The 57,671-nt window shown below is 38.4% G+C and carries 49 protein-coding genes, 4 tRNA genes and 1 pseudogene (1 of these 54 running past the window's edge); 44 read left to right on the forward strand and 10 right to left on the reverse strand.

Translation table 11 applies throughout. From position 1 onward, the window contains the following. The 3 genes from ACG72T_RS09110 to ACG72T_RS09120 form a co-directional block, all read left to right on the forward strand. Positions 1 to 909, forward strand: a 909-nt coding sequence (locus ACG72T_RS09110; protein WP_395265910.1) for a hypothetical protein, incomplete at its 5' end; no start/stop codon positions are given. Positions 910 to 1,065: 156 nt separating this feature from the next. Beyond that, entirely contained in the window at positions 1,066 to 1,656 is a 591-nt protein-coding gene (locus ACG72T_RS09115; RefSeq protein ID WP_395265911.1) for a hypothetical protein, read from the forward strand. Then, positions 1,653 to 2,099, forward strand: coding sequence for a hypothetical protein (locus ACG72T_RS09120; RefSeq protein ID WP_395265912.1), 447 nt, complete (start codon positions 1,653 to 1,655; stop codon positions 2,097 to 2,099). Before ACG72T_RS09115 ends, ACG72T_RS09120 begins: the two co-directional genes overlap by 4 nt. Positions 2,100 to 2,282: 183 nt before the next feature. On the opposite strand, the gene mscL is transcribed toward ACG72T_RS09120, so the two are convergent. The 4 genes from mscL to ACG72T_RS09140 form a co-directional block, all read right to left on the reverse strand. Continuing rightward, a complete protein-coding gene (gene mscL / locus ACG72T_RS09125) occupies positions 2,283 to 2,693 on the reverse strand; it encodes a large conductance mechanosensitive channel protein MscL (RefSeq protein WP_395265913.1) in 411 nt (136 codons plus the stop codon). Between the two features lie 159 nt (positions 2,694 to 2,852). Further along, complete coding sequence (locus ACG72T_RS09130) at positions 2,853 to 4,550, reverse strand: glycerol-3-phosphate dehydrogenase/oxidase (protein ID WP_395265914.1); 1,698 nt, start codon at positions 4,548 to 4,550, stop codon at positions 2,853 to 2,855. A gap of 126 nt (positions 4,551 to 4,676) precedes the next feature. Next, entirely contained in the window at positions 4,677 to 6,020 is a 1,344-nt protein-coding gene (locus ACG72T_RS09135; protein ID WP_395265916.1) for an HD domain-containing protein, read from the reverse strand. Beyond that, positions 6,021 to 6,833: a biotin/lipoate A/B protein ligase family protein gene (locus ACG72T_RS09140; RefSeq protein WP_395265917.1), complete on the reverse strand. Its 813-nt coding sequence runs from the start codon at positions 6,831 to 6,833 to the stop codon at positions 6,021 to 6,023. A 55-nt stretch (positions 6,834 to 6,888) separates the two neighbouring features. Between ACG72T_RS09140 and ACG72T_RS09145 the strand changes: the two genes are divergently transcribed. From ACG72T_RS09145 to ACG72T_RS09170, 6 genes are all read left to right on the forward strand, one after another. Further along, on the forward strand, positions 6,889 to 7,329 hold the full coding sequence (locus ACG72T_RS09145) for a DUF1934 domain-containing protein (protein ID WP_395265918.1): 441 nt from the start codon (positions 6,889 to 6,891) through the stop codon (positions 7,327 to 7,329). 46 nt (positions 7,330 to 7,375) lie between these two features. Next, positions 7,376 to 8,032 carry a DNA-directed RNA polymerase subunit delta gene (rpoE, locus tag ACG72T_RS09150; protein ID WP_395265919.1) on the forward strand — a complete coding sequence of 219 codons (657 nt, stop codon included), beginning with the start codon at positions 7,376 to 7,378 and terminating at the stop codon, positions 8,030 to 8,032. Positions 8,033 to 8,197: 165 nt separating this feature from the next. After that, on the forward strand, positions 8,198 to 9,811 hold the full coding sequence (locus ACG72T_RS09155; protein ID WP_395265920.1) for a CTP synthase: 1,614 nt from the start codon (positions 8,198 to 8,200) through the stop codon (positions 9,809 to 9,811). A gap of 40 nt (positions 9,812 to 9,851) precedes the next feature. Continuing rightward, positions 9,852 to 11,132 (forward strand): UDP-N-acetylglucosamine 1-carboxyvinyltransferase, encoded by a 1,281-nt coding sequence (locus ACG72T_RS09160; protein ID WP_395265921.1) that lies wholly within the window; start codon positions 9,852 to 9,854, stop codon positions 11,130 to 11,132. A 239-nt stretch (positions 11,133 to 11,371) separates the two neighbouring features. Then, positions 11,372 to 12,868, forward strand: a complete 1,497-nt coding sequence (gene abc-f, locus ACG72T_RS09165; protein WP_395265922.1) for a ribosomal protection-like ABC-F family protein — start codon at positions 11,372 to 11,374, stop codon at positions 12,866 to 12,868. Positions 12,869 to 12,969: 101 nt separating this feature from the next. Further along, positions 12,970 to 13,218, forward strand: coding sequence for a type B 50S ribosomal protein L31 (locus ACG72T_RS09170; RefSeq protein ID WP_010018477.1), 249 nt, complete (start codon positions 12,970 to 12,972; stop codon positions 13,216 to 13,218). 23 nt (positions 13,219 to 13,241) lie between these two features. Here ACG72T_RS09170 and ACG72T_RS09175 read toward each other — a convergent pair whose 3' ends face one another. After that, the gene (locus ACG72T_RS09175; RefSeq protein ID WP_395265923.1) at positions 13,242 to 14,474 is read right to left on the reverse strand and encodes a multidrug efflux MFS transporter; all 1,233 of its coding nucleotides are present in this window, start codon (positions 14,472 to 14,474) and stop codon (positions 13,242 to 13,244) included. A 90-nt stretch (positions 14,475 to 14,564) separates the two neighbouring features. Here ACG72T_RS09175 and murF point away from each other — a divergent pair, with 90 nt between their 5' ends. From murF to alr, 4 genes are all read left to right on the forward strand, one after another. Then, complete coding sequence (gene murF, locus ACG72T_RS09180; protein WP_395265924.1) at positions 14,565 to 15,929, forward strand: UDP-N-acetylmuramoyl-tripeptide--D-alanyl-D-alanine ligase; 1,365 nt, start codon at positions 14,565 to 14,567, stop codon at positions 15,927 to 15,929. Between the two features lie 83 nt (positions 15,930 to 16,012). Next, positions 16,013 to 17,545, forward strand: coding sequence for a DEAD/DEAH box helicase (locus ACG72T_RS09185; protein WP_395265925.1), 1,533 nt, complete (start codon positions 16,013 to 16,015; stop codon positions 17,543 to 17,545). A 225-nt stretch (positions 17,546 to 17,770) separates the two neighbouring features. After that, a complete protein-coding gene (acpS, locus tag ACG72T_RS09190; RefSeq protein WP_395265926.1) occupies positions 17,771 to 18,130 on the forward strand; it encodes a holo-ACP synthase in 360 nt (119 codons plus the stop codon). Beyond that, on the forward strand, positions 18,131 to 19,243 hold the full coding sequence (gene alr / locus ACG72T_RS09195; protein WP_395265927.1) for an alanine racemase: 1,113 nt from the start codon (positions 18,131 to 18,133) through the stop codon (positions 19,241 to 19,243). Positions 19,244 to 19,321: 78 nt separating this feature from the next. Here alr and cbpA read toward each other — a convergent pair whose 3' ends face one another. Continuing rightward, positions 19,322 to 19,984, reverse strand: coding sequence for a cyclic di-AMP binding protein CbpA (gene cbpA, locus ACG72T_RS09200; protein WP_395265928.1), 663 nt, complete (start codon positions 19,982 to 19,984; stop codon positions 19,322 to 19,324). Between the two features lie 116 nt (positions 19,985 to 20,100). After that, positions 20,101 to 21,084 carry an L-lactate dehydrogenase gene (locus ACG72T_RS09205; protein ID WP_395265929.1) on the reverse strand — a complete coding sequence of 328 codons (984 nt, stop codon included), beginning with the start codon at positions 21,082 to 21,084 and terminating at the stop codon, positions 20,101 to 20,103. A gap of 144 nt (positions 21,085 to 21,228) precedes the next feature. On the opposite strand from ACG72T_RS09205, the gene pth reads away from it, so the two are divergent. The 20 genes from pth to ACG72T_RS09305 all read left to right on the forward strand — a co-directional run bounded on the left by pth (position 21,229) and on the right by ACG72T_RS09305 (position 47,649). After that, positions 21,229 to 21,786: an aminoacyl-tRNA hydrolase gene (pth, locus tag ACG72T_RS09210; protein WP_395265930.1), complete on the forward strand. Its 558-nt coding sequence runs from the start codon at positions 21,229 to 21,231 to the stop codon at positions 21,784 to 21,786. Positions 21,787 to 21,802: 16 nt separating this feature from the next. After that, entirely contained in the window at positions 21,803 to 25,327 is a 3,525-nt protein-coding gene (gene mfd, locus ACG72T_RS09215; protein WP_395265931.1) for a transcription-repair coupling factor, read from the forward strand. Between the two features lies 1 nt (position 25,328). After that, entirely contained in the window at positions 25,329 to 26,888 is a 1,560-nt protein-coding gene (locus tag ACG72T_RS09220) for an oligosaccharide flippase family protein (RefSeq protein ID WP_395265932.1), read from the forward strand. Positions 26,889 to 26,890: 2 nt separating this feature from the next. Continuing rightward, positions 26,891 to 27,130 carry an RNA-binding S4 domain-containing protein gene (locus ACG72T_RS09225; protein ID WP_395265934.1) on the forward strand — a complete coding sequence of 80 codons (240 nt, stop codon included), beginning with the start codon at positions 26,891 to 26,893 and terminating at the stop codon, positions 27,128 to 27,130. 97 nt (positions 27,131 to 27,227) lie between these two features. Beyond that, entirely contained in the window at positions 27,228 to 27,620 is a 393-nt protein-coding gene (locus ACG72T_RS09230; protein ID WP_395265935.1) for a septum formation initiator family protein, read from the forward strand. 23 nt (positions 27,621 to 27,643) lie between these two features. Continuing rightward, positions 27,644 to 28,057, forward strand: a complete 414-nt coding sequence (locus tag ACG72T_RS09235; protein ID WP_395265936.1) for a S1 domain-containing RNA-binding protein — start codon at positions 27,644 to 27,646, stop codon at positions 28,055 to 28,057. Between the two features lie 78 nt (positions 28,058 to 28,135). Further along, positions 28,136 to 29,467 carry a tRNA lysidine(34) synthetase TilS gene (gene tilS / locus ACG72T_RS09240; protein ID WP_395265937.1) on the forward strand — a complete coding sequence of 444 codons (1,332 nt, stop codon included), beginning with the start codon at positions 28,136 to 28,138 and terminating at the stop codon, positions 29,465 to 29,467. Then, a complete protein-coding gene (gene hpt, locus ACG72T_RS09245) occupies positions 29,464 to 30,009 on the forward strand; it encodes a hypoxanthine phosphoribosyltransferase (RefSeq protein WP_395265938.1) in 546 nt (181 codons plus the stop codon). The genes tilS and hpt overlap by 4 nt, the downstream gene beginning before the upstream one ends. Before the next feature lie 83 nt (positions 30,010 to 30,092). Then, positions 30,093 to 32,288, forward strand: coding sequence for an ATP-dependent zinc metalloprotease FtsH (gene ftsH, locus ACG72T_RS09250; RefSeq protein ID WP_395265939.1), 2,196 nt, complete (start codon positions 30,093 to 30,095; stop codon positions 32,286 to 32,288). Between the two features lie 60 nt (positions 32,289 to 32,348). Then, positions 32,349 to 33,230 (forward strand): Hsp33 family molecular chaperone HslO, encoded by an 882-nt coding sequence (hslO, locus tag ACG72T_RS09255; protein ID WP_395265940.1) that lies wholly within the window; start codon positions 32,349 to 32,351, stop codon positions 33,228 to 33,230. A 73-nt stretch (positions 33,231 to 33,303) separates the two neighbouring features. Beyond that, complete coding sequence (gene dusB, locus ACG72T_RS09260; RefSeq protein WP_395265941.1) at positions 33,304 to 34,308, forward strand: tRNA dihydrouridine synthase DusB; 1,005 nt, start codon at positions 33,304 to 33,306, stop codon at positions 34,306 to 34,308. 81 nt (positions 34,309 to 34,389) lie between these two features. Further along, the gene (gene lysS, locus ACG72T_RS09265) at positions 34,390 to 35,880 is read left to right on the forward strand and encodes a lysine--tRNA ligase (RefSeq protein WP_395266020.1); all 1,491 of its coding nucleotides are present in this window, start codon (positions 34,390 to 34,392) and stop codon (positions 35,878 to 35,880) included. A gap of 176 nt (positions 35,881 to 36,056) precedes the next feature. Next, positions 36,057 to 36,129, forward strand: a tRNA-Val gene (locus ACG72T_RS09270). 35 nt (positions 36,130 to 36,164) lie between these two features. After that, a tRNA-Leu gene (locus ACG72T_RS09275) sits at positions 36,165 to 36,247 on the forward strand. Positions 36,248 to 36,310: 63 nt separating this feature from the next. After that, positions 36,311 to 36,383: transfer RNA gene (locus ACG72T_RS09280), tRNA-Thr, on the forward strand. A gap of 12 nt (positions 36,384 to 36,395) precedes the next feature. Beyond that, positions 36,396 to 36,467: transfer RNA gene (locus ACG72T_RS09285), tRNA-Gly, on the forward strand. A gap of 228 nt (positions 36,468 to 36,695) precedes the next feature. Next, positions 36,696 to 39,182, forward strand: a complete 2,487-nt coding sequence (locus ACG72T_RS09290) for an ATP-dependent Clp protease ATP-binding subunit (protein ID WP_395265942.1) — start codon at positions 36,696 to 36,698, stop codon at positions 39,180 to 39,182. A gap of 256 nt (positions 39,183 to 39,438) precedes the next feature. Continuing rightward, a complete protein-coding gene (locus tag ACG72T_RS09295) occupies positions 39,439 to 43,047 on the forward strand; it encodes a DNA-directed RNA polymerase subunit beta (RefSeq protein ID WP_395266021.1) in 3,609 nt (1,202 codons plus the stop codon). A 24-nt stretch (positions 43,048 to 43,071) separates the two neighbouring features. Beyond that, the gene (gene rpoC / locus ACG72T_RS09300; protein ID WP_395265943.1) at positions 43,072 to 46,740 is read left to right on the forward strand and encodes a DNA-directed RNA polymerase subunit beta'; all 3,669 of its coding nucleotides are present in this window, start codon (positions 43,072 to 43,074) and stop codon (positions 46,738 to 46,740) included. Positions 46,741 to 46,827: 87 nt separating this feature from the next. Then, the gene (locus tag ACG72T_RS09305) at positions 46,828 to 47,649 is read left to right on the forward strand and encodes an alpha/beta hydrolase (protein ID WP_395265944.1); all 822 of its coding nucleotides are present in this window, start codon (positions 46,828 to 46,830) and stop codon (positions 47,647 to 47,649) included. Here ACG72T_RS09305 and ACG72T_RS09310 read toward each other — a convergent pair. Both ACG72T_RS09310 and ACG72T_RS09315 read right to left on the reverse strand, forming a co-directional pair. Beyond that, positions 47,639 to 48,034: a hypothetical protein gene (locus ACG72T_RS09310; RefSeq protein ID WP_395266023.1), complete on the reverse strand. Its 396-nt coding sequence runs from the start codon at positions 48,032 to 48,034 to the stop codon at positions 47,639 to 47,641. The genes ACG72T_RS09305 and ACG72T_RS09310 overlap by 11 nt on opposite strands. A 9-nt stretch (positions 48,035 to 48,043) precedes the next feature. Further along, positions 48,044 to 48,439: pseudogene (locus ACG72T_RS09315) on the reverse strand (prepilin peptidase); the annotation flags it as partial. An 86-nt stretch (positions 48,440 to 48,525) separates the two neighbouring features. Between ACG72T_RS09315 and rpsL the strand changes: the two are divergent. The 6 genes from rpsL (at position 48,526) to ACG72T_RS09345 (ending at position 53,354) form a co-directional block, all read left to right on the forward strand. Next, positions 48,526 to 48,939, forward strand: a complete 414-nt coding sequence (rpsL, locus tag ACG72T_RS09320; protein WP_041501325.1) for a 30S ribosomal protein S12 — start codon at positions 48,526 to 48,528, stop codon at positions 48,937 to 48,939. A gap of 52 nt (positions 48,940 to 48,991) precedes the next feature. Then, positions 48,992 to 49,459 (forward strand): 30S ribosomal protein S7, encoded by a 468-nt coding sequence (rpsG, locus tag ACG72T_RS09325; protein WP_102196878.1) that lies wholly within the window; start codon positions 48,992 to 48,994, stop codon positions 49,457 to 49,459. A gap of 46 nt (positions 49,460 to 49,505) precedes the next feature. Beyond that, positions 49,506 to 51,602: an elongation factor G gene (gene fusA, locus ACG72T_RS09330; protein ID WP_395265945.1), complete on the forward strand. Its 2,097-nt coding sequence runs from the start codon at positions 49,506 to 49,508 to the stop codon at positions 51,600 to 51,602. Between the two features lie 438 nt (positions 51,603 to 52,040). After that, positions 52,041 to 52,205 (forward strand): hypothetical protein, encoded by a 165-nt coding sequence (locus tag ACG72T_RS09335; protein ID WP_395265946.1) that lies wholly within the window; start codon positions 52,041 to 52,043, stop codon positions 52,203 to 52,205. Positions 52,206 to 52,231: 26 nt separating this feature from the next. Continuing rightward, on the forward strand, positions 52,232 to 52,543 hold the full coding sequence (locus ACG72T_RS09340) for a hypothetical protein (protein WP_395265947.1): 312 nt from the start codon (positions 52,232 to 52,234) through the stop codon (positions 52,541 to 52,543). Then, positions 52,533 to 53,354 (forward strand): hypothetical protein, encoded by an 822-nt coding sequence (locus ACG72T_RS09345; RefSeq protein WP_395265948.1) that lies wholly within the window; start codon positions 52,533 to 52,535, stop codon positions 53,352 to 53,354. Before ACG72T_RS09340 ends, ACG72T_RS09345 begins: the two co-directional genes overlap by 11 nt. Positions 53,355 to 53,614: 260 nt before the next feature. Here ACG72T_RS09345 and ACG72T_RS09350 read toward each other — a convergent pair whose 3' ends face one another. Then, on the reverse strand, positions 53,615 to 54,811 hold the full coding sequence (locus tag ACG72T_RS09350; RefSeq protein WP_395265949.1) for a lysostaphin resistance A-like protein: 1,197 nt from the start codon (positions 54,809 to 54,811) through the stop codon (positions 53,615 to 53,617). Positions 54,812 to 55,098: 287 nt separating this feature from the next. Between ACG72T_RS09350 and rpsJ the strand changes: the two genes are divergently transcribed. The 5 genes in view from rpsJ to rplB are tightly spaced (at most 33 nt apart) and all read left to right on the forward strand, a layout consistent with a single transcriptional unit that may run on beyond the window. Continuing rightward, positions 55,099 to 55,407, forward strand: coding sequence for a 30S ribosomal protein S10 (gene rpsJ / locus ACG72T_RS09355; protein WP_010018513.1), 309 nt, complete (start codon positions 55,099 to 55,101; stop codon positions 55,405 to 55,407). Between the two features lie 33 nt (positions 55,408 to 55,440). Continuing rightward, positions 55,441 to 56,076, forward strand: coding sequence for a 50S ribosomal protein L3 (gene rplC / locus ACG72T_RS09360; RefSeq protein WP_010018514.1), 636 nt, complete (start codon positions 55,441 to 55,443; stop codon positions 56,074 to 56,076). 17 nt (positions 56,077 to 56,093) lie between these two features. Then, positions 56,094 to 56,717 (forward strand): 50S ribosomal protein L4, encoded by a 624-nt coding sequence (rplD, locus tag ACG72T_RS09365; RefSeq protein ID WP_395265950.1) that lies wholly within the window; start codon positions 56,094 to 56,096, stop codon positions 56,715 to 56,717. Next, a complete protein-coding gene (gene rplW, locus ACG72T_RS09370) occupies positions 56,717 to 57,004 on the forward strand; it encodes a 50S ribosomal protein L23 (protein WP_395265951.1) in 288 nt (95 codons plus the stop codon). Before rplD ends, rplW begins: the two co-directional genes overlap by 1 nt. A gap of 16 nt (positions 57,005 to 57,020) precedes the next feature. Continuing rightward, a protein-coding gene (rplB, locus tag ACG72T_RS09375; protein WP_395265952.1) for a 50S ribosomal protein L2 crosses the window boundary here: on the forward strand, positions 57,021 to 57,671 show its 5' portion. 183 nt of this gene lie beyond the right edge of the window; only the first 651 of its 834 coding nucleotides appear in the window; its start codon is at positions 57,021 to 57,023; its stop codon lies off the right edge, out of view.

The raw sequence follows: 57,671 nt of genomic DNA on the forward strand, positions 1-57,671 counted from the left end.
AGTAGTCTTTCCGGGAATACTTTGACCTATACATTAAGTAAATCGCTATCTAGTTCACTAAATAGCGCAACCATAACGATTAACGGTGTGGCTAATGGTGTCAGTGCTTCAACTAAAGTTCCTTCCGTGCGTTCACATTTTACAAGTGATGATTTAATCAAAGATGTTGATACCGTACCATTCGTTATCAATAAAGCTAAGCCAATTAATTTGAGTTTGGATCAAACTCAGATTACTGTCAAAAATGATGAAGCTGCTAATGTAACTGGTCAAGTTACGTATACCGACGGAAGTACAGTCACCAATTCAAAGGTTAACGTGTATGGAATTCTCAATGGAACCAAACTGACCACGGTGTCATTGGGAAGCAGTGGAACTGATGGTAAATTAAATTATTCAGTTCCTTATTCACAACTTACTCAAGAAAAGAATACCCTTCAGATATATGTCAAAGACAGTGATGGTAATGTTTCTAATACGGGAACGGTAATAATTTCTAAACAAGGGACATTATCTTTGAACGTTGGCAATTATAGCTTTAAGACGATCAATACTGGTTTTGTTAACGGTTTAATTCCACGAACTGGTGCCTGGAATGTTTCAGTTAGCGATGCTAGAGCGCAAGGATCGCAATGGAAATTAACAGCCACAAATGATGGCTTGTATCAAAATAGCCTTAAATTTGCTGGAAACTTGATTTTTAGAAAATCTGATAATACAGAACAAGACTTCAGTTCCACAATCCCAGTTCAGATTGCTCAAGGAGCTAAGACTACTAGTGGTATTCAAGTTACACAAATTAGTGATAATTGGAATAGTGCCACAGGTATTTTATTGAAATCAACTGGTAAATCAGTGAAAGGCGCTTATACTGGAAAAGTTAATTGGGTTTTAAATGATTCAGTCTAGAAAAATACGTTAAATTGAATTTTTATTTGTTCAATTTAACGTATTTTTTTGGTTTATAAATTTGTTATGAAAAACCTTTCAGAGCTATATAATCTATCAAGAGTTAGTGATACTATGAGCAATAGATAGGCCGATTCTTGACCAGATTGGGGTGATATGATGAAACAGTATAAAGTTATCGTTTGGGGCCTTGGTAATGTTGGCCGGGCCGCAATTAGAATGATTCAGGAGAAACAGTCATTGCAGTTAGTAGCAGCAGTGGACATTGATCCGAAGAAAGTTGGCAAAGATGCTGGTGAGATTTTTGGCTTTGCTAAAACTGGCGTTACAGTAACTGATGATATCGATGAAGCATTGAAGTTAGATGCTGATGTAGTTTTGGATTATACGCCATTGGTTAGAGATGAAAAAGGCGGCTTTACACCTAGCGCTGTAGATGTTTGCCGATTATTAAAAGCTAAGAAAAATGTGATCACGACTTTGCCAATCTATTATTCACAGGCAACTACACCTGATTTATTCAAAATGATCAATGATACTGCTAAAGAAAATGGAGTTTCTTACTTACCAACTGGTTTGTTACCAGGAGCTTATGCTTCGTATATTCCAACTGTCTTAGCGGGACTTATGGGTCATGTGGATAAATTACAGTTCAATCAGGTGAAGACGATCAACATAATTATTCGAGTTGGGTCAAAGTTTTTGGATATGGTATGGATCCAAAGCAATTTCCACAGGATAAGTTGAAGTTAGGAATTGCTTCGTATTATATTTCTGGAGTCTATGAAATGGGTGATCGGCTTGGATTCAAGTTTGATGATATGAAGATTGAACATGAGTGGTACACCGCCCCAGAAGATTTACATCCAACATTTGGGACGGTAAAGAAAGGTACCCTTTGCGGACACAAGTTCACAATGAGCGGCATGGTTAATGGTGAAGCCAAAGTCAGTTTGATCTACGTTCATAAAATTTGTGATGATGTAGTTAAGACTCCTGCAATTGACAACAAGATTCACATTGAGGGGATGCCTAAAGCACTCGATATTAGTATCGATGGTATGATGCCTCTTGATGAAAGTTATGTAACTAGTGCGGCACCAAGCGTCAATGTCATTCCAATGGTAGTTGACGGCACGAGTGGTTTTATTCAGGCACTAGACTTAAAAGTCGTCACACCACTTAAATAGGAAAATATCTAAATAATGAGTGAGAGCGGCGCAAAACACTTTAAGCTTTCGAGCATTAATGTAAAAAGGCGGTAACTCGATTTTGAGTTGCCGCCTTTTGGATAAAAAAAAGACATGGCTCTGAGATAAGAGCACGTGTCTTAAAAGTGTTTAATTTGATGCAGCTTTTGTAGATTGACGACCTTAATAGCGGTCATTGTGGTTATTTCTTTGTTGATATCTCAATAGGTCACGGATTTGTTGTAAGTATTCGGTTTGTGGATCTGGGATTGCTTCACCGTTTCGATCAAACTTACTACGTGAACCATCACGGCGCATTTTATTCATCATTTTAACGATCATGAAGACGACGAACATAATGATCAAGAAATTGATTAAGGCGTTGATGAAATCACCGATCAAGAAAGTTGCTCCTAAGATTTGAAATTTCATGTCTGACAAGTCAATTTGTCCGATGATGAGTCCAATCAGTGGATTCAAAAGGTAAGTAGTAATCGCTGATACCAAGCTATTAAAAGCAGCACCAACGATAACACCGACAGCTAAGTCAACAACAGTACCACGGGAAATAAATTCTTGGAATTCCTTCAGCATTCTCGCAAATCTCCTTCATTATTATTACCTTTTTCAAAGTACAAGATTCACTTTACTATAATTTGAGAAAAATTAAAGTGCCGTGGAGATATTTATTCAAATTTTAATTTTGGAGTAAAAAAAGTCCAATCACCGGGATGATTGGACTTGCGACAATATTTAATTATTTTGAGCGTATTCGGTGTATTTTGCCTTAACATCATGAAGGTCAGTCAGGGCAAGCTTTTGATCGACTTCGGCGGTCATATCGGCGCTTGTCTCGTCGGACCAGTCATAATACTTAGCCATGTAGTCGATAACTCCAGTTTTGACTGATTTCATGTGTTCAATATCAAATAACATTTGACTACTACGACGAAGTAAGTAATCGATAGGATGTTCAACCATCTCAAACTCTAGGCCATAATTCAACATAGCCCAGTCGATTCTTGGCAAATTGTCCTTAGTTTGAGTGTCTGGTAATAATTGATAAACATCGAAGACATTTGAACCATAACGCTGAACTAACTTTTCAGCCTCATCGCGTTCTAGATCATAGTTGATAATCCCTTCATGAACAGCTTGGTCAAAGTAATCCATCCAGCCTTCATCACCACCAACTTCACCGCCGGATAAGGTTAAGTCTTCAGTGACTGTTTTCTTGAAGTCATAATCAGTTTCAACAGCTAGTTGTTCGGCCACACGGTTGACGATTTTTTCGGCCATCTTTCGATAACCAGTTAGCTTACCGCCAGCAATGGAGAGCAGGTCAGATTTGGATTGGAAAATCTCATCTTTTCGAGATATTTCTGATGGTGATTTGCCTTCTTCTTGAATCAGCGGACGAACGCCAGACCAACCACTTTCAACATCATCAGGAGTAAGATATTGTGGTAAGTCAAACATTTGATTAGCTGCCGCTAGAATATAAGTTACATCTTCCGTGGTAATATTTGGTTCTTTAGGATCTGCTGTCCAAGTCGTGTCGGTCGTTCCAATATAAGTCTTGTTTTCTCTAGGAATGGCAAACATCATTCGGCCATCGTGGAATGGGGTATCAAAGTAAACTGAATTAGTGATCGGGAATTTATCATGATCGATAACTAGGTGAACCCCTTTTGTAAGATGCAAGTGTTTACCAGTATCTGAGCCATCCAGTTGTCTGATTTCGTCTACCCAAGGACCGCAGGCGTTAATTACCTTTTTAGCATGGATTTCACCGGTCGAGCCATCGATCAAGTTTCTAAAGATCACTCCACAGACTTTGTCGTGTTGATCATACAATAGGCCGGTTGCTTGGATGTAATTGGCAATCAAGGCGCCAGATTCATTAGCTTTTTTCAATACCTCTAAAGTTAAACGGGCATCGTCAGTTCGATATTCAACGTAAACACCAGAACCTTTCAAGCCTTCGCCTTTAATGTATGGCTCACGTTCTAAGGTGTCATGTGCTTTTAACATGAACTTTCTTTCGGATTTCTTTACTTGCGCTAAGCGGTCATAAACGTCCAGTGCAATTGAAGTAGTGAATGGTCCGAAAGTCCCGTCGTCGTAGAAAGGCAACATCATTTTTAATGGTGTCGTTACGTGAGGGGCATTATTGTAGACAATTGCCCGTTCGCTACCAACCTCGTGAACTTCCTTGACGGCCGCTTGTTTCAAATAACGCAGCCCCCCGTGAACTAATTTAGTTGAGCGACTGGAAGTTCCAGAAGCAAAGTCACGCATTTCAATCAAACCGGTTTGGATATTTCTAGTTTGAGCATCAAGCGCAATCCCACTACCAGTGATCCCACCACCGATTACTAATAAATCTAATACTTGATCTTGCATTTTTTGCAAGTTGTCCGTTCTGGTTTTATTAGAAAATTCTGTCATGATAACCTCCTGTTTTTCACATTCTAGGCAAAGCAAGCATAACCTCATCATCTGAGAAATGCACAGACTTTAAATCAAAATAGGTTAGCTTCATTTTAATAAATAAATGTGAAAGTTGAAAGCGATTTACTGAACAATTTTATCGTTGTGAATATGTTTTTTGAATTTAGCATAGTCGCCACTGAAAATATCGTCTGTAGGCTCTAGTAACATTGACTTTGGGAAATAAAAGCGTTCGTCGCCTAAAACTTTACCAGTCAATGCGTTAACTAAACGGCTGATGGTCGACAGCTCTAATAAAGAGCCATCGTCTTGCATGATTTCAATCTGAGTGCGATTCTTATTCGAATTCGGGTCATAAATATCGTAAGGTAAGTCGTAGCTTGTATTAGTTGCTGTGTAGTAATCCTTGTCAAAGCCGACATTTTCAACTATTTCAGCTAAATTAGGCAAGATTTTTGCGGTGTTTTGGTCATATTCAGCTGATTTGAAAGGTCTACGAGCTAGAAAACGATAGGATAGATCTTTTAAAATTTCATCTGGGTAACTTTGCCACAAAGTGAAGTAGGTATTGAGGATGCCATCGTCGAGTAGTAAATAATCATCGATTGAGACTTTGTTTTCAAAGAAAGGAATCAAGAGGCTTGGCATCTCGAAACCATTCATATGATTATGTTCATAGAGATCCTTAGCTCGTTGTAGGAGCTTAGTTAAGACAACTTCCATACCTCGAGATACAGGATGAAAATAAACTTGTTGATACATTTGGAAACGGCTGAGAATATAGTCTTCAACTGCATGCATCCCATTTTTATCAAAGGCGATACCACCTTTATAAGGTTTCATCACTCGCAGGATTCTGGTTAAATCAAACATTCCATATTTAGTTCCTGTGAAGTAAGCATCGCGCAAGAGGTAATCCATGCGATCAGCATCAACTTGGCTAGAGATCATTTGAACTACTTGAGGATTAGGATAGGTATGGGCAATCACACTGGCAACTTTGTCTGGGAAGTCAGGAGCAACTTGTCTCAAAACACCATTGATTTCTGTTTCTGGTGAAGTGATGATCTTTTGAGTCCACATCTCATGATCGGTATTGAAAATATGTTCAAAGGTGTGAGAATAAGCACCATGACCCACGTCGTGAAGCAATGCCGCACAGAGAGCAACGAGGCGTTCGTTATCATCCCAAAGACCGTCACCGCTTTGTTTGGTGGGATAATTGCGTTGAAAATTATCACAGATTTGTCGTGTTATTTCATAAACACCCATACAGTGAGTGAATCGGGAATGTTCGGCTCCTTGAAAAGTAAATGAAGAAGTCCCTAGTTGTTTGATACGGCGTAGACGCTGAAATTCCTTGGTATTGATTAAATCGAGGATGACTTTGTGCTGAATATGAATGTAATTGTGAATTGGGTCGCGAAAGACTTTCTCTCTTGGTAACATTTCGATGTTGTCTGACATTTATTTGCCCTCCAGTAGAATCTTATTTCTTTTAATTAAATCGTTTAGCGTGTTATTATAGGCCTCTTGGTAAGGGAGTGAATTTTGAATTATATAAAATGTTTCTTGATCGACGTGGTAGTCTTGACTGATGACTTGTAAGATTTTTTCTTTGGCTGTAGTAATCGATAATTCTTGGTTTAACAGCTGGTCCAAGTTTTCCATAGCTTGAAGGTTGATCTCTGGGTAGGCAAAGCTTTGACTTTTGGGGAAGTTGCTGATTTCATAAAAGTTTTTCATGAGGCGGCTGCGTTGCTTTTGATTACCATTGATACTTATATAAGCCATGACAGCCACAGCATTGCCTGCTCTTCTCTGCGATATTCCAGCAAACTTTTTCCCGTCAATACTGAGGTCATAAGTTCCTGGGCAATATGAATTGACGATCTCACCGGCAGTTATGCGTGGCGAAAAGGCTTGTTTTAATAAGGAATACATTTTTTCGTAAGCATCGTCGATCAAAAGGTTGTCTTTGTCAGGTAAAAAGATCGTACAGTTAAGAATGCCTGAATCAGTGACGACACCTAGTCCTCCAGAATTACGGAGATAAAATAAGTAGTCTTTTTCTGACAACATATCTAGGCCCGCAGAGAGATTATTTAATCTTTTATCTTGCATGCCTAAGATGACAGTTGGCTGCGTAACCCAAAAATGGACTACTGGCTGGTTATTTTCGGAAACGAATTTTAAAATGGCACCAGTGTCTGAAAATGGAACAAGCATATCTTTATTAGAGCTAATTTGTTGGTCGTATAATATAATAGTATTGTTCACTTAATCACTTCTTTGAATTAATAATATAATTTTATCATGTAGAGGCTGTAGGGTATTGGAAAATAATAGTTTTGATATAAATGTTGAGTTAAATATTGATACATTACAATCTGGGGAGTTAACTCATACCAAAATTTCTGAACCGGGAAAATTCACTCAGATTGGTAATTCGATTTATTTGAGATTTCATGAGAGTTTGGAAAATGATGATAAAGCATCTATTCTAGTTAAAATTACGGAAAGTGGCGAGATTCACGTTAAACGAGTGGCCAAAGCTAATAATTTGGCTTCATTACTTTATTTTACCCATCAAGAACACAATAGTGGCCACTTGGAAACTGAATATGGAATTATGCCTTTAGACACGTATACCAAAGATTCTAAGGTCGAAATTGTAACTAATCCACTTTCTGGTAAAATAAACATTGATTATGATCTGATTTACGATAATAATGTAATAGGAAATTATAAGTTTAGATTGATTTTTAGTGCTTAAGTCTATATCATTATAAATAAGACGCTGCGAAAGGACGTGTACACGTTTGAAGTTTGACAAATTCAAGGGTCAAAACAAAGACGAGCTTTCATTGATTGAGGTCGCCTACGAGATCCTAAACAACAATAATAAAGAAGTAATGAATTTCTCAGATATCGTGAATGAAATACAAGATTATTTGGGTAAATCTGATGACGATATTAAGGAATCACTTCCTCAATTCTATACAGATTTGAATAATGATGGTAGTTTTCTTTCACTTGGCGAAAATGTTTGGGGTTTGCGCAAGTGGTATCCATATGATTCTGTCGATGAAGAAGTAAATCATCCTGAAGACAATGGTACTGAGAATACTCACAAGGCTGCCCAAAAGGTTAATGCCTTCTTGAGTGATGACGATGAAGATGATGACGTGGTCGACTACGATGATGATTCAGATCTAAGCGTCACAGATATGGATGACGATGATGACAGTGATGGCTCATCTGAAGGTGGTCCAGACTTGTCTAAGTTCACTAACTCTGATTTAACATCTGTTGATGACGATGACGACGATGAACATGATGAGGGTCTAGACGACGGTATCGAAGGTCAATTGACAGAATTCGATGCCGACGACGATGACGAAGATATCGATCTTTCTGATGATGATGACGAAGATGATGATGATATCGACGATGACGACGACGATGACAATAAATAAGTTTGATTTTTTTGATTAAAAGTTTGACGACTCGAACATATCACGGTATTATATAGTTCGGGCTCTATTTAGATAGACTAATTTAAGTTCCCTGTTCATGTTGAATGGGGGACTTTTTTATTTTTGCAAGTAAGAAATCCCTAGAATTAATATGTGGAGGAAAATATGACTAAATACATTTTTATTACAGGTGGAGTCGTTTCATCATTAGGTAAGGGAATTGTTGCCGCATCCCTTGGTAGACTGTTAAAGAATCGCGGCCTTAAGGTGACAATGCAAAAATTTGATCCTTATATTAATGTGGACCCAGGTACAATGAGCCCATATCAACACGGTGAAGTTTATGTTACAAATGATGGTACAGAAACTGACCTTGATTTAGGACACTACGAAAGATTTATCGATAACGATTTGAACAAGTATTCAAACGTTACAACAGGTAAGATTTATTCTGAAGTTATCCGTCGTGAACGTCACGGTGATTACAACGGAGCAACTGTTCAAGTAATTCCACATATTACAGATATGATCAAGCAAAAGATTATGCGTGCTGCTACAACAACTGATTCAGACGTAATCATTACTGAAGTTGGAGGTACTGTTGGTGATATCGAATCACAACCATACCTTGAAGCTTTGCGTCAAATGAAAGCAGAGGTTGGTTCAGAAAACGTTGTTTATATTCATACTTCACTCGTACCATACTTAAAGGCTGCTGGTGAAATGAAGACGAAGCCAACTCAACACAGTGTTAAAGAATTGCGTGGAATCGGTATTCAACCAAACATCTTAGTTGTCAGAACTGAAATGCCAATGCCACAAAATATGAAAGATAAGATTGCTTCCTTCTGTGATGTTGACTCAGAGGCTGTGATCGAATCTCGTGATGCTAGTTCACTTTATGACATTCCTTTGAATCTACAAGCACAAAATTTCGATGATATCGTTTGCCGTTACTTGCATTTAGATACAAAAGAAGCCGATATGGCAAATTGGCAAAAGCTAGTTGACCGTGTCCACAACTTGAAACACAAGACAAAGATTACTTTAGTTGGTAAATATACTAAGTTACAAGATGCTTACATTTCCGTAACAGAAGCCCTACGTGCTGCAGGTTATGCTTATAATACAGAAATAGAACTAGAAAAGATTTCAGCTGATCTTATTACGGAAGACAATGTGGCTGATTATCTAAAAGATTCTGATGGTATCCTAGTTCCTGGTGGTTTTGGTAGCCGTGGACTTGAAGGTATGATCACAACTATCAAGTATGCTCGTGAACATGATGTACCATATCTTGGAATTTGCTTGGGTATGCAGATGGCAAGTATTGAGTTTGCCCGTGATGTTGCTGGTATCAAGGATGCAACAACTGGTGAAGTTGATCCAAATGCTCAAAATAAGATCATTGACATTATGGCTGATAAAAAAGATGTCGAAGATCGTGGCGGTACTTTACGTTTAGGTGCATATCCATGTAAACTAAAAGAAGGCTCTAAAGCAGCAGCTGCTTATGACAATCAATCAGTTATCCAAGAGAGACATCGTCACAGATATGAATTTAACAATGAATATCGTAAACAATTCGAAGATCTTGGCTTAGTATTCTCAGGTGTTTCACCAGATAACCACTTAGTTGAAGTTATCGAAATCCCTGAAAACAAGTTCTTCGTTGCAGCTCAATACCATCCTGAATTCTTGTCCAGACCAACTAAACCAGAAGGTTTGTTCAAAGGATTTATCGGTGCAGCTTCAGGCCTTGAAGAAGATCAAATGTAATCTTCTTTTGAAGTAGTTAAAAATAGTTAGGAAAAAACTTATGCAAAAACTTGTAATCAACGGTGGAAAGAAATTATCGGGTGAAGTGACTATTGGTGGTGCTAAAAACAGTACCGTAGCGTTGATTCCTGCAGCAATTTTATCTGACACACCTGTAGTGTTAGATTCTGTTCCCCAAATTAGAGATGTAAAAAATTTACGTTCTATTTTGAAAGATATGAACGTTACTTCAGAAATGAATAATGATGTATTGCGAATTGATCCGACAAAGATCCAATTTGCTGAACTACCTAGTGGCAAAGTAAGCAGTTTGCGAGCTTCCTACTATTTTATGGGTGCGATGCTAGGTCGTTTCGGTAAAGCAGTCGTCGGTTTTCCAGGCGGCGATGATATTGGACCACGTCCTATTGACCAACATATCAAGGGATTCGAAGCATTAGGTGCACGCGTTGAGAACAAACATGGGCAAATCATTATTACAACTCCTGAAGAAGGCCTCAAGGGAGCTAAAATCTTTTTAGATATGGTTTCAGTTGGTGCAACGATCAATGTTATCCTGGCAGCTGTTAAAGCTAAAGGAACGACGGTGATCGAAAATGCCGCTAAAGAACCAGAGATTATTGATTTAGCAACATTCTTGAACAATATGGGAGCTGTTATCCGTGGTGTGGGTACAGAAACCATCCGTATCGAAGGCGTCGATGAATTACGTTCAAATAATGCTCATACGATTATTCCTGATCGAATCGAAGCTGGGACTTATTTAAGTTTGGCAGCTGCTAACGGCGGAGATATTTTAGTTAAAAACATCATTAGTGAACATTTGGATGCTTTCTTGGCTAAACTTGATGAGATGGGCGTTAATTTAGAGGTTGGCGAAGATAGTATTTACGTTAAACCATCGCCTAATTTGAAAGCCGTCAATATTAAGACAATGCCATATCCTGGTTTTGCTACTGACTTGCAACAACCGATCACACCGCTTTTGATGAAAGCTAGTGGAGAAGCGATGATCATCGATACCATCTATCCGAAACGAGTAAAACACATTTCTCAGTTAACGAAGATGGGAGCTAATATTACCAGTGAAAATGATTTGATTTTTGTTCATGGCGGAGCCCAATTAAAGGGTGCGAATGTCACAGCTGATGAGATCAGAGCTGGAGCTTGTTTGATGATTGCGGGACTATTAGCTGATGGTCAAACTGTCATCGATCACGCTGAAAATATTTTGCGTGGATATGATCAAGTGGTTTGGAAGCTTCATTGTTTAGGCGCTGACGTTAAGTTAGTTGGCGAAGATGAAATGATTGAATCTTGACATCAGCCTAGTAACCTGATAAATTAATTTATAATTAAGACACAGAGAGGAAGTGCGCCGTTGAGAAATTAAGTTCAAATTCAAGATTATACAAATATGTTAAATATTGTGTGTAGTTTGATTTGGCTTATTTTCTTGACCCGCTTCCTTAAAACCAATTAAGGATGCTGTTTAGCGTCCTTTTTTTGTACGAAAATTTTTAGTCAGATTGCACTACACCTGAATGAAGGTGTTATTAAATGGGTACAATTCAAGTCGAAAATGTTAGTTTTAAATATGACCAAATGTTGAACAACCTATTTGATTCATTAAATTTAAAGATTGATGAATCATGGAAATTAGGTTTGATAGGGCGTAATGGTCGTGGCAAAACTACCCTATTGAAACTTTTACAAGGAAAACTTGATTATCAAGGTCAGATTATTTCTAATCTCAATTTTTATTATTTTCCACAGACGGTTGTTGATAAAAACGTGCCAACAGTCGAAGTGGTACAAAAATTAGCTCGAATAGAGAAATACGATCTTTGGAAAATTGAGATCGAGTTGGATAAATTACAAGTCAGTCTAGATGTCTTGCAGCAAACTTTTTCCACGCTTAGTCCTGGTGAGCAGACGAAAGTCTTATTAGCAATCTTATTTATTGATGAATCAGGTTTTCAATTAATTGATGAACCGACGAATCACCTAGATATCGAGGGACGTCAGATCGTTTCAGAATATCTCAAGGCCAAAAAAGGCTTTATCATAATTAGTCATGATAAAACCTTCTTAAATCCAGTGATCGATCATGTTATCTCCATCAATCGGGCAGATGTGACAGTCTTTAAGGGCAATTTTGATACTTGGCAAGATAATAAAGCACGTCAGGATCAATATGAACAGAATCAAAAGGAACAATTACAAAAAGATATTCGTCGGTTACATGAAACAATGGTTAAGCGAGAAAATTGGTCCAATCAAACGGAGTCACAAAAGAACAAAAAGCATTACACTGAAAAAGTTCACTTGGATAAAGGGTTCATTGGACGTAAGTCAGCTAAGATGATGAAAAAGGCCAAGACGGCCCAAAAGCGAGTCGAAAGCGCTATTGATCAAAAACAAAATTTATTGAAGAATTTTGAAGATGAAGAACCAATCGCTTTGAATTACCAGCCGGTTAATTATCCACAAGTAATGGTGGAAGTTAAGGACTTGTCTTTGCAACATAACGAAATAGTCACGCCAACTGTTAATTTCAAAGTTGAAAATCGCCAAGTTGTGGCCTTAGTCGGTCCCAATGGGATAGGTAAAACGACTATCTTTAAACACATTTTGGGACTGCCACAGCCATTTGAGCATCAGGGGGATGTCAGAGTAGCCAATAACCTCAAAATCTCGTATTTGGCGCAAAATGATGAATTACAAGGCGATATTCAACAACTAGCTGTGGATAAAAAAATCAAATTGGAATTAATTTATTCTAATTTACGAAAATTAGGCTTTGAAAGGTCCTTGTTTGAGCAGCCTGTGGAAAAAATGAGTCAAGGCCAACAAAGAAAAGTTGCCTTAGCCTTGAGTTTGTCCCAGGAAGCTAATTTGTACTTTTGGGATGAACCATTGAATTACTTAGACGTTATTACACGTCAACAGATTATCGATGTCATCAAAAAACAACGTCCAACCATGCTTTTGATTGACCATGATTTGGATCTGATCGATCAAGTGGCTGTGCAAAAAGTCAGCTTACATTATTAGAATTATATTGAAAATTAGCTTTAGTCATGATAATATTAGACACTGTTAGTTATTATAATCTATATTTCCGTTAAGGATTTATGGCAAAGGAGCGACATAGAATGAAACAAGGAATTCATCCAGAGTACCGCCAAGTTGTATTTATGGATTCATCAACAGGTAAGAAATTCTTAGCTGGTTCAACAATGAACTCAAAAGAAACAACTGATTATGAAGGTACAGAATACCCATTGATTCGTGTTGAAATTTCATCAGATTCACATCCTTTCTACACAGGTAAGCAAAAGTTTGCTCAAGCAGATGGACGTATCGATCGTTTCAACAAAAAATATGGTTTGCAAAACAAATAAAAAAAGTCATCCAATCGGATGGCTTATTTTTTTGCTTTCGTATTCTTTGGCTTCAGATGTGAAAAGACCCAAACGAAGTTGATCATTGCTAAAATACTAGTACTTAAGAAGACAGCTGAATAGCTGAAAATACCAGAGATCGATGAACCAAGTAATGGTCCACAGACATTACCAACTGATTGGAAGGACTGGTTATAACCGAAGATCCGACCAGTATATTTGGGATCAGTATATTTGGCGAGAATTGTTTGTACTTGTGGAACTAAGCAAGCATCAGAGATACCAACTAAGAACCGCAGACCTGCTAATTGCCAGACATTAGTAACGAAGGCTTGGGGGATATAGACCAAAACGGCAAAAATTAAACCGCCGACTAAAATTTTCCCTGTACCGATTTTATCGCCCAAGGCACCGAAACGTGGAGCCGCGATGATGTTAGCAATTCCTGGCATTGCAGCAATGACACCCGCCACCAACGTTACTTGACTCGAGTTATGCATCAGCTGTTTAACGTACAAACTGATGATAGGATTGATCGAGTTGTTAGAAGTCTGGATGATCATGGTTGTGACAAACATGGCCAAGATTAAATTGGGATTTTTCAACTTGTGGAAAATTTCTTTGGTTGATTCTTCTTGCCCCTTAGGAACAGGTTTGAAATCTTCCTTAATAAAAATCGTAACGAGAATAAAAGCTATGAAAAGTAATGACCCAGTTATCATAAAAGGAATCCGATAACCGAAGTATTGAGCGATAACACCGCCGACCAAAGGTCCCAGAAGCGTTCCGGAAATAACACCGGTGTTCAAGGTTCCTAAAGCTTTTCCACTTTCCGATCTAGGTGCCGTTGAGGCAATTAAAGTGTTGGAGTTGCTGACGAATCCTGAAAAGACACCTTGCAAGAGTCGTAAAACAACCAACTGCCAAGGAGCAGTGACGAAAGCCTGTAGGAAAATAACAATCGCCATCCCAAGCGATGCCCGAATCAGCATCAACTTACGACCGCGACGGTCAGCAATCTTGCCCCAAATAGGAGAGATAATCGCCATAACTAGGAATGTCGATGAAAATGCGATACCATTCCAAATGACGAGCTGACTTTTTGTGAAATTACCTAACTGGTTAATGTATAATGGCATAAAGGGTGTTATCATACTGAAGCCAATACCGGATACAAAAGTACTGAACCAAAGAACTATTAGGTTACGTTTCCAATAATTGTTCGGCTCGACAGTATCATCTGTATTAGATGTCATATACATCAAATCCTTTCTAAGTATCTTAGTATACTCTTTTTTTGTTTATACCAGACAAATTAAATTATTTATAATTGAGGAAGTTTTTTCATGAAGATGAAGTTAAGGGAAGTTTACTCAGCGTTAAAAATCCAAAGTGATGCGATTGCAGACGTTGAGATTACTGGAGTTTGTTTCGATAGTCGCAAGGCTCAAAAGGGTGATTTATTTTTTCCACTGCAAGGAGATCGCGATGGACATGAATTTATCAATAGTGCGATTGAAAACGGCGTAAGTGCTACGATCTGGCAAAGTGATCATGAAATTGTCAATGCCAAGATACCTTATGTTGTCGTAAAGAATGTTGCCAGTGCCTTTGAAACTTTAGCTAAGTATTATTTGAATAAGGTAAATCCTAAGGTCATTGCTGTGACTGGTAGTAACGGGAAGACTACCACCAAGGATATGATCGCCAAGGTTTTGAGTACCAGCAATAATGTTGCCAAAACACCTAAGAATTTTAATAACGAAATTGGTGTGCCTTACACGATTTTGAACATGCCGACTAATACCGAAGTCTTAGTAGTAGAAATGGGGATGGACCGTCCTGGCCAGATCGATCATTTAAGCAGTATTGCTAATCCTGATATTTCTGTCATCACAATGATCGGTGAAGCGCATATTGAATTTTTTGGAACCCGTGATAAGATTGCTGATGCCAAAATGGAAATAACAAATCACTTGCAAGAAGATGGTCGTTTTGTTTATAACGGTGACGAACCATTATTGTTAGAACGTGCTAAAAAAATTGAACAGAGACAATTAACTTTTGGTCGAAAAGATACCAATGATTTGTATGCGACAAAGATCAAACCTGGCAAGACTACGACGAGTTTTACAACTAATCAATGGCCAGAGCTCGAATTCACGATTCCGATGATGGGCGAATATAACGTCAACAACGCTTTGGCTGCCTTATTGGTCGGACAAGCTTCACATATTAAACCCGAAGCGATGCAAAAAGCTTTAAGCGAGTTATTTGTGACCGAGAATCGGACGGAATGGCTCAAAGCTAGTAACGGAGCCGATATTTTGAGTGATGTGTATAACTCCAATCCGACGGCCGCAATTGAAGTTTTGCACAGTTTAAGTGCAATTAAAACCTCTGGTCGTAAACTGATCGTTTTAGGTGATATGCTGGAATTGGGTGATGCGTCTGCCAAGCTTCATGAGTCATTAGCCGATCATATAAATGCAACTGACTTCAATAAAGTTTATTTAGTGGGCGACGATATGAAATTCTTGAGAGATAAATTGGCTACTAAATATGATGATCAAGATTTACTTTGGTATGGCAAAGATCAGCTAGCTGATTTAACGGCAGAATTGAAAAAAGAATTAAAACCAAATGATACTATTTTGCTCAAGGCCAGCCATGGAATACATTTAGAAAACGTTTTACATGAATTATTGTAGAAGCTGTCATTTGAGTTTGTGTATGAAACGTGGTACAGTAGTCAAATTGTTATTTATCGTGTTTTAAAAAATGGAGGACATTTGTGAAATTTAAAGAATTAGATTTAGATCCCAGATTATTGAGTGCCATAGACGAAGCTGGTTTTGAAGAAACTACACCTATCCAAGCTCAAACTATTCCACTAGTTATGACTGGCGACGACGTCATTGGACAAGCTCAAACTGGTACAGGTAAGACGGCAGCCTTTGGTTTACCATTACTAAATGCCGTTGATACTCAATCAAGTGACATACAAGCATTGATTATCTCACCAACTAGAGAATTAGCTATTCAAACTCAAGAAGAGTTGTATCGCTTAGGAAGTAAGAAGAAAGTTAAGGTTCAGAGTGTTTATGGTGGTTCTGATATCAGACGCCAAATTCGTGCCTTGAAGAGTCATCCACAAATTATTGTCGGAACTCCTGGTAGAATGCTTGACCATATCAATCGTCACACATTGAAACTACACAACGTCAAAACCGTTGTCCTTGATGAAGCTGACGAAATGCTCGATATGGGATTCGTTGAAGATATTGAAAGTATCTTGTCAAACGTACCTAACAAGCATCAAACATTATTGTTCTCAGCTACAATGCCTAAGCCAATCATGAAGATTGCTGATAAGTTTATGACTGATCCTAAGATCGTTAAGATCAAGTCAAAGGAATTGACAGCTGATAAGATTGAACAATACTTTGTTAAAGCTAAAGAGTTTGAAAAATTTGATTTGATGACGCGTATCTTTGATGTTCAAGCTCCTGAGTTGGCCTTGATTTTTGGTCGTACGAAACGTCGTGTTGATGAATTGACACGTGGTTTACAAGCTCGTGGCTACAACGCTGAAGGTATTCACGGTGATTTGTCACAAGACAAACGTACTAGTGTTTTAAGAAAGTTCAAAGCTGGTAAGTTGGACTTCTTAGTCGCAACTGATGTTGCTGCCCGTGGTTTGGATATTTCTGGAGTATCACATGTTTATAACTACGATATTCCTCAAGATCCTGACAGTTATGTTCACCGTATCGGCCGTACTGGTCGTGCCGGACATTCTGGTGTGTCAGTAACTTTTGTTACACCAAACGAAATGGGTTACTTACGTACCATTGAAAACTTGACTAAGAAACGTATGGAACCTTTAGCTCCACCAACTGATAAGGAAGTTCTTAAAGGTCAACTTGAATCTGTTAAAGAAGATATCAAGGATACTTTGGAACATGACAAACATTTGGATCGTTTTGATTCAGCTGTTCAAGAATTGTTATCAGAATATTCAGCTGAAGATATTGCCAGAATCTTCTTGAGCGAATCAATCAAGGATGCTGAAAGTGTTCCGGTTAAGATTGCTCCTGAAAGACCACTTCCATCAAGAAAAGTTAGTCATAGCCGTTCAGGTCATGGACGTCGTGGTAAATTCAACGGACATCGCGGTTCTTCAGATCGTCGTAATGGTGGTCGCCGTCGTAATGATCGTCGTGGTGGCCATGATGACAATGGTGGCAAGCGTCGCGAACATGACAACAAGCATAATAGTCGTGCTAAAAAGTCATTCAAGATCAGAACTAATCTGGAAAAATAATAATTAATTTTATAAGGCAAGGTAAAACATTTTACTTTGCCTTTTTTGATACAGTAAAATAATCAAAGAAGGACAATATGACTATTAGCATCGATTCTGATCAAGACTTGTAAATTAGTCTGAGAATGCTATCATTTAGGCTTGAGCAATGAGTTAATCATTTTGTTTTTTTAATTATTTAGTTACGGAGTTTAACAAAATTCTTATAAAAACGGAGAGAATCATATGATCAAAGGTTTAGGTATCGATATTGCAGAAATCGACCGTGTTCGTAAGATTTATGGTCGTCATCCAAGATTTTTGGAGAAAATTTTGAATCCTGATGAAATTGAAGTTTTCAACGCTTTGAATACCGAAAAAGCTAAAATGACTTATCTAACAGGACGTTTTTCAGTCAAAGAGGCTTTCACAAAAGCTATGGGAACTGGCCTAGTTGGGATTGGTTTTCATGATTTGAGTGTTTTGAATCATGACTCGGGTCAGCCATACATCAAAACCGAAATATTTCAAGGCAATATTCACGTATCCATTTCCGATACAGATGAACTAGTTATAACTGAAGTTATACTAGAGGAGGAAAATTAAATGTTACCATCAATACATCGTCCAGCATACTTAGAGATAGACTTGGGCAAACTCAAGGAAAACCTGCAAAATGAGTTGGCAGCCGTACCCAAGGGAACCAAAGTCTTTGCAGTTGTTAAGGCTAATGCCTATGGACATGGTTTGGTTCAAGTAGCTCAAGCAGAAATTGAGTACGGAGCAGCTGGATTATGTGTAGCTACCTTAGATGAGGCCCTAGAGATACGTAATAGCGGCGTAGAGGCACCAATTTTAGTTTTAGGTATAATTCCTGTCGAGTATGCTAAAGTGGCCGCACGGGCCAATATTTCAGTGACTGTGGGTGATTTAGATTGGTTGAAGGTAGCCGTACAGTTGCGAACGACTAATTTGAAGGTACATTTAGCAGTTGACAGTGGTATGGGTCGCATTGGCTTTCAGAAAAAAGCCGACTTGGTTGAAGCTTGCGAATTTTTGAACGCTCATAAGAACGCCTTTATTCCTGAAGGATTGTTCACTCATTTTGCCACAGCTGACAGTCCGGATGAAAATTATTTTGAAAAACAGGTTCAACGTTTCAAAGAAATGTCGAGCGATTTGCCAACTGAATTTACTTACGTTCACTGTGCCAATTCAGCTACAGCTTTGTGGCACAAAGATTTAGCTATCAACATGGTTAGATATGGAATCGCCTTGTATGGTTTGAATCCCTCACAAACTGATATCACCAAGTTACCATTTAAACTAGAACCAGCTTTGAGTTTCTTCTCGGAATTGGTTTTTGTTAAAAAAGTTAAGGCTGGCGATAGTATCGGTTACGGTGCCACTTATACTTGCGAAAAAGATGAATGGATTGGAACTATTCCGGTCGGCTATGCTGATGGCTGGTTAAGAAGAATGCAAGGCTTCGATGTTTTAATCAATGGACAACGTTGTCAAATCGTCGGACGTGTCTGCATGGATCAATTCATGGTACGTTTACCAAAAGAATTGCCAGTCGGAACAAAAGTTACATTGATCGGTCAAGATGGTGACGAAGAAATAACGGCTACTGATGTCGCACAATATTCTCAAACCATCAATTACGAAGTTCTTTGTGCCTTGAATGAACGTCTTCCACGTGTTTACAAAAACTAAAAAAAAATTCTTACTGACTGTCGCTTTGACAATTAGTAAGAATTTTTTTGGTTTTGTTTTAGCAAAATGGTTGAAAGATTATAATGTATTCTTGTCGAGAATCTTACCCGACTTCAAGTCATCGATTTCTGAAACGATAAAGCTCTTCTTTTCAAGACGTTTGATAATTTCCTTCAAAGTTTCAATATCAGTTCCAGAAGGTAAGGTAAAGAGTGTCCGACGAACGACTTCATTTGATTTAGCATCCAAAGTCATACAGGCAGCCACTGAAACGTATTTAGCAAAGATCTTGGACATTTTCTCAAGATCACCACGGTCACCTGAAGAACTAACTGTTAGGACATAGCTACTGATATCCAAGTTCCAAGCGTCTGACAACATGCTGAGAAGTCTGGAGTGAGTTAAGATACCATAGAACAAATTGTTTTCATCCAAAACAGCGATGTAAGGAAGATCCTTAATGTTGAAGAAAACTTTGAAGAATGGTGAGTCAACATTGATAGTCTTAGTAGCGTTTTTCATCAAAGTTGTTACAGGTAGACTCATATCGCCACCACGTGATTTATGGCGGTAGATGTGCATCTTATAAATGTTACCCCTAAATATTTGACCACTTTCATCAAGAATAGGAACACAACGGTAACCTGAATCCTCAAGGACTTTAAGAGCCTCTTCAAGCGTTACAGTTTCTTTAACTGTAGTAAGTTTGTCTTTCTTTAAAACAAGTGATTTAACTAACATATATATTCACATCCAATCAAGTATGATTGAACTAATAATACAGTACTTCGGCACAAAAAAAAAGCTGAAACAAATTATTAATTTGCTTCGGCTTTTAATATTACAGTGATTAAGGATTATTGACGACCCTTGATACCTGTAGCTTCGAAACCATCTTTAAGAATTTTTTCAAGTTCTGCAGCTGATTTCTTCATTTGTGCTGATTCTTCATCATTCAATGGGACTTCAACGATTTGTTTTAGACCTTTACGGTTGATGATAGCAGGTGAACCGATATAAATATCAGAAACGCCATATTGACCAGTCATCATGTTTGATAATGGAAGAACTGTGTTTTCATCGCTTAGCAATGCTTTACAGATTCTTGCAAGAGCAGTACCGATACCATAGAATGTAGCACCCTTAGTATTGATAATGTCGTAAGCAGCGTTAACTGTCTTCTTGTAGATAGCGTCAAGAGTATCAGCAGTGATGTCTGAGTTTTGTTTCATCCATTCTGCCATTGTAACGCCACCAACAGTTAAGTGTGACCATGCAGCGAATTCTGAATCACCGTGTTCACCCATGATGTAACCGTTAACTGAACGAGGGTCTACGCCTAGTTCTTCACCAACGAATTTTTGTAGTCTAGCTGTATCAAGTGATGTACCTGAACCGATAACACGTTCCTTAGGGAAGCCTGAAAGTTTCCAAGTAGCGTATGTCAAGATATCAACTGGGTTAGCAGCAACTAAGAAGATACCATTGAATCCTGATTCAACAATTGGGTCAACAATTGTCTTCAAGATGTTCAAGTTCTTGTTTACAAGGTCAAGTCTTGTTTCACCTGGTTTTTGTGGAGCGCCGGCTGTGATAACAACGATATCAGCATCCTTAGCATCTGAATATTCACCAGCGTGAATGTTCTTAGGGTATGAGAATGGAATTGCATCAGCAAGGTCCATTGCGTCACCCTTAATCTTGTCTTTAGCGATATCGCAGATAACTAGTTCTTGTGCAATACCTTGAAGTGTCATAGCATATGCAAAAGTTGAACCTACGGCACCGTCACCAACTAGAAGTACTTTTTGGTGGTTCTTTTCGTTTGTTGGAGTTGTCATTATAAAATATCATCCCTTCGAAAATAATATGTTCCGTCGTTCATTAAACAAATAATTAAGGGTAATTAACAAGTTGATTGTGAAAAAAGTAAAAAAATAGTGAATTTAACATGATATAATGTAAATTCGAAATGAGGTATAAATATGAAACTAATTGTTGGCTTAGGAAATCCAGGTAAGAAATACGATCGTACCAAACATAACATGGGTTTTATGACGATTGACAAGTTGATGGATGAATACGGTCAAACACAAATGAAAAAAGACTTCGAGGCCGAGTACTGTAAGTTCAAAATTGATGGCGAAACAGTCTTCTTAGTGAAACCGTTAACATTCATGAACGAGTCAGGCAGAGCGGTTAATTTTTTGATGGGTTACTATCAGATTCGTCCGGAAGAATTGATGGTTATTCAAGATGACTTAGATATGCCGATCGGTAAAATAAGATTACGAACTAAGGGTTCAGCTGGTGGTCATAATGGAATTAAGAGTATAATTTCATCTATAGGTACTAAAGAATTTAGCCGTATCAAAATTGGAATTCAACATCCGGCTAAACAAAGTGTCGTCAACTGGGTATTAACACCTTTTTCTAAAGATGAAGAACCAGTGGCACTAGGCGGAATCGACCAAGCAGCAGCTTTGGTCAAAGATTGGATCAGTGGTGATTCGATCGATCAATTAATGAATAAATATAATTAACGCAAGGGGGCAGAAAGTGAATTTAATAAATTTCATTACGAATAAGCTCGACCTTGGGGAATTTATTAATCAAGTTAAGCCAGATACCAAGAACTTATTAACTGGCCTGACGGGATCAACGATTTCCCTTTTTGCATTGGAAACTTTAAAACGCACCGATAAAAAAATTCTCATCGTTGAAAACACCAATTTTCATGCCAATAAAATATATGATGACCTCAATTTGTTAGATAGCGATAAGGTACATCTCTTTCCAGTTGAAGAATCGATCTCTACGGAATTGGCTACCAGTTCACCCGATGAATTGAGTCAGCGCCTAGATTCATTAAGTTTCTTAACTAGTGATGATGCTGGGATCTTGGTTACTTCCATTGCTGGTATGGAGTATGAATTATCGGCTAAAGAATTGTTTAAATCAGCTCAATTGGATATCAAAGTTGATGAAGAGTATGATCTCGAAGATTTGAACCGTGAGTTCGTGCAGATGGGCTATGTTAAAGATAAATTAGTTGCTAAACCCGGGGATTTCGCAATCCGTGGGGATATTGTCGATATTTATCCTTTGAATGTCGATAACCCTGTGCGAATTGATTTCTTTGGTAATCAAGTTGAAAAAATCAAGTTCTTTGATACTGAAACGCAACGGAGTATGGATGAATTGCCAGATATTACGATTCTTCCAGCTCAAGACCGTCTGATGACTGATGAACAAGTTCAGACTGGTTTGAAGAAATTGCAAAAAAGTTATCAAAGACAATTGGCAGCAACTGAAGATAAAGATATTAAAAATAATTTGGAAGTTAACTTTTCCCAGATGATTGCCGAGTTGTCCGAGGGGATTCGCCCCGATAATATGGGCCGGATTGCAGATTACGTCCTGGATCATCCCAGTAATATGTTTGATTATTTAGATTCCGAAGATATTGTGATTTTTGACGAATATAATCGTCTGATCGAACAATCTAATGACAGTGCGGCCGAAAATCAATCTTGGTTAGCCAGTCAATTGGAATTTGGAAAGGCTTTGCCAGAACAAAAGATCAGACAGAGCTTCATTGAAATAGTTAAGGGCGATAAACATCCGCAAATTTTTCTATCGGCCTTTCAACAAGGGATGGGCCATATTCGTCTGAATCAATTACAAAATGTTCCTGTCCGCTCAATGCAACAGTTCTTCAGTCAGATGCCATTATTGAAATCAGAAGTGGAACGGTGGCAAAAACAAAATTACACGATCTTGTTAGTGATCGGCAATGACAAACGAATTTCAGCTATCAATAATACTTTGGCTGACTTTGGAATTAAAGCGACCTTGACTACTAAAGATAAGGTCATCGATATGCAGACGCAGATTTTAAATGCTAATTTGAGTTCTGGTTTTGAAATGCCAGACCAAAAAGTGGCCGTAATTACTGAAAAAGAACTGTTCAACAAGCAGCCTAAAAAGCGCCGCCATCAAACTTTAGCTAATGCCGAGCGATTGAAGAGTTACAACGAATTAAAGCCTGGGGACTATGTAGTTCACGTCAATCATGGTATTGGTAAGTTCATCGGTATGCAGACGATGGAAGTCGATGGCAAACATCAAGATTACATTACGATTGAATATCGTGATGATGGCCGACTATTTATTCCCGTGACACAGTTGGATATGGTCCAAAAATACGTTTCAGCCGAAGGTAAGTCACCTAAGATCAACAAATTAGGTGGTAATGAGTGGCAAAAGACCAAGCGCAAAGTTCAGTCAAATATTGAAGATATCGCTGATGATCTGATTGACCTTTATGCCAAACGTGAAGCCGAGAAAGGCTTTGCTTTTCCTAAAGATGATCAAATGCAGCATGATTTCGATAATGCCTTTCCTTATCCAGAAACGCCGGATCAATTACGTTCAACGGATGAAATCAAACGTGATATGGAAAAGGCTCACCCAATGGATCGTCTACTCGTTGGGGATGTGGGCTTTGGTAAGACTGAAGTCGCTTTACGGGCTGCGTTTAAAGCTGTTGAAGCTGGTAAACAGGTGATTTTCTTAGCACCTACGACTTTACTAGTACAACAGCACTATGAGACGATGAAGGACCGTTTCGAAGGCTTTCCAGTCAATATCGGTATCCTGTCACGTTTTCAAACCCGTAAGCAAAGTAAGGAAACGATTGAAAAATTGGCTGATGGTTCTTTGGATATTATCGTTGGAACTCATCGTTTACTGTCAAAGGATGTTAAGTTTCATGATATCGGTCTTTTGATCATCGATGAGGAACAACGTTTTGGCGTAAAGCATAAGGAAAAAATCAAGCAATTAAAGGCTAATGTCGATGTCTTGACGCTTACTGCAACACCGATTCCTCGGACTTTGAACATGTCTATGCTTGGAGTCAGAGACCTTTCTTTGATTGAAACGGCTCCTAATAATCGTTATCCAGTTCAAACTTATGTCATGGAACAAAATTATGAAGTAATTGCTGGTGCCATCAAGCGTGAAATGGCTCGTGGAGGACAAGTCTTTTATTTGCATAATCGAGTGGAAGATATGGATCAAGTTGCTAATCAACTCCAAGCTTTAGTTCCAGAAGCTCGAATTGCCACTGCCCACGGTCGAATGACGGAAACACAGATGGAAGGGGTAATTTCTGACTACCTCAATGGCGAATATGATGTTTTGGTGACGACTACTATCATTGAAACAGGAGTCGATATGCCTAATACCAATACTTTGATCGTTGAAAATGCTGATCGTTATGGATTGTCACAGTTGTATCAAATCAGAGGTCGGGTAGGACGTTCCAATCGAGTGGCCTATGCTTACTTGATGTACAAACCTAATAAAGTTTTGACAGAAGTCGGTGAACAACGATTGGAAGCAATCAAAAACTTTACCGAATTAGGTTCTGGTTTCAAAATTGCTATGCGTGACCTTTCAATTCGAGGTGCTGGTAATTTGTTAGGTAAACAGCAACACGGCTTCATCGATTCAGTTGGTTTCGACCTTTATACACAGATGTTAAATGATGCCGTAGCTAAAAAACGTGGTCATACTAAGGCTGAAAAGACTAACTCCGAAGTTAACTTGGCTTTAGAAGCTTATTTGCCAGAAGATTATATTACTGACCAAAGACAAAAAGTTGAGCTCTATAAACGGATCAGGCAGATCGATTCTTTGGAAAGTTATCAAGAAGTTAAGTCAGAACTCTTGGATCGATTTGGCGATTATCCTAAAGAAGTTGGCAACTTGTTAGACATCAGTCTGTTGAAGAACTCATTCGATGAATCATTAGTTAAGAACGTGATCATGCGTAATGGGATGATTGCTATTAAGTTTTCACCCAAAGCAAACGATTATTTAACGGGCGATTTAGTTTTCAAGTTTTTAGCTAATACGACCATGAAAGCTAAAGTCAGCGATAAGAATAATGAATTTACCATCACCTTAGATACTGGTAGCGTCAAGAAAGATGAATGGTTCAGTCAATTACAGACTTTTGCAGAGAAGATGGCAGAGATTTTTGACAATTTAAAGAAAGAAAAAGTAAAAAAATAATATGCAAAAAGAAGTTTCAAGGGCGATTAAGGGGACCTGGATCTTAACGATAGCCTCATTTTTCTCGGAACTTTTGAGTGCAATTTATCGCATCCCTTTGCAAAATATCGTTGGGGATCGAGGCTATTTTATTTATCAGCAAGTTTATCCAATCTATGGGATTTTTTCTGTCTTAGCATTGTCAGGCTTGCCAGTGGTGATTTCTAAAACTTTTGCCCAACAAGCGACTCTGGATACCAAGCATAATTTGTTGAAAAAGACATTTTTGATACTGTTGGCTTCTAGTTTAGTGATTACGAGTTTACTTTGGATGTCGTCGAGGTACCTAGCTTTTTTGATGGGAGACCCACGGTTATACGTCGAAGTAAGAGTTGTTGCCTTAGCTTTTCTGTTAGTGCCATTTGAGGCCAGTTTGCGAGGCTTTTTCCAGAGTGATCTGTATATGCAACCGAGCGCAATTTCGCAAGTATCCGAACAGTTCTTTCGAATCGTGATCATTATTATTAGTGCTTTGTTATTCAGTCATGGCATCCTTGATGTTTATCAAATGGGTAATTTAGCCAATGCTGGAGCTTTCTTAGGTGGCTTGTCGGCTGTAGCCATTTTGTTGTATACGTTTTGGAAAAATAAACCGCAAGTTGAACCTAAGGCTGACGCAAGGATTCGTTTGGAACATGGATTAGCTTTAGAAATATTGCTAATAATCATCTTTACCGGGATCACGATTTTTTATCAATTCATTGATTCATTTTCTACGGTCAGACTCTTGTTGCATGCTGGACTCTCGTTAGATCAAGCGGAAATTCAAAAAGGAATCTTTGATCGTGGACAACCTTTATTGCAACTAGGAATTGTGATCTCCTTGTCATTTGTCTCAACTATCATGCCCCAATTAAAAGAGACAAATCGACTGCGTCAAAATAAAGATACGATTCAAAAGATGGTTCGGGTCTGTCTCTGGTTGTCGGTGGCGGAAACTGCTGGTTTGATAGCCTTGATGCCTGAAATCAATACGATGTTGTTCACCAATACGAGTGGTTCAACAACTCTGAGTATTTATATGCTCTCGATCATGATCGTGTCCTTTATCAATCTATTAGTGGCCGTGACTAGTGGCGACGATGAAAAGAATTATCACAAATTGATTTTGTTCGGGACGTCTTTAGTAGCTAAAGCAGCTTTGAACATCATCTTAGTACCAAGATTTGGAATCGCTGGCAGTGCAATGGCGACGATTCTAAGTGAATGTGTGATTTTATTTGGAATTTTGACAATTTATAACTTTGACCGTAACTTTTTATCTTTAGACAAGGGGTTTACTAAGAAACTCTTGGCCTTAGGATTGTTGATGGCCGTGGTAGTTAGAATTATTGTCAGGATTTTAGAAACAAGTTTGACTTTGACCCGCTTTAATAGCATCGTGATCAACTTGATTGCGATTCCTTTAGGGGCGTTATTTTATTTAAGAATTTCTAAACGGTGGAAAATGTTGACAAAAGCCGAGTGGGAAATTTTACCGCTGGGAAGATACATCACTAAGTTTATGAAAATAGAGGAGTAATTATGAGATTAGATAAGTATTTAAAAGTAAGTCGAATCATTAAGAGAAGAACTGTTGCCAAAGAATTTGCGGACAATGGACGTGCCTTGATCAATGACCGAGTAGCCAAATCGTCTAGTGAAGTTGCCGTCGGTGATGTCTTGGAATTGCATTTTGGTGAAAAGACAATGAAGATTCGCGTGCTTAATATTAAAGAAACCACAAAAAAAGATGAATCTGCTGACATGTACGAAGAAGTCTAGTTAGAATTAGAAATAGATTAAAATTAGCAAATTAATCATTCAAATACGTAGATAAACTTGTTATACTCAAGTTAATCATTTCTAGGGGAGTAGTAGCATGGAAATACGTAAACTAAATTCTAATGTCTCTGTCTTACAACCTAAAAAACAGCCCGCTCCTGATCATGATCGGCAAAATTACGTCAAGAAAGTTCACAAACGACGTATTATCATGATTGGCGTTGTTTTCGCTGTGATTTTAGTAGTATTTGGCGTTCAAATTTTTAATGCCCATCGCACCTATGCCAATACTGTTTCTCAAATCGAGGTAAGTAAGGAGAAGCTGGTCAAGCAAAAGACGACTCAAAGTGACTTAAAGCTTGAGGTCAGTCAGCTTCATGACACGAATTATATTGAGAAATATATTCGAGAAAAGTATATGTATAGTAAACCAGGCGAACAAGTTTATAACTTACCAGCCAACGTGCCAACTACTACGAATCAAAAATAGGGAAAGGAATTATTTTTAATTAGATGACAGTTGAAGTAGGAACTAAAACAGAAGGTAAAGTAACAGGAATTACAAATTTTGGGGCTTTTGTAGACCTTGGAGAAGGACAAAGCGGAATGGTGCACATCAGTGAAATTGCTGACGGCTATGTCAAAGATATTCACGATGTGCTAAGCGTTGGCGACACTGTTAAAGTTTTAGTTCTTAGCGAGAAGGATCATAAAATTGCACTTTCAATTAAACAAGCTTCTGATAAGCCAAAACCAAAGTATCATGAACATCGTTCCCATGAACGTAGTGAAAGAAAACCACAACCAAAACGTGAGAGCTTTGACGATATGATGTCCGGTTTCATGAAGGAAAGTGAAGAAAGACTAAGTATCCTGAAGAAAAATACCGAAGGTAAACGTGGTGGCCGTGGCGGTCGACGCAGTTAATAACTTTTTCCTAAAATATCCCTAGTAGTCGGAATTGATTACTAGGGATATTTAGATGAGACGTTTTGAGGAGGATCAATGGAACTAGATAATCGAATTATTGGAACAGTTAGAAGATTACTGCAACGTTATCAAGCCAAACGGGTCTTGATTGCCGTTTCTGGTGGAGTGGATTCGATGACTTTGTTGAATGTCGTTGCTCAAATCTTGTCGAAAGAGAATTTTGCCGTCGTCAACGTTGATCACAATTTAAGACCAGAGAGTAGTTCTGAAGTAGCTTTTGTCAAAGAGTATTGTCAAAAGAATGGTTATCGTTTTTTCACTACCAAGTGGCTTGACCAACCTGATGGAGAAATTGGGATGGAAGCCGCGGCTCGTAAGTTTCGTTATCATTTTTTTCAACAGGTGATGTTAAAAGAACATTTTGATACCTTGCTGACTGCACACCATGGTAACGATTTAGCCGAAAATATTTTGATGAAGATGATTCGTTCTGGCAATGCTTATGAGGTTGTTAGTTTGAAAGAACAACGCCCGTTTGGTCAAAAGCAGATAGTTCGTCCATTATTGAATTTTTCGAAACAAGAACTCTCAGAATATGCTGATATCCATGATTTAAAACATGTTCAAGACGAAACTAACTTTGCTAATATAACTATGCGCAATCGTTTGAGAAATAATATTTTTCCTGAGCTGCAAAAAGAAAACGGCCAATTATTAAATCATTTCCGCTTTTTCGATCGGCAGTTGACTGCTTTGATCGACTTGGCTAAAGAGACTTTTCAAGAAGTTGAGCAGAAGATGGAATTGACCGAAGCAACTTTTCAAATCAGTGGAAAATTAAAGCCGGTCTTAAAGTTAGACCATGATCAACAAACTTTATTCTGGGGCAATTTCTTTACCAAGCGAGCCTTGGAAATATCTATCAGCAATCGTCAAATTGAACAAATCATCGAAATTATTTGCTCGGATGACGCGAATGCTTCAATCGACTTGGAAGATTCATGGCGGTTCATTCATAGTTACGATCAATTTTTGTTGAAAAAAGGTCACTCTGCTGATGTAGGTGAACATCAAATTGTTCTCGGTCAAAAGACTGTGATTGGCCAAAAAGAAATTTTAATCAAATCAACTGACAAAGATTTCGATTTAACTTATGATAAAGTTCCTGAGACAATTACGATCCGAACCCGTCGTCCTGGAGACAAAGTCTTGTTATCCAACGGCCTTCATCAAAAATTGAATAAACGTTTCATCAATAAAAAAATACCCGAATATGAACGTGATAATTATTTGGTTTTATTATTTGATAATCGGATAGTTTGGGTTGAAAAAATTTATAATATGAGTGATTATTTAAAAAAGGGTAATGAGCATTACCAAATTAACTTTACTGAGGTAAGAAAATGAATTCTGATATTGAAAAGGTTTTGGTTTCAGAGGAAGAGATCAAACAAACTAATCAACGCCTAGGAAAGCAACTCTCACAAGAGTATCGTGGCAAAAACCCTTTGTTCGTCTGTATCTTAAGAGGTGCAGCGATGTTTATGATGGATTTAGTCAAGAATATCGATATAGAAATGGAATATGATTTTATGGACGTTTCTAGTTATGGTGGCGAGAACACCATTACAACTGGGGATGTTCGGATCATCAAAGATTTAGATACATCTTTGCAAGGTCGTGATGTCGTTATCGTCGAAGACATTATCGATACAGGTTATACTTTAGATCGTCTCAAAGAGCTATTCGATGTCCGTCAAGCTAATTCTATCAAGATCGTATCTTTCTTAGACAAACCTGCTCGTAGAATTAAACACGTTAAGGTCGATTATGTCGGAGTTCAAATTCCAGATGAATTCGTTGTGGGTTACGGAATGGATTATAATGAGCATTATCGTAATTTACCTTACGTCGGAGTTCTAAAACCAGAGGTTTATTCCACAAAATAATTTAGATAGAGTTACAATTATTATTGTGTTACGGTTCACCAATGTTACAATATGTAACGTCTAAGTAATTTAGGAGGAAATGTATGAAAAATAATCGAAATAGGTTAATTAATAATAGCCTGTTTTACATCTTGCTCTTTGTTGTTTTGGTTCTTGCGGCAAGTTGGTTTGCTGGTGGTCAATCCTCAGACCAATCAAAAACGTTGAGCCAAGACCAATTCATTACACAATTGAAGCAAGGCAAAGTGAAGAGTTTCAAACTAGAACCCATTGGGGGAGCTTATCAAGTAACTGGTGAATACAAGAAAGCTCAAAAGGCTGAAACGACACGCTCCGTGTCACTCTTCAGTCGTAACCAAGCTACGACTTCTAGTGAAGTAACTTCATTCAGTTCAACGGTTTTACCAAATAACGATACGCTAAAAATGATTAACAGTGCCGCTATGTCTAAAGGAGTTAAGACTACAGCTGCTCCTAAGTCACAGTCCGGTCAGTGGATTTCATTAATCTTAACGGTCGTTGTGCCGTTTGCATTATTCTTCTTTATAATCTTTGCGATGATGGGCCGAGGAGGCCAAGGTGGTGGCGCCAACCGTGTCATGAACTTTGGCAAGTCCAAGGTTAAGCCAGAAGATCCTAAGAAAAATAAAGTTAGATTTTCTGATGTTGCCGGTGCAGAAGAAGAAAAACAAGAACTTGTTGAAGTTGTTGAATTTCTAAAAGATCCAAGAAAATTCGTCTCCTTAGGTGCCCGAATACCATCTGGTGTTCTTCTAGAGGGCCCTCCCGGGACTGGTAAAACTTTACTAGCTAAGGCTGTTGCCGGTGAAGCTAAAGTCCCATTCTATTCAATCTCTGGTTCAGACTTCGTTGAAATGTTCGTTGGTGTTGGTGCATCACGTGTTCGTGACTTGTTTGAAAACGCCAAAAAAGACGCTCCATCAATCATCTTCATTGATGAAATTGATGCTGTCGGTCGTCAACGTGGTTCTGGTACCGGTGGTGGTAATGATGAACGTGAACAAACACTTAACCAATTATTGATCGAAATGGATGGATTTACAGGTAACGAAGGTGTCATCGTTATGGCTGCTACTAACCGTTCTGATGTCCTTGATCCTGCCTTGTTACGTCCAGGCCGTTTTGATCGTAAGATCTTGGTTGGACGTCCTGATGTTAAGGGACGTGAAGCTATTCTTAAAGTTCATGCTAAGAATAAGCCATTTACAGATGATGTTGATTTAAAGGCAATTGCTCAACAAACTCCAGGTTTTGCTGGTGCTGACCTTGAAAACTTACTTAACGAAGCTGCTTTAGTTGCTGCAAGACGTGGTAAGCAAAAGATTGACCCAACAGACCTTGATGAAGCCGAAGACCGTGTTATTGCTGGTCCTGCTAAGAGAAACCGTGTGGTTCCAGAACAAGAACGTCACACTGTGGCTTATCACGAAGCTGGACACGCTTTGATCGGTTTAGTATTGAGTGATTCTCGAGTTGTTAGAAAGGTTACGATCGTTCCTCGTGGACGTGCTGGCGGTTACGCTATCATGCTTCCTAAAGATGATCAGAACTTAGCAACTAAGAAGGAATTAAATGAACAAATCACTGGATTACTTGGTGGTCGTACAGCCGAAGAAATCATCGTCGGCCAGCCTTCATCAGGTGCTTCTAATGACTTTGAACAAGCAACTCAAATTGCTCGGACCATGGTTACTGAATATGGTATGACTGATCGTTTAGGTACAGTTCAACTTGAAAAGAATGGTCAACCATTTAGTGGTGGTAACTATCGTCAATTGCCTTCATACTCTGAAGACACTGCCAAAGCTATTGATCAAGAAGTTAAACGTATTATCGATGAAGATCACGAACGTGCTCGAGAAATTCTTGAAACACATCGTGAACAACATAAGATTATTGCCGAAGCACTCTTGAAGTACGAAACACTTGATGAAAAGGAAATCTTGAGCTTGTATAACACAGGTAAGATGCCTGCTAATGATGCTAACCAAGAATTCCCAAGTGAAAGTGCTGCAACCTTTGAAGAAGCTAAGAAAGCTGCTGAAGCTAAGGATGCTGCTAAGCAAAAGTCAGAAGAATCAAGTAAGAGTGAATCAACTAAGTCAGATGATGATTTGGATGAAACAACTTACCCTTCAGAAAATGAGTCTAAACCAACTGATGAAACTAAGTCTGAGACTGAAAAGCCAACTGATGAAAAGCCTGACGATGGAACTCATGATTCATCTGATAACAATAACAATAATGATAATCAATAATGATAATCAATTAGAAAAAGCGACTCGTGAGAGTCGCTTTTTTGAACGGAGGAAGTAAAAATGACTGACACACTAACAAAAGCCGTTTCCACAAACGGTAAGTTTAGAGCCTATGTCGTCAACGCAACTGAGACGATTCAAGAAGCTCAAAAAAGACATGATACTTGGAGAAATTCAAGTGCTGCACTAGGTCGGACGATGATTGGATCAATCTTAGTAGCAACTTCAACTTTAAAAGAGGATGAAGTTTTAACCACTCGAGTTCAAGGCGATGGACCAGTCGGTGCTATCGTGGTTGACGCTAATGCCCAAGGTGATGTTAAAGGCTATATCGCTAACCCTCATGTTGCCTTAAAAGCTCGTGAAGATGGACATATCGATGTCAAAGCAGCAGTCGGAACTAATGGAACCTTGAGTATTACTAAAGACTTGCATTTGAAGGAGCCTTTCACAGGGTCAGTATCACTGGTATCTGGTGAAATTGGAATGGATTTTGCCTATTATATGGCTAAGTCAGAACAGATCCCTTCAGCAATTGGTGTATCAGTTTTCGTTAATCCCAATGAGACTGTGGGTGCTGCTGGTGGTTTTTTGGTACAAACATTACCTGGTGCCACAGATGAAGATATCAACAAGATTGAAGCTAATTTAAAAGTTATTCCTAACCTTTCGACTTTGTTGAAGGAAGGTTTGAGCAATCAAGAAGTGATGGAAAAAGTCATGAATGGCATTGACATGAAATATCTCGAAGATATGTCCGTTCAATTCAAGTGTGATTGTTCAAAGGAAAGATTTTCCAAGGCGCTAGCAACCTTATCTAAAAAAGAACTCGAAGCTATGATCGAAGAAAATCATGGAGCTGAGGCTGTCTGCAAGTTCTGTGGCAATAAATATGAATTTGATGAAGCAGAATTAAAAACAATTATCTCTGAAAAGGATTAATCAAATTTGCTATCTGAATAGAAAATTTGTTATTATTACGAGTTGTAATTGAAATAATTCAGAGGTAAAAAGTATGGAGTGGAAAATAGGCAACGTCACAATTCCTAATCAAATTGTCGTTGCGCCTATGGCAGGTATCACCAATTCATCTTTCCGAGTTACTGCTAAAGAATTCGGTGCAGGTTTAGTAGTTTGTGAAATGATTAGTGACCAAGGTATTAAATATCGAAATTTAAAGACGTTGGGCATGATGTTCGTCGATCCCAAAGAGCATCCGGTCAGTATTCAAATTTTCGGTGGTACTAAGGATTCATTAGTTAATGCAGCAACTTATGTGGCTAATAATACTGGTGCTGATATTATTGATATCAACATGGGCTGTCCAGTCAAGAAAGTTACTAAGATTGGGGCTGGTTCTAGCTGGCTACGTGATCCTGATAAGCTTTATGAGATGGTTAAAGCTGTCAGCAAAGCCGTTGAGAAACCAGTCACAGTGAAAATGCGAACTGGATGGGACAACGACAGTATTTTGGCAATCGAAAATGCCCTGGCGGCTCAAGAAGCTGGTGCCAAGGCAGTTGCAATGCACGGACGAACTAAAGCTCAGATGTATAGTGGCCATTCCGACTGGGAACTTTTACATGAAGTGGCTGATCAATTAACGATTCCATTCATCGGTAACGGTGATGTTAAAACACCACAGGACGCAAAAACAATGCTGGAGGACGTAGGAGCCGATGCAGTTATGGTCGGTCGAGCGGTTCTTGGCAACCTCTGGCGTTTGAATGAAATGAATCATTATTTGAACACAGGCGAGATCTTACCGGAACCAAGTGTTAGAGAAAAAATTAATATAGCTAAACTTCAACTCCAACGTCTGGTAGACTTAAAAGGTGAGCATGTTGGTGTTCCAGAATTTCGTCAACAAGCAGCATATTATCTAAAGGGGATTCCCCATGCAGTCAGAACTCGTGCTAAAGTTATGAATGAAGATTCGATGCAAGAAGTTTTTGATACATTAGATGATTTTGTTGAAAGTTATGAAAAAAGAGAAGCGAGATCTTCAGAAATTTCGTAGACAGGGGGAAAAATTTTGAGTAACGAAAATAACAACCAAAAGAAGCAACCAACTAAAGAAGAAATTAAGAAAACAAGAGTCATGAACGACCAACTACGGGTCAGACGTGAAAAACTTCAAGAACTTTATGATGAAGGCATTGATCCATTCGGCTCAAGATTTGAAAGAACTGCTTTAGCCCAAGAAATCCACGATAAGTATGGCGATGAAGACAAGGAAACCCTTGAAGAACAAGACCTACCTGTAGTCATTGCTGGACGTATGATGACAAAACGTGGTAAAGGTAAAGTTGGTTTTGCCGATATCCGTGATCGCAGCGGCAAGATTCAAATTTATGTCCGTAAAGATGTCGTTGGTGAAGAGAATTATCACATTTTCAAGCGTTCAGATATCGGTGATCACTTGGGAATCCACGGTGAAATTATGAAGACTGATATGGGTGAATTGACTGTTAAAGCTACACATATCACAATGCTTTCTAAGTCACTTCGTCCTTTACCAGATAAATTCCATGGTTTGACTAATGTGGAACAAATTTATCGTCAAAGATACTTGGATCTAATTGCTAACCAAGATAGTTTTGAACGCTTTAAGAAGCGTACTAAGATCATCTCAGCCGTTCGTGAATATTTGGATGGCGAAGGCTTTATGTCAGTTGAAACTCCTGTATTGAACACTCAAGCTGGTGGTGCTAGTGCTAGACCATTCATCACCCATCACAATGCTTTGGATATGTCCATGTATCTACGAATTGCTTTGGAATTGCCATTGAAACGTTTGATCGTTGGTGGATTTGAACGAGTATATGAAATTGGTCGTGCTTTCCGTAATGAAGGTTTGGACACACAACATAATCCTGAATTTACTTCTTTGGAAACATATGCCGCATATTGGGATATGACTGATGTTATGAAAGAAGTCGAAGGAATCTTCAGACATGCAGCGCAAAAGGCCAATGGTACTCAAAAGGTCACTTATCAAGGTGAAGAAATTGATTTGAGCAAGCCATTCAGACGTTTGAAGATGGTTGATGCAATCAAGGAACAAACTGGTATTGATTTCAGTCAAGATATGGATCTTGAACAAGCTCGTAAGTTGGCTGATGAAAAAGGTGTACACTACGAAGATTTCTGGGGCGTTGGTCATATTATCGCTGAGTTCTTTGAAACTTTCGTTGAAGATACTTTGAAAGAACCTACATTTATTTATGAGTATCCACTAGAAGTTTCACCTTTGGCTAAGAAGAGTAAAGATAATCCTAACTTCACTGATCGTTTCGAAGTTTATATTCTAGGACATGAATTCGGTAATGCCTTTACTGAATTAAATGATCCAATCGACCAAAAAGAACGTTTTGAAGCACAAGCTGCTGAACGTGAAAAGGGTAACGATGAAGCTGAACCAATCGATAACGATTACGTGGAAGCTATGGAATATGGTATGCCACCAACTGGTGGACTTGGAATCGGAATCGATCGTTTAGTAATGTTGCTAACTGATGCACCATCTATTCGTGACGTGATCTTATTCCCAACAATGAGACCAGAAGACAACACAAATAATCCTGAATAAGCTAAATTAAGATACCTCTCTGATTCTAAATAAGGAATCAGAGGGGTATTTTTGCGTTAGGGCGAAATATGATATTGCTCAGTCAAAAATAAGCGCTAAAAACTTTAAAAATTGTTGTTGACATGATTTATAGTCAAAAGGTATACTAATATAGTTGTTTGAAACGAGTAACACATGGAGGATTAGCTCAGCTGGGAGAGCATCTGCCTTACAAGCAGGAGGTCACAGGTTCGATCCCTGTATCCTCCATTAAGCAAAACGCTTAATGGATTCATTAGTTTTTTGCGGGTGTGGCGGAATTGGCAGACGCGCTAGATTTAGGTTCTAGTGTCCTTTGGACATGAAGGTTCAAGTCCTTTCACCCGTATTAATAATTAGTCTTGCAAATTGATTAATTATTTTGTATTATGTTAATTGTTGTTGACATAATGCCGACTTAGCTCAGTTGGCAGAGCACCTGTCTTGTAAACAGGGGGTCGGAGGTTCGAATCCTCTAGTCGGCATATAGCCAAAATGCGGAAGTAGTTCAGTGGTAGAACATCACCTTGCCATGGTGGGGGTCGCGGGTTCGAATCCCGTCTTCCGCTTTAGATAAAGCGATAATTTAAAAAGGGTAATTAATTCTAATTAGAATTGATTGCCTTTTTTCGTTATCTAATTGTCTATCTTAATAAAGTATATAAATATGCGGAATGTGTTAGGATTCATATGAGGGGAATTGAGAGATTGATTTCCTAGTGAGGTAAATTAATTGCTTTTTTTTCAAACACAATTATACTTTCTAAACAGACACTTAAAAAGTAGAGGTAACATTTATGGACAAAGTATTTACCGAAAGCGCCAAAAATGCACTTGTTCTAGCGCAAGAACAAGCTAAGACATTTCATCACAATGCTGTAGGAACGGAACATATCCTATTAGGACTAGTGATGGAGAATGATGGTATTGCCGGTATTACTTTGAGAGATCTAGCTGTAAGTGAACAAGATGTTGAAGAGGAGATCGAACATCTAACAGGTTATGGCGATGTCTCATCTAATACCGCCAAGGGGATTTATTTACCATATTCTCCTAAAGGACAATTGATTTTAAGCGATGCGGAAGAAACATCTGATACATACAAGGCTAACCGCATCGGAACAGAACACATTTTATTGGCAATTCTAGATGATGCTGACAATTTGGCTAACCGTATCTTGGTCAACCTAGGACTTAGCTTAGCGAAAACTAAGTCATTGCTCTTGAGCAAGATGGGGATTTCGAATAAAGCAGCTCGTCGAGGTTTTGCTTCTAATTTATCTAATAAACAAAAGAAACAACAATCACAAAATGGTACACCAACACTTGATTCTCTAGCTCGTGATTTGACTAAGATGGCTGCTGACAATCAGATTGATCCAGTCATTGGTCGTCAATCCGAAGTTGAAAGAACCATTCAGATCCTCAGCCGTCGGACCAAGAATAATCCAGTCCTCGTTGGGGAACCTGGTGTTGGTAAAACTGCAATTGCTGAAGGTTTAGCAATTGCTATCGTCAAAAAAGAAGTTCCAATCGATATGCAAAATAAACGAATCATGATGCTTGATATGGGCTCATTAGTAGCTGGAACTAAGTATCGTGGTGAGTTTGAAGATCGTTTGAAGAAAGTTATCGAAGAAATTTATCAAGATAAACATGTCATTCTCTTTATTGATGAATTGCACACCTTGATTGGTGCCGGTGGTGCCGAAGGTGCAATTGATGCTTCAAATATCTTGAAACCAGCTTTAGCTCGTGGTGAATTGCAATTGATCGGTGCCACAACTTCAAATGAATATCAAAAGTACATTGAAAAAGACACTGCTTTGGAACGTCGCTTTGCGAAAGTTCATGTTGAAGAACCTAGTGCCGAAGATTCAATCAAGATTTTGGAAGGCCTACGTCCAAGATATGAACAACATCATGGTTTGACCATTTCTGATGAAGCTGTTGAAGCAGCAGTTCGTTTTTCAACCCGTTATCTAACTAACCGTTTCTTGCCTGACAAGGCTATCGATTTGATGGATGAAGCTTCTGCTAAAGTCAGAATTCACAATGTTTCCAAGAGCAACAAGTTGGAAGAATTGACTAATAAGTCAATGAAATTGTTGAGTGACAAGAATAATGCCATTCTTGATCAAGACTTTGAAAAAGCTGCGAAGATCCGTGAAGAAGAGCAAGATGTTCAAGAACAATTGAGCAAGATTCAAGATAAAAAAACTGTTGAGACTAAAAAGCCAGTTGTTACCGCTGATGATATTGCTGAAGTGATTGCACAGTGGACAGGCGTACCTGTGAAGCAAATTACTCGTAAAGAGAGTGAAAAGCTACTCAACCTTGAAAAAGAGCTTCACAAGCGAGTTATTGGACAAGAGGACGCAATCAATGCCGTTTCTCGTGCCATCAGACGTGCTAGAAGTGGAATGAAAGATCCTAACCGCCCAATCGGTTCATTTATGTTCTTAGGACCAACTGGTGTTGGTAAGACTGAACTAGCTAAGTCGATTGCTGAAGTAATGTTTGGTTCAGAAGATAACTTGATCCGAGTTGACATGTCTGAATACATGGAACAATACAGTACTTCGAAGCTGATCGGTTCTGCCCCAGGTTATGTTGGCTTTGATGATGGTGGTCAGCTGACTGAAAAAGTTAGAAATGAACCTTATTCAGTTGTCTTGCTAGATGAGGTTGAAAAGGCTCATCCTGATGTCTTTAATATCTTGTTACAAGTCTTAGACGATGGTATTTTAACTGATGCCAAGGGACGTAAGGTTGACTTTAGAAACACCATTATCATCATGACTTCCAACTTGGGAGCTCGTGCTTTGGAAGATGACAAGTCAGTCGGCTTCGGTGCGCGTGATGTTCATGACGACTACAAAGAGATGCAAGAACGAATCAATACTGAATTGAAGAAATTCTTCCGTCCTGAGTTCTTGAACCGAATCGATGAAACAATTGTCTTCAAGTCACTCAATAAAGAGCAACTCAAGGCTATTGCTAAGATCATGAGTAATAACTTGAGAAAACGTCTGGACGAAAGAGAAATCAAGCTAGTAATTTCTCCATCAGCTTACAATGATCTGGTCAAAGATGGCTACAATCCAGAGTATGGTGCTCGACCAATGAGAAGAACTATTCAAAGAGAAATCGAAGATCCAGCCAGTGAACAACTTTTAATGGGACACGTTAAAGCTGGTGACTCTATTAAAGTTGGTTCCAAAAAAGGGAAGTTGACAATTACAGTTGATCACCCTGAAGAAAATAAAACATTGACTCACTAAAAAAAGTAAAATCACTACTATTGACAAAGAAAATAGTTGAGAGTATTATCTTTTTTGAGATTCAAAGTTCAAATTGCGTATCACGATCTATTGTCCGTGGTTATGCTAAATAAAAAACACAAAAATAGAAAAGAGATTCTATTTTTGGTTTTTTTTTGCCTAAAATTAGGATAAAAAAACGTTTTCATGCAATTGTAATCAAAATGTAATATTTCGATACGGCAATTTGAACAAATTAAATGTTGAGGTGAAAAATTTGACTTATCATAACGTTAATTATGGTGCACACCGTGTTCGTCGTAGTTATGCAAAGATCAAGGAAGTACTTCCACTGCCAAATTTGATTGACATTCAAACAAATTCTTACAACTGGTTCTTGGATGAAGGACTAAAAGATATGTTTGATGACATTATGCCAATTGATGATTTCGCAGGAAATCTTTCTTTGGAATACGTCGATTACAAGTTACTAGAACCAAAATATACTGTTGAAGAAGCTAGAGCTCATGACGCTAACTATTCAGCACCACTCCATGTAACTTTGAAGTTGACTAACCATGAAACTGGTGAAATCAAGACTCAAGATGTTTTCTTCGGTGATTTCCCTATCATGACTGATGAAGGAACTTTCATCATCAACGGTGCTGAACGTGTAATTGTTTCTCAATTAGTTCGTTCACCTGGTATCTACTACAATGAAGATACTGATAAAAATGGCCGTGTAAACTATGGTACAACCGTTATCCCTAACCGTGGTGCTTGGTTGGAATATGAAACAGATGCTAAAGGTTTAGGTTACGTAAGAATCGATAGAACTAGAAAGTTAGCTATTTCTGAACTTGTCAGAGCCCTAGGTTTTGGTGAAGACTCAGAAATTCTTGATATTTTTGGTGAAAACGATACTTTGAACCTTACTCTTGAAAAAGATGTTCATAAGGATACAAGTGATTCACGTGTTGAAGAAGCTTTGAAAGATATCTATGAAAGACTTCGTCCTGGTGAACCAAAGACAGCAGATAGTTCTCGTTCATTGCTATATGCTCGTTTCTTTGACCCACGTCGTTATGATCTAGCCCCTGTTGGTCGTTACAAGATCAATAAGAAGTTAAATCTTAAGACAAGACTTCTCAACAAGACTTTAGCTGAAACATTAGCTGACCCAGATACTGGTGAAGTTGTACTCGCTAAGGATACTTTGATTGACCGCGATGCCATGAATAAATTGGCTCCATATCTTGAAAGAGACGATTTCAAGACTGTCACATTGACTCCTTCAGATGAGGGTGTTCTAACTGACCCAATCACTATTCAAACTATCAAGGTTTATTCAGAAGTCGATAACGAAAAAGTTGTTAACATGATTGGTAACGGTCATATTCCTGAAGAAAACCGGACAATTACACCAGCTGATATCTTAGCTGGAATCAACTACTTCTTGAACTTAAAAGAAGGTATCGGTACAACTGATGATATCGATCACTTGGGTAACCGTCGTATTCGTTCAGTCGGTGAATTGCTACAAAACCAATTTAGAATTGGTCTATCACGTATGGAACGTGTTGTTCGTGAAAGAATGTCAATTCAAGACTCATCAACTGTTACACCTCAACAATTGATCAATATCAGACCTGTTGTTGCTTCAATCAAGGAATTCTTTGGTTCATCACAATTGTCACAATTCATGGATCAAACTAATCCACTTGGAGAACTAGAACACAAACGTCGTTTATCAGCCCTTGGACCTGGTGGTTTGACTCGTGACCGTGCCGGATATGAAGTTCGTGACGTTCACTATACTCACTATGGCCGTATGTGTCCTATCGAAACTCCTGAAGGTCCTAATATCGGACTTATCAATAACTTGGCTTCATATGCCATCATCAACAAGTATGGCTTCATTGAAACACCATATCGTCGTGTTTCATGGGATACTCACAAAGTAACCGATAAAATCGATTACTTGACTGCTGACGAAGAAGATAACTACGTTGTTGCCCAAGCTAATACACCATTGAACGATGATGGTTCATTCGTTGACAACACGATCTTGGCTCGTAGCAAGGATGATAACATCGAAACAACTCCTGAAAAAGTCGATTACATGGACGTTTCTCCTAAACAAGTAGTTTCTGTAGCTACTGCATGTATTCCTTTCTTGGAAAACGATGACTCCAACCGTGCTTTGATGGGTGCCAACATGCAACGTCAAGCTGTTCCTTTGATCAATCCACATGCACCATTAGTTGGTACTGGTATGGAATATATTGCTGCTCATGATTCTGGTGCTGCATTGTTAGCTGAACACGCTGGTACAGTTGAATATGTTGATGCTAAGAAAGTTACGGTCAAACGTGACGAAGATGGCACAATTGATGATTACAAGATCACTAAGTTCCGTCGTTCAAATAATGGTAAGAGTTACAACCAAAAACCTATCGTTCGTAAGGATGAAAAGGTTAAGAAGGGTGATATTATCGCCGATGGTCCTGCTATGGAAAACGGTGAATTAGCTCTTGGTCAAAACCCATTGATTGCCTTTATGACATGGAACATGTACAACTACGAAGATGCGATCGTACTTTCAGAAAAATTAGTGCGTGAAGATGCTTATACTTCAGTTCATATTGAAGAATACGAATCAGAAGCACGTGATACAAAACTTGGACCTGAAGAAATCACACGTGAAATTCCTAACGTTGGTGAAGATTCATTGAAGGATCTTGACGAATTCGGAATTATCAGAATTGGTGCTGAAGTCCGTGATGGCGATATCTTAGTTGGTAAAGTTACTCCTAAAGGTGTGACTGAATTATCAGCCGAAGAAAGATTGCTTCATGCTATCTTTGGTGAAAAAGCTCGTGAAGTTCGTGATACTTCACTTCGTGTACCACATGGTGGTGGCGGTATTATCCAAGATGTTAAGGTCTTCACTCGTGAAGCCGGTGACGAACTTGATCCTGGTGTTAACATGTTAGTTCGTGTTTACATTGCTCAAAAGCGTAAGATTCAAGTTGGTGACAAGATGTCTGGTCGTCACGGTAACAAGGGTACTGTTTCAATCGTTGTTCCTGAGGAAGATATGCCTTACATGCCAGATGGTACTCCAGTAGATATCCTCTTGAACCCAATGGGTGTTCCATCACGTATGAATATCGGACAAGTTCTTGATCTTCACTTAGGTATGGCTGCTAGAAAACTTGGCATCCATGTTGCTACACCTGTTTTCGACGGTGTAAGTGATGACGAACTTTGGGACATCGTTAAAGAAGCTGATATGGATTCTGATGGTAAGTCGATCCTTTATGATGGACGTACTGGTGAACCATTCAAGAACCGTGTTGCCGTTGGTGTCATGTACTACTTGAAACTAGCCCACATGGTTGATGATAAGATTCATGCTCGTTCAATCGGACCTTACTCACTAGTTACTCAACAACCACTTGGTGGTAAAGCACAATTTGGTGGTCAGAGATTTGGTGAAATGGAAGTTTGGGCCCTTGAAGCTTACGGTGCTGCTTATACACTTCAAGAAATCTTGACTTACAAGTCTGATGATGTTGTTGGACGTGTTAAGACATACGAAGCTATCGTTAAGGGTGAAAGTATTCCTAAGCCTGGTGTTCCTGAATCATTCCGTGTTCTTGTCAAAGAACTACAAGCTCTAGGACTAGACATGAAAGTCTTAGATTCACATAAGAAAGAAATCGAACTTAGAGATATGGATGACGATGAAGACACTGTTTCAATCGACGCCTTATCTAAGTTTGCTAAACAACAAGAACAAAAACGTGCTGAAGAGGAAGCTAAGAAGCTTGAAGACTCAAAAGATTCAGCTGAATCAACTAGTACAAAATCAGAAAACTAGTCAAAACTTTAGGGAGGTTACCTTTTGATAGACGTTAATAAATTCGAAAGTATGCAAATTGGTTTAGCATCTCCGGACAAGATTCGTAGTTGGTCTTATGGAGAAGTTAAAAAACCAGAAACTATCAACTACCGTACTTTGAAACCAGAAAAAGATGGTCTATTCGATGAAAGAATTTTCGGACCAACTAAAGACTGGGAATGTGCCTGTGGTAAATACAAACGTATCCGTTATAAGGGTATTGTCTGTGACCGCTGTGGTGTTGAAGTTACTCGTTCAAAGGTTCGTCGTGAACGTATGGCTCACATCGAATTAGCTGCCCCAGTATCACACATCTGGTACTTCAAGGGTATCCCATCACGTATGGGACTTGTTTTGGACATGAGTCCAAGAAACTTGGAAGAAGTAATCTACTTTGCATCATATGTAGTTATCGACCCAGGTGAAACAGATCTAGAAAAGAAACAACTTTTAACTGAAACAGAATATCGTAAGAAACGTGAAGAATTTGGCAACAAGTTCGTTGCTAAGATGGGTGCTGAAGGTATCCGTGATTTACTTAGCCAAGTTGATATGGATTCTGAAGTTAAAGAACTTCGTGATGAATTAAAGAGTGCTCAAGGTCAAAAACGTACTCGTGCTATCAGACGTTTGGACATTTTAAGTGCTTTCCAAAAATCAGGCAATAAACCAGAATGGATGGTAATGGAAGCAATTCCTGTTATCCCACCTGATTTACGTCCTATGGTTCAACTAGAAGGTGGCCGTTTCGCTACTTCTGACTTGAACGATTTGTACCGTCGTGTTATTAACAGAAATAACCGTTTGAAGAGATTGTTGGATCTTCATGCTCCTAACATCATCGTTCAAAACGAAAAACGTATGTTGCAAGAAGCCGTTGATGCTTTGATCGATAATGGTCGTCGTGGCCGTCCCGTTACTGGACCTGGTAACCGTCCATTGAAGTCACTTTCACATATGTTGAAAGGTAAGCAAGGACGTTTCCGTCAAAACTTACTTGGTAAACGTGTTGATTATTCAGGACGTTCAGTTATTGATGTTGGTCCTACATTGAAGTTCTATCAATGTGGTCTTCCACGTGAAATGGCTTTGGAATTATTCAAACCATTCGTTATGCATGAACTTGTTAAGCGTGAAATTGCTTCTAACGTTAAAAATGCTAGAAGAAAGATCGATCGTCAAGATGATGACATTTGGGATGTACTAGAAGACGTTATCAAAGAACGTCCAGTATTACTTAACCGTGCCCCTACACTTCACAGACTTGGTATTCAAGCTTTTGAACCTGTCTTGGTTGAAGGTAAGTCAATGCGTTTGCACCCACTTGCTTGTGAAGCTTACAATGCCGATTTCGATGGGGATCAGATGGCTATCCACGTTCCTCTATCAGATGAAGCTCAAGCCGAAGCTCGTATGTTGATGCTTGCTGCTCACCATATTCTTGCTCCTAAAGATGGTAAGCCTATCGTTACACCTTCACAGGATGTCGTTTTAGGTAACTACTATCTAACAATTGAAACAAGACATATGACTGGTGAAGGTAAGATCTTCAAGGATTCAAACGAAGTTCAAACTGCTTTATTGAATGGTGATGTTCACTATCACACAAGAATTGGTATCGCAGTTAACTCAATGCCAAACAAGCCATTCAAGGATGATCAAAGAGATAAGGTTATGATTACTTCAGTTGGTAAAGTAATCTTTAACGAAATTCTTCCTGAAGATTTCCCATATTTGAATGAACCAACTGATGAAAACTTGATGCATGGCGTTCCAGACAAATACTTCCTTGGCAAAGGTGAAGATATTAAGGCTCGTCTCGATGAAATGGATCTAATCGACCCATTGAAGAGTGGCTACTTATCAGATATCATTGCTCAAGTATTCAAGATCTACCGTGTTCAAAGAACTTCATCACTACTTGATGATATGAAGGAATTAGGTTATACAATTTGTACATTGTCTGGTTTGACAGTCGGTGTGACAGATGTTCCTAACTTGACTCAAAAACCTGAAATCATCGAAAAAGCCCACAAACAAGTTGCTTCAATTTCTAAGCAATTCCGTCGTGGACTTATCACCGATTCAGAACGTCATGACCGTGTTATCAGTGTTTGGAATGATACAAAGGATGAGATCCAACAATTGTTGATCGACTCATTTGATCCTACTAACCCTATTTCAATGATGTCTGACTCCGGTGCCCGTGGTAACATCTCAAACTTTACTCAGCTAGCAGGTATGCGTGGACTTATGGCTGCCCCTAACGGTGGTATGATGGAAATCCCTGTTATTTCTAACTTCCGTGAAGGACTATCAGTTATGGAAATGTTCATGTCAACCCACGGTGCCCGTAAAGGTATGACTGATACGGCTTTGAAGACAGCTAACTCTGGTTACTTGACTCGTCGTTTGGTTGATGTTGCGCAAGATGTTATTGTTCGTGAAGAAGATTGTGGTACTGATCGTGGACTTGTTGTAAGTTCAATCATGGAAGGTACCGATATGATCGAACCATTGTATGATCGACTAGTTGGTCGTTATACACAAAAGACAGTTAAAGATCCAAAGACTGGCGAAGTTATCGTACCTCGTGGTGTCTTGATGGATGAAACAATTGCTCAAAAGGTTGTTGACGCTGGTGTTACTCACGTGACAATTCGTTCAGCATTCACATGTGATACTAAGCATGGTGTATGTAAGAAGTGTTACGGTCGTAACCTTGCTACTGGTGAAGAAGTTGAAATTGGTGAAGCAGTTGGTACTGTTGCTGCTCAATCAATCGGTGAACCAGGTACACAATTGACAATGAGAAACTTCCATACCGGTGGTGTTGCTGGTGGTGACGATATTACTCAAGGACTTCCTCGTGTTCAAGAAATCGTTGAAGCTAGAAATCCTAAAGGTCTTGCCGTTATTTCAGAAGTTGATGGTACAGTTACATCAATCGATGAAAACCCAGCAGAACACACTAAGGAAATTACAGTTGAAGGTGACATTGATACTAGATCTTACAATGTTCCTTACACATCAAGTGTTGCGGTTGCCGAAGGTGATCACGTTAAACGTGGTGGTAAGTTAACACAAGGTTCAATCGATCCTAAGGAATTGATCAAAGTTACAAACGTTCTACATACAGAAAACTACTTGCTTGCTGAAGTTCAAAAAGTTTACCGTATGCAGGGTGTTGATATCTCTGATAAGCACTTTGAGGTTATGATCAGACAAATGCTTAGAAAGATCCGTATTCTTGATCCTGGTGATACAGATGTCTTGCCTGGTCAATTGATGGATATTTCTCAATTTACTGACCATAACCGTGAAACATTGTTCAATGGTGATGTACCAGCAACTGGTCGTCCAGTTCTACTTGGTATCACTAAGGCTTCTCTTGAAACTAACAGTTTCTTGTCAGCCGCTTCCTTCCAGGAAACAACTCGAGTTCTTACTGACGCTTCAATTCGTGGTAAGAATGATCCACTTCTTGGACTTAAGGAAAATGTTATTATTGGTAAACTTATCCCTGCTGGTACTGGTATGGCTAAGTACAACCACATGGAACCAAAGAAAGTTGGTCCTATGGCAGATAACTCCTTGAACGGTGCCTACACAATTTCTGACATTGAAGCTCAAATGAAAGCTGAAGATGCAGCTAAAGAAGAAAAACACTAATTGTTATTAAAAAGACAGCCTTTGGGCTGTCTTTTTTTGTATACTAGTAGTGATAGAATCTAGAAAAACTTTTTGGAGGTTAAAATTTTGCAGAAACAAGAATTAGCTTATCAAAATACGAAGTTTAATTTAGATACGTATTGGGTCGATCCTGTAGCTGACTTTGGGACACCAGCTAAGCGTCCTTTAGCAATTATTTGTCCTGGAGGGGCTTTTAAATTCATTACTGATCGTGAAGCACAGCCAATTGCCTTTAAATTCAATTCGATAGGTATGCACGCCTTAGTTTTGAACTATCAACTTGCCGACGATGAACACAGCGTTTATCCCTTGGCCTTGCAAGAATTAGCAACGACTTTAAACTGGTTGAAGACACAAGATGAAGCCCATCACATTGATTTTGAGAAAGTCATTTTGATAGGATTTTCAGCTGGTAGTCATATCGTGGCTAACTTCAATTCACTAATGATGGATCCAGATCAGAGTCCAAAGATTTACCCTGAGGGTTTAAAGGTAACGCCAGCAGCAAATGTGCTCTGTTATCCTGTGATCGATATGACCCTGGGTTGGCCAACCGATGAGGAATGGTCCATGAAAGTTGCACCAGATATTTATTACTGGCAAGCTCAAGAGCATCTAAGCAAGAACAGCAAACCAACTTTCATTTGGCAAACAGTCACTGATACTACAGTTCCCGTGATGAATTCGATCGTATATGCGCAAAAACTAGATTTGTTGAACGTTCCATTTGAATTACACTTATTTGGTTCTGGTGCGCATGGTTTATCATTGGCAAATTATGTTACTCAAAATCCTGGTAATGAGGCAAATCTCAACCAATTCGATACAAAGTGGTGGGAATTGTGCGTAAATTGGCTTAAATTACAAAATATTATTCCTAAGCAATAAATAAAGAGATCAGATAGACGATACCTGTTGAATAACTGAGATAGGGGATGAATCTAAATGATCTTTTTTTATGCACTAAATAGGCGGTTAAACAGATCAAGCAAGCTAAAGTGATGATCCAAAGTGTTGAAAACCAGCCTAAGATCAAGCCTAATAGAGCGATAACTTCAATGTCACCTAAACCAAATTCGTACTTGCGACTGAATAGTAGTAGAGATAAGTAAAATATCAGTCCAATCAGTGGATGGAATTGGTGCCAGAATAAGGTAGGAATGACGATTACATAAGTCATCGGATAGACATAGCCAAAAAAGGCATCGCAAAATCCTAAGAGAATCAACAATAAAAACAACGGTATTAGGGCAAAGTCGTTGCAGTTAATCAAAGTTAAGAATATTGATCCACCAATAAATTCATTAACCGGATTTAAAAAACTAATTTGATTTTTGCAGTGGGAGCATTTACCATAAACAATGAAATAACCTATTATAGGTATAATTTCAAACCATCGTAAAATCCTATCACAATAGTCGCAATGTGAGCGTCTAGTCAGGCTCAAATGCGGGTAATCATGAGCAACAACTTTTAGAAAGGAGATAATGCAAGCTCCTAACATGAAAATAATTAAGTATAAAAAGTATTTCATTTTTTTCACCTCGTTTAAAATTACGAAGTCTTGTGGATAACTTTTTAGAAATGTTGCATTGACATGGCTTTTTTTAGATGGTATTCTATTAGACGTGCTTTTATTGGCAGCAATATTAGTTTGTTTATTAAATATAAAGCTCATAACGTACGCCACTCATGTGGTTTATTATTTTACAAAATTATGAACCACCTGGATGTGTGTACTTAAATTTTTAGGAGGAACTTTGAATGCCTACAATTAATCAATTAGTTCGCAAAGGCCGTAAGTCACAAACTTCTAAGTCCGATGCTCCTGCATTGAACTACGGCTACAATAGTATGAAGAAAGTTGCCACAAAGAACCCAGCTCCACAAAAACGTGGTGTTGCAACTCGTGTCGGTACAATGACACCTAAGAAACCTAACTCTGCCCTACGTAAGTATGCCCGTGTTAGATTATCAAACCTTATTGAAGTAACAGCATATATCCCTGGTATTGGCCACAACTTGCAAGAGCATAGTGTTGTTCTCGTCCGTGGTGGACGTGTAAAGGATCTACCTGGTGTTCGTTATCACGTTGTTCGTGGTGCCTTAGATACAGCCGGTGTTGATGGACGTATGCAAAGTCGTTCAAAATATGGTGCTAAGAGACCTAAGAAATAACAACCAATTATTAATATCTTAAAGAAATAATGTAATAACGGAGGAATTTAATATGCGTAAAGGTAGAGCTCCAAAACGTGATGTTTTGCCAGACCCAATGTACAACTCAAAGCTAGTAACTCGCTTGATCAACCACTTAATGTATGATGGTAAAAGAGGTACTGCTTCAACAATTCTATATCGTGCATTCGATATTATTAAGGATAAGACAGGTAACGAACCATTGGACGTGTTTGAAGAAGCAATGAACAATGTTATGCCTGTACTTGAAGTTAAGGCTCGCCGTATCGGTGGTTCTAACTATCAAATTCCTATCGAAGTACGTCCAGATCGTCGTACTACTTTAGGTCTTCGTTGGATCACAAGCTATGCTCGTCTACGTGGTGAACATACAATGGACCAACGTCTTGCAAATGAAATTATGGATGCAGCTAACAATACTGGTGCTGCTGTTAAGAAACGTGAAGATACACATAAGATGGCCGATGCTAACCGTGCATTCGCTCACTATCGTTGGTAGGATCTAGTTGTTAAACTAGTTAATTTGAGAGGAGAAACAATTTTTCATGGCTAATAAACGTGAATTTCCACTAGAAGAAACCAGAAATATTGGTATCATGGCCCATATCGATGCCGGTAAAACTACAACTACTGAACGTATTTTGTACTATACTGGTAAGATCCACAAAATTGGTGAAACACATGATGGTGCTTCACAAATGGACTGGATGGCCCAAGAACAAGAACGTGGTATTACTATTACATCAGCTGCTACAACTGCTGAATGGAAAGGTAACCGTATCAACATCATCGATACTCCAGGACACGTTGACTTCACAATCGAAGTTGAACGTTCACTACGTGTGCTAGATGGTGCTATTACAGTTCTTGATGCTCAATCAGGTGTTGAACCACAAACTGAAAATGTTTGGCGTCAAGCTTCAACATATGGTGTTCCACGTATTGTTTTTGTTAACAAAATGGATAAAATCGGTGCTAACTTCGACTACTCAGTTGACACACTTCACGAAAGACTTCAAGCTAATGCGCATGCTGTTCAAATGCCTATTGGTGCTGAAGACCAATTCGAAGGTGTTATCGACTTGATCGAAATGAAAGCCGACCTTTATGATGAAGATGAATTAGGTACAAAGTGGGATACAGTTGATGTTCCTGAAGAATACCGTGCTGAAGCAGAAAAGAAACGTTCTGAATTGATCGAAGCTGTTGCTGATGTTGATGACGACATCATGGAAAAATATCTTGGCGGAGAAGAAATCAGCAATGATGAAATCCGTGCAGCTATTCGTAAAGCAACAATCAATTTGAAATTCTTCCCAGTTCTTGCTGGTTCTGCTTTCAAGAACAAAGGTGTTCAAATGTTGATGGATGCGGTTGTTGATTACCTACCATCACCACTTGACGTACGTCCTTATAAAGCTACAGATCCTAAGGATGACTCAGAAGTTGAACTTATGGCTGATGATAGCAAACCATTTGCTGGTCTAGCATTTAAGATCGCTACTGACCCATTCGTTGGACGTCTAACATACATTCGTGTATATAGAGGTTCACTAGAATCAGGTTCTTATGTCTTGAACTCAACAAAAGACAAACGTGAACGTGTTGGTCGTTTGCTACAAATGCATTCTAACCACCGTAAGGAAATCCCAGAAGTATTCTCAGGTGATATCGCTGCTGTTATCGGTTTGAAGAACACTACAACTGGTGATTCTCTAACAGATCCTTCAGATCCATTGATTCTTGAATCATTGGATATTCCAGATCCAGTTATCCAAGTTTCTATCGAACCTAACTCAAAGGAAGATAGAGATAAGATGGATATTGCTATCCAAAAACTATCTGAAGAAGATCCTACTTTCCAAGCTGAAACAAATCCTGAAACTGGTGAAACTCTTATCGCCGGAATGGGTGAATTGCACTTGGATATCATGGTTGACCGTATGAAACGTGAATTCAACGTTGCATGTAAGGTTGGTGAACCTCAAGTTGCTTACCGTGAAACATTTACACAACAAACAAGTGCTCAAGGTAAGTTCGTTCGTCAATCAGGTGGTAAAGGTCAATATGGTGATGTTTGGGTTGAATTTACACCTAATGAAGAAGGTAAAGGCTTCGAATTCGAAGACGCTATCGTCGGTGGTGTTGTTCCTCGTGAATACATTCCATCAGTTGAACAAGGTTTGAAGGAAGCTATGGAAAACGGTGTTCTTGCCGGTTATCCATTGATCGATGTTAAGGCTAAGTTGTATGATGGTTCATACCACGAAGTCGATTCATCTGAAGCAGCCTTCAAGATTGCCGCTTCAATGGCTCTACGTAATGCTGCTAAGACTGCTGGTGCTGTAATTCTTGAACCTATTATGAAGGTTGAAATTGTTACACCAGAAGATTACTTAGGTGATGTTATGGGACAAGTTACTGCTCGTCGTGGACGTGTTGAAGGTATGGAAGCACGTGGTAATGCACAACTTATCAATGCTTTCGTTCCACTTGCAGAAATGTTTGGTTACGCTACAACACTTCGTTCAGCAACACAAGGTCGTGGTACATTTACAATGACAATGGATCACTACGAAAAGGTTCCTAAGTCAATTCAAGCTGACATTATTAAGAAAAACGGTGGTAACCCTGAAGAATAGATCTTTAGAGTGAAACTAAAAAAGAGTTAGGGACATAACTCCTAATTCAAAGTAAAAAGCAATTGATAAATTCCTATATTTGGAATTTTCAATTGCTTTTTTTAGTTTCATTCAAACAACCAAACAATTTGGCAATCTTTGCCATGGTATTTTAATACCAATCCTATTATATTTTCACTTAATGTTACCGATGTAAATGCTGCACCGTACTATCTATATGGTAGTAATTTGAAAAATTCTAATGGTATTACGTATCAAAAATTTTGGTTAACAGATAATATCACCGCACGACAAAGACAAAATATTAACAATGCGATGTATAGATTGAATACTTCAGAAGGATGTAATACTGTAACACCGATGAACGTAAATTATACGACAAATAAGAATTAAAGTATTATGGATTTTTCATATTCTAAATTCTGGTATGATAGGAGTATGTCAAGAACCAGAGAAGCAACTTTTGTACATGAAATTGGACACGCCGTTAGATTAGCACATAATAATTTAACATCTGAAATGATCATGAAATCAAATATTCTGGAAGTTAAAAAAGCGGGACCATATCTTGGAGATTTGCAAGGAGTAAATGCTCTTTATTAGGATTTTGAGAATGGGAGAATTTTAAAATGAAAAGGCGAATGCTATTGTATCCATTGCAGTTATCTTTGGTTTTATTAGTATCTTGTGGAAAATTAGATCAGTCATATGGTGTAAGTCTAAAAGATAACAAGGCTGTACATTTACAAAAGATTTCTTTTATTGAAAATGAGAAGGCAAATAAAAATATTTGGGAGAATAAGATTAAAATTATAATCCGTGGAGTAACTGTTACCGTAAAAGATTTGTATGCGGGAATAGAAGAAAGAACCATAGCTGGTGAAAAGGTATTAGTTGATAAATTGAATTTAATGACAAGTGAGATTAATTATGAAATATAAAAAAATTAATAGCGTAGTAACATACTTAATAATGACTCTTTGCCTGATGTCTATTAGTGCGTGTTCAACTCAATCTCAGAAATTGTCAAATACGAAAGAACAATCTTCTTTTGAAACTGAAATTAAGACTAATAAAAAGAAATGGAATAATAAGATTAAAAATATACCAGTAGTAAAATATCCTAAAATAAGTTCAACCACTGAAACAATAGAAGACGATCATGAGAACTTTAGCTTACAATTAGTTGAAGGCTTGAAAGATAGTAAACTGAATGAGGCTTCATTTTTTAAAGAGAATACAGTGATTAATGCTACGATTGTTAACTATAAAGAAATGAAAGATAAGGTTATAGGTCCGACTACTGAAGTAACTATATTTGTGAACAAAGTTCTCAGTGGAAGTAAATCATTGAAAGGGCGTACAATAAAAACCGAATTTGGTGGTGGACTGACAAAAGTGCAGTATTTATATACTGATGTTGAAGGAAATTATTATGGCAAGGATTATGGCTATAATAATCCAGACACAAAAGTTTTCGTTAACGATCCCGGTTTCCCTATGCCAAAAATTGGAAGTAAAATAGTAACACAAGTTGAAAATTTTTCGAATGTTAGTAGGGGAAAACGGCAGGATTATGAGACTAAATATAAATTAACTTCTAAAAATTTTTATCCTATTAAAGATCCCTATATTCTGTTTTGGATTAAGAAAGGAAATAAATATCAATTAAATAATCCAGGCTTTGTGAATATTCAAAATGATGAAATAGAGAAAATTACAAGTAAAATCAATAAACTGCTTCACAGTTAATAGGGGAAGATACACAGATTTTTTATTATTTAATCTTTAAATATTAAGAAGTACCAATTCAAAACCAGCGCAAACCCCAAATAGCAACTGAAGACGACAAACTAAACCAACCATCCTTAAAAAACGCGAACCAAGAAATCGATAAAAATAAATAAGAGTTAGGGACATAACTCCCAATTCGAAGTAAAAAAAGCAATTGAAAATTCCAAATAGTGGAATTTATCAATTGCTTTTTGTTAAATTTTGTCCCAAAACCTTTTTTACCCAAAATTGAATCGATTTCTTCTATTATAAACAGATATTAATAATCCAATAGCAATTAAGATGAATAATATTGTTTCAACAATTGTAAAGATACTGTCTATTACCGTTACTTTACCAGTCATCGTTACTCCGGAAACACTGAATACCAAGGTATCTAATAAGGTGTGAAAAATTACTATTATATAGAAGAGTTTAGTGTATAAGTAGATGCCACACATTAACAATCCCATTCCAAAAGCAAAGATTACTTGATTGAGAGTGTTAGCCAGGTTTTGACCTGCAGCCAGATTGGTCAAATGCAATAGGCCGAAGCAGAGACTGCTAATACCTGCCGCATAGAAAATTTGGTAACGGTGATTACGAAAGGCTCTCAATAAGATCGTTAGGAAGACATATCGGAAAAGTAATTCCTCAGCTATACCTGCTTCAAGCCCTGTTAAAATATTTTGAGGCTTAAAGGTGACATGTGAGAAATTAAAGGTGAAAAATGACTTTAAGAAAGAGCCGCTACCACCAAAAGCGTTCCATATTACGAACCAAATGCAAAAGATCAACAATAGCAAGAGGATTTTCCAATTGGCTTCTTTAGTGAGTCTCATCGAAGGTCCGGGATAACTCCAATGCTTCATGATGACTAAAGTTAACAGTAGGAAAATTATTGCACCCATGAAAGCTGAGTCGTTCAATAAGATGACAAAATGGTTCAATGAAAGAATCGTTCCATCGATCACCCCGTCAGTCGTACCCATGGCAACAACTTCAAAGATGAATAACATGCTCAATAGTTGTAGCCAAGTGTTTTGTATCCGACCGAAGAAAACAATCGTGTAAGGAATGTACATCACTAGCAAAGAGACTAGGAATAGTGCAATCGAACTGGGTAAGTTCCAATTATATAAACGCATCGTCACGCCAATGAGATAATAGTATGATTGAGCGATGATATACACTTGGAAGAATAATTGAAAAAGAAAATTCGTGCGGTCAATGATTCGTTGAGGATTCGGTTTAAGATAAAGTGCTAATAAATTCAAACCGATCGGTAAGAATAATAACAGGTTCTTAGTAACCGCACTGTAGCTGAAAATAATCAGAGCATTTAAAATCACTTGAACTTTAAATAGACGAAAATAAATTTTGTCTTTATTATTTTGAGCAAACCTGTTATTATAACTAAATTCGAGATTATTCAAATTACACCTCCATAGACTCTTTTTAGAGTATAGATGAAAATTCTTTTTTAAGAAAGCGACTTACATTTAAAAAAATGCTTGATTTCACCTTGAAAATGTGGAGTTCATCGTGTAATATTATAAGAGTGCTTATTTCGGTTAGAAGTATGTACCAAAGAGGTATTGAAAAAATATCGACGGCTTAGAAGTGAGAGGTTGCGACACACCCGGCCGCTTTGCCACGGCAGGGCTGGCGGATATTTTCACGGAGCCGGTCATCTTGAAAGAGACAAAAAGGAGGTAACCCCATGGCAAGTCAAAAAATTCGCATTCGTTTGAAGGCTTATGAACATCGTATTCTAGATCAATCAGCTGACAAAATTGTGGAAACAGCAAAGAGAACTGGAGCTCAAATTTCAGGTCCAATTCCATTGCCTACAGAACGTTCACTATATACAGTGTTAGCTTCACCACATAAGCATAAGGATTCTAGAGAGCAATTCGAAATGCGTACACATAAAAGACTTATCGACGTTGTTAACCCAACAAAGAAGACGGTTGATTCACTTATGAAGTTGGATCTACCATCAGGTGTTGACATTGAAATTAAATTATAATTATTAAAAAAATAAATTATTGGAGGTGCAAACATGGCCAGAAAAGGAATTCTTGGTAAAAAAGTCGGAATGACTCAAATTTTCACTGACAACGGTGAACTTGTTCCCGTAACAGTTGTTGAAGCAACACCAAACGTTGTTATGCAACTTAAGACAGTTGAAAATGATGGTTATGAGGCCGTTCAACTAGGTTTTGAAGACAGACGTGAAGTTCTATCAAACAAACCTGCCAAAGGTCATGCAGAAAAGGCAAATACAACTCCTAAGCACTACATTCGCGAATTCCGCGATGTTGAAATGGGAGACTACGAATTAGGTGGCAACGTTACAGTTGATACATTTAATTCTGGTGATATTGTCGACGTTACAGGTACAACAAAGGGACACGGAATGCAAGGTAACATCAAGCGTTTTGGTCAAGCTAGAGGTCCAGAAACTCACGGTTCTAGATATCACCGTGTTGCTGGTTCAATGGGTGCCATCATCAACCGTGTATTCAAAGGTAAGATGCTTCCAGGTGTTATGGGTAACAACCGTGTTACTACACAAAACCTTGAAATCATCAAAGTTGATGCTGAACGTAATGCAATCATGATTAAGGGAAATGTTCCCGGTGCTAACAAATCATTAGTTAAAATTCAAACAGCTATTAAAGCTAATCAAAAATAGGAAGGAGGAAATGAGTTATGACAAAAATCACAGCTTACAAAGATAACGGTGCTGAGAACGGTGCTGTTGAAGTAAAAGATGCAATCTTTGGTATCGAACCAAACGATAGTGTTGTTACAGATGCAGTCATCATGCAACGTGCATCAATGAGACAAGGTACTCATGATGTTAAGAACCGTTCCGAAGTACGTGGTGGTGGTAGAAAACCATGGCGTCAAAAGGGTACAGGACGTGCTCGTCAAGGTTCAATTAGATCACCTCAATGGGTAGGTGGTGGTGTCGTATTCGGCCCTACACCAAGATCTTATGCATATCACCTTCCTAAGAAGGTTAGCCGTTTGGCATTGAAGTCTGTACTTTCACAAAAGGCTGCTGACAGTAACCTAATCGTTATTGACTCAATTTCATACGACAAGCCAAGTACAAAAGCTTTTGCACAATTACTAAATACAGTAGGTGCTGACAACAAAGCTCTTGTAGTTGTTGAAGATGGCAACGACAACGTTGCTTTATCAGCAAGAAACATTGATAAGGTTAAGGTTGTTGCACCAGAAGGTGTTAACGTTCTTGACGTTATTAACGCTAACAAGTTAGTTGTTACAAAAGCAGCACTTTCTAAAATTGAGGAGGTGCTTGGATAATGAATGCAAGAGACGTAATTATTCGCCCCGTTGTTACTGAAAGCTCAATGGATGCTATGAGCGACAAGAAATATACTTTTGATGTTGCCTTAGATGCTAACAAAGTTCTTGTTAGACAAGCTATTGAAGAAATTTTCGGTGTTAAAGTTAAACAAGTAAATATTATGAATGTTTCAGGTAAGAAGAAACGCCAAGGCCGTTATGTTGGTTTCACAGCAAAACGTCGTAAGGCTATCATCACTCTTACAGCAGATTCAGACGAAATTAAGATTTTCGACGAAGAATAAATAAGGAGGTCCAATAATGGCGATTATCAAGTATAAACCAACCACAAACGGTCGTCGTAATATGACAGGTTCTGACTTTTCTGAGATCACTAAGACAACTCCTGAAAAGACACTTCTAGAATCACAAAGCCATACTGCTGGTCGTAACTCATACGGTCATATTACAGTTCGTCACCGTGGTGGTGGACACAAACAAAAATACCGTGTTATTGATTTCAAACGTATCAAAGACGGTGTCAAAGCTACAGTTAAGGCAATCGAATACGATCCTAACCGTACAGCAAATATTGCACTTATTCACTATTCAGATGGTGTTAAATCATACATCTTAGCTCCTAAAGGTCTTGAAGTAGGGCAAGTTATTCAATCTGGTAAAGAAGCTGATATCAAACCAGGTAACGCACTTGTACTTGCTGACATTCCTGTTGGTACTACAATCCATAACGTTGAATTGAAACCTGGTAAGGGTGGTCAAATCGGCCGTTCAGCTGGTACATCAATCCAATTGCTAGGTAGAGATGGAAAGTACTCAATCTTACGTTTACCTTCTGGTGAAGTTCGCTTGGTTCTTTCAACTTGCCGTGCAACTGTTGGTTCAATCGGTAATGAACAACATGAACTTATTAAGATTGGTAAAGCTGGTCGTAAGCGCTGGTTAGGTATGAGA

Origin of the sequence: Companilactobacillus sp. FL22-1, from assembly GCF_043951805.1 — a bacterium.
Taxonomy (GTDB): Bacteria; Bacillota; Bacilli; order Lactobacillales; family Lactobacillaceae; genus Companilactobacillus.

Excerpts from the sequence above, each read along its gene's own strand:
- ACG72T_RS09115 (WP_395265911.1), top strand. The coding sequence starts at position 1,066 with ATGATGAAACAGTATAAAGTTATCGTTTGGGGCCTTGGTAATGTTGGC.
- mscL (WP_395265913.1), bottom strand. The coding sequence starts at position 2,693 with ATGCTGAAGGAATTCCAAGAATTTATTTCCCGTGGTACTGTTGTTGAC.
- ACG72T_RS09130 (WP_395265914.1), bottom strand. The coding sequence starts at position 4,550 with ATGACAGAATTTTCTAATAAAACCAGAACGGACAACTTGCAAAAAATG.
- ACG72T_RS09135 (WP_395265916.1), bottom strand. The coding sequence starts at position 6,020 with ATGTCAGACAACATCGAAATGTTACCAAGAGAGAAAGTCTTTCGCGAC.
- ACG72T_RS09155 (WP_395265920.1), top strand. The coding sequence starts at position 8,198 with ATGACTAAATACATTTTTATTACAGGTGGAGTCGTTTCATCATTAGGT.
- ACG72T_RS09160 (WP_395265921.1), top strand. The coding sequence starts at position 9,852 with ATGCAAAAACTTGTAATCAACGGTGGAAAGAAATTATCGGGTGAAGTG.
- abc-f (WP_395265922.1), top strand. The coding sequence starts at position 11,372 with ATGGGTACAATTCAAGTCGAAAATGTTAGTTTTAAATATGACCAAATG.
- ACG72T_RS09170 (WP_010018477.1), top strand. The coding sequence starts at position 12,970 with ATGAAACAAGGAATTCATCCAGAGTACCGCCAAGTTGTATTTATGGAT.
- ACG72T_RS09175 (WP_395265923.1), bottom strand. The coding sequence starts at position 14,474 with ATGACATCTAATACAGATGATACTGTCGAGCCGAACAATTATTGGAAA.
- murF (WP_395265924.1), top strand. The coding sequence starts at position 14,565 with ATGAAGATGAAGTTAAGGGAAGTTTACTCAGCGTTAAAAATCCAAAGT.
- acpS (WP_395265926.1), top strand. The coding sequence starts at position 17,771 with ATGATCAAAGGTTTAGGTATCGATATTGCAGAAATCGACCGTGTTCGT.
- alr (WP_395265927.1), top strand. The coding sequence starts at position 18,131 with ATGTTACCATCAATACATCGTCCAGCATACTTAGAGATAGACTTGGGC.
- cbpA (WP_395265928.1), bottom strand. The coding sequence starts at position 19,984 with ATGTTAGTTAAATCACTTGTTTTAAAGAAAGACAAACTTACTACAGTT.
- ACG72T_RS09205 (WP_395265929.1), bottom strand. The coding sequence starts at position 21,084 with ATGACAACTCCAACAAACGAAAAGAACCACCAAAAAGTACTTCTAGTT.
- pth (WP_395265930.1), top strand. The coding sequence starts at position 21,229 with ATGAAACTAATTGTTGGCTTAGGAAATCCAGGTAAGAAATACGATCGT.
- ACG72T_RS09220 (WP_395265932.1), top strand. The coding sequence starts at position 25,329 with ATGCAAAAAGAAGTTTCAAGGGCGATTAAGGGGACCTGGATCTTAACG.
- ACG72T_RS09225 (WP_395265934.1), top strand. The coding sequence starts at position 26,891 with ATGAGATTAGATAAGTATTTAAAAGTAAGTCGAATCATTAAGAGAAGA.
- ACG72T_RS09230 (WP_395265935.1), top strand. The coding sequence starts at position 27,228 with ATGGAAATACGTAAACTAAATTCTAATGTCTCTGTCTTACAACCTAAA.
- ACG72T_RS09235 (WP_395265936.1), top strand. The coding sequence starts at position 27,644 with ATGACAGTTGAAGTAGGAACTAAAACAGAAGGTAAAGTAACAGGAATT.
- tilS (WP_395265937.1), top strand. The coding sequence starts at position 28,136 with ATGGAACTAGATAATCGAATTATTGGAACAGTTAGAAGATTACTGCAA.
- hpt (WP_395265938.1), top strand. The coding sequence starts at position 29,464 with ATGAATTCTGATATTGAAAAGGTTTTGGTTTCAGAGGAAGAGATCAAA.
- ftsH (WP_395265939.1), top strand. The coding sequence starts at position 30,093 with ATGAAAAATAATCGAAATAGGTTAATTAATAATAGCCTGTTTTACATC.
- hslO (WP_395265940.1), top strand. The coding sequence starts at position 32,349 with ATGACTGACACACTAACAAAAGCCGTTTCCACAAACGGTAAGTTTAGA.
- dusB (WP_395265941.1), top strand. The coding sequence starts at position 33,304 with ATGGAGTGGAAAATAGGCAACGTCACAATTCCTAATCAAATTGTCGTT.
- lysS (WP_395266020.1), top strand. The coding sequence starts at position 34,390 with ATGAACGACCAACTACGGGTCAGACGTGAAAAACTTCAAGAACTTTAT.
- ACG72T_RS09290 (WP_395265942.1), top strand. The coding sequence starts at position 36,696 with ATGGACAAAGTATTTACCGAAAGCGCCAAAAATGCACTTGTTCTAGCG.
- rpsL (WP_041501325.1), top strand. The coding sequence starts at position 48,526 with ATGCCTACAATTAATCAATTAGTTCGCAAAGGCCGTAAGTCACAAACT.
- rpsG (WP_102196878.1), top strand. The coding sequence starts at position 48,992 with ATGCGTAAAGGTAGAGCTCCAAAACGTGATGTTTTGCCAGACCCAATG.
- fusA (WP_395265945.1), top strand. The coding sequence starts at position 49,506 with ATGGCTAATAAACGTGAATTTCCACTAGAAGAAACCAGAAATATTGGT.
- ACG72T_RS09335 (WP_395265946.1), top strand. The coding sequence starts at position 52,041 with ATGTCAAGAACCAGAGAAGCAACTTTTGTACATGAAATTGGACACGCC.
- ACG72T_RS09340 (WP_395265947.1), top strand. The coding sequence starts at position 52,232 with ATGAAAAGGCGAATGCTATTGTATCCATTGCAGTTATCTTTGGTTTTA.
- ACG72T_RS09345 (WP_395265948.1), top strand. The coding sequence starts at position 52,533 with ATGAAATATAAAAAAATTAATAGCGTAGTAACATACTTAATAATGACT.
- rpsJ (WP_010018513.1), top strand. The coding sequence starts at position 55,099 with ATGGCAAGTCAAAAAATTCGCATTCGTTTGAAGGCTTATGAACATCGT.
- rplC (WP_010018514.1), top strand. The coding sequence starts at position 55,441 with ATGGCCAGAAAAGGAATTCTTGGTAAAAAAGTCGGAATGACTCAAATT.
- rplD (WP_395265950.1), top strand. The coding sequence starts at position 56,094 with ATGACAAAAATCACAGCTTACAAAGATAACGGTGCTGAGAACGGTGCT.
- rplW (WP_395265951.1), top strand. The coding sequence starts at position 56,717 with ATGAATGCAAGAGACGTAATTATTCGCCCCGTTGTTACTGAAAGCTCA.